This is a genomic window from Phreatobacter sp. AB_2022a (assembly GCF_026847585.1).
Lineage (GTDB): Bacteria > Pseudomonadota > Alphaproteobacteria > Rhizobiales > Phreatobacteraceae > Phreatobacter.
This window is the reverse complement of record NZ_JAPSET010000029.1, coordinates 1-56,016: the sequence shown is the minus strand read 5'-3', so window position 1 is coordinate 56,016 and position 56,016 is coordinate 1. Positions and strand designations below refer to the sequence as shown.

50 protein-coding genes and 1 pseudogene (1 of these 51 only partly in view) are annotated in these 56,016 nt (G+C 69.1%); 26 read left to right on the top strand and 25 right to left on the bottom strand.

Annotated features, from left to right (window positions below; genetic code table 11):
- From OZ671_RS20255 to OZ671_RS20245, 3 genes are all read left to right on the top strand, one after another.
- Positions 1–2,192: the 3' portion of a heavy metal translocating P-type ATPase gene (locus tag OZ671_RS20255; RefSeq protein ID WP_442957107.1), read on the top strand. The gene continues 256 nt to the left of window position 1, outside the view; the window shows 2,192 of its 2,448 coding nt (coding positions 257–2,448); its start codon lies beyond the left edge, outside the window; it ends in the stop codon at positions 2,190–2,192.
- 176 nt (positions 2,193–2,368) lie between these two features.
- Positions 2,369–3,016, top strand: a complete 648-nt coding sequence (locus tag OZ671_RS20250; RefSeq protein WP_268862428.1) for a LysE family translocator — start codon at positions 2,369–2,371, stop codon at positions 3,014–3,016.
- A 317-nt stretch (positions 3,017–3,333) separates the two neighbouring features.
- The gene (locus OZ671_RS20245; protein WP_268862427.1) at positions 3,334–3,762 is read left to right on the top strand and encodes a DUF1428 domain-containing protein; all 429 of its coding nucleotides are present in this window, start codon (positions 3,334–3,336) and stop codon (positions 3,760–3,762) included.
- 18 nt (positions 3,763–3,780) lie between these two features.
- On the opposite strand, the gene OZ671_RS20240 is transcribed toward OZ671_RS20245, so the two are convergent.
- On the bottom strand, positions 3,781–4,272 hold the full coding sequence (locus OZ671_RS20240; RefSeq protein WP_268862426.1) for a hypothetical protein: 492 nt from the start codon (positions 4,270–4,272) through the stop codon (positions 3,781–3,783).
- 287 nt (positions 4,273–4,559) lie between these two features.
- On the opposite strand from OZ671_RS20240, the gene OZ671_RS20235 reads away from it, so the two are divergent.
- Positions 4,560–5,144 carry a TetR/AcrR family transcriptional regulator gene (locus tag OZ671_RS20235; protein ID WP_268862425.1) on the top strand — a complete coding sequence of 195 codons (585 nt, stop codon included), beginning with the start codon at positions 4,560–4,562 and terminating at the stop codon, positions 5,142–5,144.
- A gap of 151 nt (positions 5,145–5,295) precedes the next feature.
- Here the strand turns inward: OZ671_RS20235 and OZ671_RS20230 are convergent, their stop codons facing one another.
- The 3 genes from OZ671_RS20230 to OZ671_RS20220 form a co-directional block, all read right to left on the bottom strand.
- On the bottom strand, positions 5,296–5,742 hold the full coding sequence (locus tag OZ671_RS20230; RefSeq protein ID WP_268862424.1) for an AAA family ATPase: 447 nt from the start codon (positions 5,740–5,742) through the stop codon (positions 5,296–5,298).
- 78 nt (positions 5,743–5,820) lie between these two features.
- Positions 5,821–6,696: a sigma-70 family RNA polymerase sigma factor gene (locus OZ671_RS20225; RefSeq protein ID WP_268862423.1), complete on the bottom strand. Its 876-nt coding sequence runs from the start codon at positions 6,694–6,696 to the stop codon at positions 5,821–5,823.
- Positions 6,696–7,112 (bottom strand): carboxymuconolactone decarboxylase family protein, encoded by a 417-nt coding sequence (locus OZ671_RS20220; RefSeq protein ID WP_442957109.1) that lies wholly within the window; start codon positions 7,110–7,112, stop codon positions 6,696–6,698. Before OZ671_RS20220 ends, OZ671_RS20225 begins: the two co-directional genes overlap by 1 nt.
- A 314-nt stretch (positions 7,113–7,426) precedes the next feature.
- Between OZ671_RS20220 and OZ671_RS20215 the strand changes: the two genes are divergently transcribed.
- Positions 7,427–8,311, top strand: a complete 885-nt coding sequence (locus OZ671_RS20215; protein ID WP_268862421.1) for a PhzF family phenazine biosynthesis protein — start codon at positions 7,427–7,429, stop codon at positions 8,309–8,311.
- A gap of 82 nt (positions 8,312–8,393) precedes the next feature.
- Here the strand turns inward: OZ671_RS20215 and OZ671_RS20210 are convergent, their stop codons facing one another.
- Together OZ671_RS20210 and OZ671_RS20205 are read right to left on the bottom strand one after the other, a co-directional pair.
- Positions 8,394–8,843, bottom strand: a complete 450-nt coding sequence (locus tag OZ671_RS20210) for a MaoC/PaaZ C-terminal domain-containing protein (RefSeq protein ID WP_268862420.1) — start codon at positions 8,841–8,843, stop codon at positions 8,394–8,396.
- 207 nt (positions 8,844–9,050) lie between these two features.
- Complete coding sequence (locus tag OZ671_RS20205) at positions 9,051–9,413, bottom strand: VOC family protein (RefSeq protein ID WP_268862419.1); 363 nt, start codon at positions 9,411–9,413, stop codon at positions 9,051–9,053.
- 173 nt (positions 9,414–9,586) lie between these two features.
- On the opposite strand from OZ671_RS20205, the gene OZ671_RS20200 reads away from it, so the two are divergent.
- A complete protein-coding gene (locus tag OZ671_RS20200; protein ID WP_268862418.1) occupies positions 9,587–10,045 on the top strand; it encodes a DMT family transporter in 459 nt (152 codons plus the stop codon).
- 43 nt (positions 10,046–10,088) lie between these two features.
- On the opposite strand, the gene OZ671_RS20195 is transcribed toward OZ671_RS20200, so the two are convergent.
- Together OZ671_RS20195 and OZ671_RS20190 are read right to left on the bottom strand one after the other, a co-directional pair.
- Positions 10,089–10,577, bottom strand: coding sequence for an NUDIX hydrolase (locus OZ671_RS20195; RefSeq protein ID WP_268862417.1), 489 nt, complete (start codon positions 10,575–10,577; stop codon positions 10,089–10,091).
- Complete coding sequence (locus tag OZ671_RS20190; RefSeq protein WP_268862416.1) at positions 10,574–11,173, bottom strand: HD domain-containing protein; 600 nt, start codon at positions 11,171–11,173, stop codon at positions 10,574–10,576. Before OZ671_RS20190 ends, OZ671_RS20195 begins: the two co-directional genes overlap by 4 nt.
- A gap of 192 nt (positions 11,174–11,365) precedes the next feature.
- On the opposite strand from OZ671_RS20190, the gene OZ671_RS20185 reads away from it, so the two are divergent.
- Positions 11,366–12,880 (top strand): amidase, encoded by a 1,515-nt coding sequence (locus tag OZ671_RS20185; protein WP_268862415.1) that lies wholly within the window; start codon positions 11,366–11,368, stop codon positions 12,878–12,880.
- Between the two features lie 80 nt (positions 12,881–12,960).
- Entirely contained in the window at positions 12,961–13,557 is a 597-nt protein-coding gene (locus tag OZ671_RS20180) for a hypothetical protein (RefSeq protein ID WP_268862414.1), read from the top strand.
- On the opposite strand, the gene OZ671_RS20175 is transcribed toward OZ671_RS20180, so the two are convergent.
- The gene (locus OZ671_RS20175) at positions 13,535–14,308 is read right to left on the bottom strand and encodes an IclR family transcriptional regulator (protein WP_268862413.1); all 774 of its coding nucleotides are present in this window, start codon (positions 14,306–14,308) and stop codon (positions 13,535–13,537) included. The genes OZ671_RS20180 and OZ671_RS20175 overlap by 23 nt on opposite strands.
- A gap of 200 nt (positions 14,309–14,508) precedes the next feature.
- On the opposite strand from OZ671_RS20175, the gene OZ671_RS20170 reads away from it, so the two are divergent.
- The 3 genes from OZ671_RS20170 (at position 14,509) to OZ671_RS20160 (ending at position 18,916) form a co-directional block, all read left to right on the top strand.
- On the top strand, positions 14,509–16,146 hold the full coding sequence (locus OZ671_RS20170) for a thiamine pyrophosphate-dependent enzyme (protein ID WP_268862412.1): 1,638 nt from the start codon (positions 14,509–14,511) through the stop codon (positions 16,144–16,146).
- 93 nt (positions 16,147–16,239) lie between these two features.
- The gene (locus tag OZ671_RS20165; RefSeq protein WP_268862411.1) at positions 16,240–17,226 is read left to right on the top strand and encodes a Bug family tripartite tricarboxylate transporter substrate binding protein; all 987 of its coding nucleotides are present in this window, start codon (positions 16,240–16,242) and stop codon (positions 17,224–17,226) included.
- A gap of 28 nt (positions 17,227–17,254) precedes the next feature.
- Complete coding sequence (locus OZ671_RS20160; protein ID WP_268862410.1) at positions 17,255–18,916, top strand: FAD-dependent oxidoreductase; 1,662 nt, start codon at positions 17,255–17,257, stop codon at positions 18,914–18,916.
- Here the strand turns inward: OZ671_RS20160 and OZ671_RS20155 are convergent.
- A complete protein-coding gene (locus OZ671_RS20155) occupies positions 18,913–19,371 on the bottom strand; it encodes an Lrp/AsnC family transcriptional regulator (protein WP_038313099.1) in 459 nt (152 codons plus the stop codon). The genes OZ671_RS20160 and OZ671_RS20155 overlap by 4 nt on opposite strands.
- Positions 19,372–19,496: 125 nt before the next feature.
- Between OZ671_RS20155 and OZ671_RS20150 the strand changes: the two genes are divergently transcribed.
- On the top strand, positions 19,497–20,783 hold the full coding sequence (locus tag OZ671_RS20150; protein ID WP_268862409.1) for a cystathionine gamma-synthase family protein: 1,287 nt from the start codon (positions 19,497–19,499) through the stop codon (positions 20,781–20,783).
- A gap of 16 nt (positions 20,784–20,799) precedes the next feature.
- Here the strand turns inward: OZ671_RS20150 and OZ671_RS20145 are convergent, their stop codons facing one another.
- From OZ671_RS20145 to OZ671_RS20135, 3 genes are read right to left on the bottom strand one after another with little or no spacing between them, the layout of a single operon-like run.
- Entirely contained in the window at positions 20,800–23,055 is a 2,256-nt protein-coding gene (locus OZ671_RS20145; RefSeq protein ID WP_268862408.1) for a xanthine dehydrogenase family protein molybdopterin-binding subunit, read from the bottom strand.
- Complete coding sequence (locus OZ671_RS20140) at positions 23,045–24,103, bottom strand: FAD binding domain-containing protein (protein WP_268862407.1); 1,059 nt, start codon at positions 24,101–24,103, stop codon at positions 23,045–23,047. Before OZ671_RS20140 ends, OZ671_RS20145 begins: the two co-directional genes overlap by 11 nt.
- The gene (locus tag OZ671_RS20135; protein ID WP_268862406.1) at positions 24,100–24,597 is read right to left on the bottom strand and encodes a (2Fe-2S)-binding protein; all 498 of its coding nucleotides are present in this window, start codon (positions 24,595–24,597) and stop codon (positions 24,100–24,102) included. Before OZ671_RS20135 ends, OZ671_RS20140 begins: the two co-directional genes overlap by 4 nt.
- Positions 24,598–24,838: 241 nt before the next feature.
- Here OZ671_RS20135 and OZ671_RS20130 point away from each other — a divergent pair, with 241 nt between their 5' ends.
- Positions 24,839–25,423, top strand: a complete 585-nt coding sequence (locus tag OZ671_RS20130) for a TetR/AcrR family transcriptional regulator (protein ID WP_268862405.1) — start codon at positions 24,839–24,841, stop codon at positions 25,421–25,423.
- Between the two features lie 96 nt (positions 25,424–25,519).
- Here OZ671_RS20130 and OZ671_RS20125 read toward each other — a convergent pair whose 3' ends face one another.
- Positions 25,520–28,405 (bottom strand): ATP-dependent Clp protease ATP-binding subunit, encoded by a 2,886-nt coding sequence (locus tag OZ671_RS20125; RefSeq protein WP_268862404.1) that lies wholly within the window; start codon positions 28,403–28,405, stop codon positions 25,520–25,522.
- Between the two features lie 225 nt (positions 28,406–28,630).
- Here OZ671_RS20125 and OZ671_RS20120 point away from each other — a divergent pair, with 225 nt between their 5' ends.
- A complete protein-coding gene (locus tag OZ671_RS20120; RefSeq protein WP_268862403.1) occupies positions 28,631–29,935 on the top strand; it encodes an alkaline phosphatase family protein in 1,305 nt (434 codons plus the stop codon).
- On the opposite strand, the gene OZ671_RS20115 is transcribed toward OZ671_RS20120, so the two are convergent.
- Positions 29,932–30,768: a phosphodiesterase gene (locus OZ671_RS20115; RefSeq protein ID WP_268862402.1), complete on the bottom strand. Its 837-nt coding sequence runs from the start codon at positions 30,766–30,768 to the stop codon at positions 29,932–29,934. The two genes, OZ671_RS20120 and OZ671_RS20115, sit on opposite strands and share 4 nt — an antisense overlap.
- 293 nt (positions 30,769–31,061) lie before the next feature.
- On the opposite strand from OZ671_RS20115, the gene OZ671_RS20110 reads away from it, so the two are divergent.
- The 9 genes from OZ671_RS20110 to phoU all read left to right on the top strand — a co-directional run bounded on the left by OZ671_RS20110 (position 31,062) and on the right by phoU (position 40,213).
- The gene (locus OZ671_RS20110; protein ID WP_328286393.1) at positions 31,062–32,207 is read left to right on the top strand and encodes an ABC transporter ATP-binding protein; all 1,146 of its coding nucleotides are present in this window, start codon (positions 31,062–31,064) and stop codon (positions 32,205–32,207) included.
- Complete coding sequence (locus OZ671_RS20100; RefSeq protein ID WP_268862401.1) at positions 32,200–33,129, top strand: carbohydrate ABC transporter permease; 930 nt, start codon at positions 32,200–32,202, stop codon at positions 33,127–33,129. Before OZ671_RS20110 ends, OZ671_RS20100 begins: the two co-directional genes overlap by 8 nt.
- Before the next feature lie 7 nt (positions 33,130–33,136).
- Positions 33,137–33,988, top strand: coding sequence for a carbohydrate ABC transporter permease (locus OZ671_RS20095; RefSeq protein WP_268862400.1), 852 nt, complete (start codon positions 33,137–33,139; stop codon positions 33,986–33,988).
- 38 nt (positions 33,989–34,026) lie between these two features.
- A complete protein-coding gene (locus tag OZ671_RS20090) occupies positions 34,027–35,337 on the top strand; it encodes an ABC transporter substrate-binding protein (protein ID WP_268862399.1) in 1,311 nt (436 codons plus the stop codon).
- 288 nt (positions 35,338–35,625) lie between these two features.
- Positions 35,626–36,684, top strand: coding sequence for a phosphate ABC transporter substrate-binding protein PstS (gene pstS / locus OZ671_RS20085; protein WP_268862398.1), 1,059 nt, complete (start codon positions 35,626–35,628; stop codon positions 36,682–36,684).
- A 95-nt stretch (positions 36,685–36,779) separates the two neighbouring features.
- Positions 36,780–37,760, top strand: coding sequence for a phosphate ABC transporter permease subunit PstC (gene pstC, locus OZ671_RS20080; protein WP_268862397.1), 981 nt, complete (start codon positions 36,780–36,782; stop codon positions 37,758–37,760).
- Between the two features lie 9 nt (positions 37,761–37,769).
- A complete protein-coding gene (gene pstA, locus OZ671_RS20075; RefSeq protein WP_268862396.1) occupies positions 37,770–38,618 on the top strand; it encodes a phosphate ABC transporter permease PstA in 849 nt (282 codons plus the stop codon).
- Between the two features lie 3 nt (positions 38,619–38,621).
- Positions 38,622–39,440 (top strand): phosphate ABC transporter ATP-binding protein PstB, encoded by an 819-nt coding sequence (gene pstB / locus OZ671_RS20070; RefSeq protein WP_268862395.1) that lies wholly within the window; start codon positions 38,622–38,624, stop codon positions 39,438–39,440.
- 71 nt (positions 39,441–39,511) lie between these two features.
- On the top strand, positions 39,512–40,213 hold the full coding sequence (phoU, locus tag OZ671_RS20065; RefSeq protein WP_268862394.1) for a phosphate signaling complex protein PhoU: 702 nt from the start codon (positions 39,512–39,514) through the stop codon (positions 40,211–40,213).
- A 9-nt stretch (positions 40,214–40,222) separates the two neighbouring features.
- Here phoU and OZ671_RS20060 read toward each other — a convergent pair whose 3' ends face one another.
- A complete protein-coding gene (locus OZ671_RS20060; RefSeq protein WP_268862457.1) occupies positions 40,223–40,600 on the bottom strand; it encodes a VOC family protein in 378 nt (125 codons plus the stop codon).
- A 196-nt stretch (positions 40,601–40,796) separates the two neighbouring features.
- Between OZ671_RS20060 and mazG the strand changes: the two genes are divergently transcribed.
- Positions 40,797–41,672, top strand: a complete 876-nt coding sequence (gene mazG / locus OZ671_RS20055; RefSeq protein WP_268862393.1) for a nucleoside triphosphate pyrophosphohydrolase — start codon at positions 40,797–40,799, stop codon at positions 41,670–41,672.
- A 10-nt stretch (positions 41,673–41,682) separates the two neighbouring features.
- Here the strand turns inward: mazG and hflX are convergent, their stop codons facing one another.
- The 8 genes from hflX to dusB form a co-directional block, all read right to left on the bottom strand.
- Positions 41,683–42,978, bottom strand: coding sequence for a GTPase HflX (gene hflX, locus OZ671_RS20050; RefSeq protein WP_442957108.1), 1,296 nt, complete (start codon positions 42,976–42,978; stop codon positions 41,683–41,685).
- 101 nt (positions 42,979–43,079) lie between these two features.
- Positions 43,080–43,328 carry an RNA chaperone Hfq gene (gene hfq, locus OZ671_RS20045; protein WP_038313031.1) on the bottom strand — a complete coding sequence of 83 codons (249 nt, stop codon included), beginning with the start codon at positions 43,326–43,328 and terminating at the stop codon, positions 43,080–43,082.
- A 161-nt stretch (positions 43,329–43,489) separates the two neighbouring features.
- A complete protein-coding gene (locus OZ671_RS20040) occupies positions 43,490–44,347 on the bottom strand; it encodes a D-amino-acid transaminase (RefSeq protein WP_268862391.1) in 858 nt (285 codons plus the stop codon).
- Between the two features lie 209 nt (positions 44,348–44,556).
- On the bottom strand, positions 44,557–45,924 hold the full coding sequence (ntrX, locus tag OZ671_RS20035; protein ID WP_268862390.1) for a nitrogen assimilation response regulator NtrX: 1,368 nt from the start codon (positions 45,922–45,924) through the stop codon (positions 44,557–44,559).
- Between the two features lie 21 nt (positions 45,925–45,945).
- Complete coding sequence (locus OZ671_RS20030; RefSeq protein WP_268862389.1) at positions 45,946–48,192, bottom strand: sensor histidine kinase NtrY-like; 2,247 nt, start codon at positions 48,190–48,192, stop codon at positions 45,946–45,948.
- 124 nt (positions 48,193–48,316) lie between these two features.
- Positions 48,317–49,759 (bottom strand): nitrogen regulation protein NR(I), encoded by a 1,443-nt coding sequence (ntrC, locus tag OZ671_RS20025; RefSeq protein WP_038313021.1) that lies wholly within the window; start codon positions 49,757–49,759, stop codon positions 48,317–48,319.
- Between the two features lie 11 nt (positions 49,760–49,770).
- The gene (locus OZ671_RS20020) at positions 49,771–50,913 is read right to left on the bottom strand and encodes a two-component system sensor histidine kinase NtrB (RefSeq protein ID WP_268862388.1); all 1,143 of its coding nucleotides are present in this window, start codon (positions 50,911–50,913) and stop codon (positions 49,771–49,773) included.
- The gene (gene dusB, locus OZ671_RS20015; RefSeq protein ID WP_268862387.1) at positions 50,910–51,950 is read right to left on the bottom strand and encodes a tRNA dihydrouridine synthase DusB; all 1,041 of its coding nucleotides are present in this window, start codon (positions 51,948–51,950) and stop codon (positions 50,910–50,912) included. Before dusB ends, OZ671_RS20020 begins: the two co-directional genes overlap by 4 nt.
- Positions 51,951–52,131: 181 nt before the next feature.
- On the opposite strand from dusB, the gene OZ671_RS20010 reads away from it, so the two are divergent.
- The gene (locus OZ671_RS20010) at positions 52,132–53,325 is read left to right on the top strand and encodes a bifunctional 2-C-methyl-D-erythritol 4-phosphate cytidylyltransferase/2-C-methyl-D-erythritol 2,4-cyclodiphosphate synthase (RefSeq protein ID WP_268862386.1); all 1,194 of its coding nucleotides are present in this window, start codon (positions 52,132–52,134) and stop codon (positions 53,323–53,325) included.
- A gap of 18 nt (positions 53,326–53,343) precedes the next feature.
- A pseudogene (locus OZ671_RS20005) lies at positions 53,344–53,829 on the top strand (CinA family protein); the annotation flags it as partial.
- A gap of 1 nt (position 53,830) precedes the next feature.
- On the opposite strand, the gene OZ671_RS20000 reads toward OZ671_RS20005, so the two are convergent.
- Positions 53,831–56,014: a spermidine synthase gene (locus OZ671_RS20000; protein WP_442957106.1), complete on the bottom strand. Its 2,184-nt coding sequence runs from the start codon at positions 56,012–56,014 to the stop codon at positions 53,831–53,833.
- Positions 56,015–56,016 lie beyond the last annotated feature (2 nt).

Genomic DNA, 56,016 nt, shown 5'->3' with positions numbered 1-56,016 from the left:
GCTGCCGGAGCAAATTTGCCGCCGATCCTCAGCGCTATCTCGCGCCGGCCGGGGCCGTGGACGCCCCAATGCCCGAAGGCACCGTCTATACCTGCCCGATGCATCCGGAGATCCGCCAGAACGGTCCTGGATCCTGCCCGATCTGCGGCATGGCCCTGGAGCCGGCGGTCGCGACCGCCGACAGTGGCCCGAACCACGAGCTGATCGACATGACCAGGCGCTTCTGGATCGGCCTCGCTCTGGCGCTGCCGGTCTTTGTCCTGGAAATGGGCAGCCATCTGGTGCCGGCGCTGCATCATCTGGTGGCGCCGAGAACCTCGATCTGGCTGCAGCTGATCCTGGCGACGCCCGTCGTGCTCTGGGCCGGCTGGCCGTTCTTCGTGCGCGGCTACCAGTCGCTGGTCACGCGCAACCTCAACATGTTCACGCTGATCGCCATGGGCACTGGCGTCGCCTGGCTCTACAGCATGGTAGCGGCCCTGGCTCCGCAGATCTTCCCGGCCGCGTTCCGCGCCCAGGACGGCACGGTCGCGGTCTATTTCGAGGCGGCCGCGGTCATCACCGTGCTCGTCCTGCTCGGCCAGGTCCTGGAGCTGCGCGCCCGCGACCAGACCTCGGGCGCCATCAGGGCGCTGCTCAATCTCGCCCCCAAGACGGCCCGGCGCATCGCCGCCGACGGCAGCGAGGAGGAGATCGCGCTCGATCTCGTGGCGGTCGGCGATCGGCTGCGGGTGCGTCCGGGGGAAAAGGTGCCGGTCGACGGCCGGGTGGTCGAGGGCCGCTCGTCGCTGGACGAATCCATGGTGACGGGCGAATCCATGCCGGTCGGCAAGGGCGAGGGCTCGGCCGTCATCGGCGGCACGCTCAACCAGTCGGGCGGCCTGGTCATCGAGGCCGAGAAGATCGGGCGGGACACCATGCTCGCCCGCATCGTCCAGATGGTCGCCGAAGCCCAGCGCTCGCGCGCGCCGATCCAGCGGCTCGCCGATACCGTCTCGGGCTGGTTCGTGCCGCTGGTGATCGTCATCGCCATCATTGCCTTCGCGGTCTGGGCCACTGTCGGCCCGGAGCCGCGCTTCGCTCATGGGCTGGTGGCGGCCGTCGCGGTGCTGATCATCGCCTGTCCCTGCGCCCTCGGCCTTGCCACGCCCATGTCGATCATGGTCGGGGTCGGCCGCGGCGCCGGGCTCGGCATCCTCATCAAGAACGCCGAGGCGCTCGAGCGCCTCGAAAAGGTCGACACGCTGGTGGTCGACAAGACCGGCACGCTCACCGAGGGCAAGCCCGCGGTGACCGCGGTCGTGCCGGCCAACGACCATGCCGAGGACGCGGTGCTGCGGCTCGCCGCCGGCGTCGAGCGGGCGTCGGAACATCCCCTGGCGCTGGCGATCGTCGCGGCAGCCGAGGGCAGGGGGATCGCCCTGCCCCCGGTCAGCGACTTCGATTCGCCGACCGGCAAGGGCGCCAAGGGCCTTGTCGAAGGCCATAGGGTCGTGATCGGCAATGCCGCTTTCCTGGAGTCGGAAGGCATCGCGCCCGGCACCGCGGCCGAAGCTGCCGACGGCCTGCGCCGGGACGGCGCCACGGCGATCTTTGTCGGCATCGACGGCAAGATCGCCGGCACGATCGCCATTGCCGATCCGGTCAAGCCGACGACGCCGGAAGCGCTCAAGACCCTCCGGGAGCAGGGCCTCCGGATCGTCATGCTGACCGGCGACAACCGCGTCACCGCGGCAGCCGTCGCGCGCCGGCTCGGCATCGACGAAGTCGAGGCCGATGTCCTGCCGGACCAGAAAAGCGCCGTGGTGGAGCGCCTGAAGCGCGAGGGCCGCGTGGTTGCCATGGCCGGCGACGGCGTCAACGACGCACCGGCGCTCGCCGCCGCCGATGTCGGCATCGCCATGGGCCACGGCACCGACGTCGCCATCGAGAGCGCCGGCGTGACGCTGCTCAAGGGCGATCTCAACGGCATAGCCAAGGCCCGCCAGCTCTCCCGGGCCACCATGGCCAATATCCGGCAGAACCTGGTCTTCGCCTTCATCTACAACGCCGCCGGCGTTCCGGTGGCGGCCGGGCTGCTCTATCCCGTCTTCGGCGTCCTGCTGTCGCCGATCCTGGCCGCCGCAGCCATGGCCTTGTCGTCGTTCAGCGTCATCGTCAACGCGCTGCGCCTGCGCGTCCAGAAGATCTGATTTTTCACATAAAATCATGCGATTGACTGACGATATGAAAGTGCATTGAGAGATGAATTCCAGGTTGTGCGGGCAGGGGGCATGCATCGCCCTGCCCGCCGAAGCGCTCGCCGCAGCAAGCAAATGCGGATAGCGTGCACGGGTCCCGAAAAATCTGCCACGAGGCCCGAAAAACCGTGCCGATCGCCGCCGATTCCGTCACGATCCTCGCTTCCGTCGCAGTCCTGTGGGCCTTGGCGGCGGTCTCTCCGGGGCCGAATTTCGTCCTGACGGCACAGCTTGCCGTCACGCGGTCGCGACGCGACGGGCTCATGGCGGTCGGCGGCATAGGCTTCGGCACCGTCATCTGGGGTTTTGCCGGCTGTTTCGGCGTCCAGGCGCTGTTCGTTGCGGCGCCATGGCTCTATGCCGGCCTGAAGCTCGCCGGCGCGGCCTATCTGATTGGCATGGGCCTGCGGCTCATCTGGCAAAGCCTTGGCCCGCGTGGCGCCGCCGGCGAACCGGCCGATGCCGCGGGCGGCCAGATCTCGCGGCGGCGCTCGGCCTTCGTCCTCGGCCTCGTCACCACGATCGCCAATCCGCGCTCGGCCGTGTCGGTCGCCAGCATCTTCGCCACCACCATGCCGGCCAAGCCGCCGCTGGGCCTCGGCGTCATGGTGATCGCCGTCATGGTGGCGGTCTCGGTCGCCTGGTACGCGATCGTCGCCTTGCTGTTCACGCTCGGCGGGCTCGCCGGCGCTTATCGGCGCGGTCGTCGCTGGGTCGACCGGATCACCGGCGCTTGCTTCCTGGCGTTTGGCGCGCGGCTCGCCATGGAACGATGAGCGGTGGCGCGAGACAGCACAAAGGCCGGCAACGCAAGGACTTGGCGGCAACGCCTGGACATTGCCGGGGCCTGTTCCGGAGACTCATTTAGGTTCCATAATATGTCTTATGCGAATCATCGATGCCGGTATCCGCCGACGATGGAATGTCTCCCCTGATACGGTATGGCGCCCGTCCAATGCACCGGCGGGCTGACGATCGCCGTCATGCCGCGATCGCCTAGCGACCCGCGGCGTTGATCGTGTCCGGTCCCGGCGCCATCTGAAGCGACCGTGTGATCCCCTGGCGCATCCGACCCAACCGATCGAGGCCGTCCATGTCCTATTTCGATTGCTATCTGATCCCGGTGCCCACGGCGAAGCTGGCCGCCTACAAGGATTTTTCGGCGCGGATGGCCGTGGTCTATCGCGAGCACGGCGCAGTGCGGCTCGTCGATTGCGTGCTCGATCCCGACACCGTCGACGGCGCGCAGTTCCATGCCGACGGCGCGCAATCCGCGCTCGAAGGCGCAGCGCTCCGGGGCTTTCCGGCGGCCGCCGCCGTGCGCGAGGGCGAGACCGTCGTGCTCTCCTGGACCGAATGGCCGAGCAAGGAGGCGCGCGACGCGGCCTTGCCGCGCGTGCTCGCGGATCCGCGGGTTCAACCCGACGATGATCAGGAGATGATTTTCGAAGGCCGCCGCCTGATCGCCGGCGGCTTTCTCGCGCTGCTCGACCTCGCGGCCGCTGACCGAGGCGGAAAATAGGCCCTGGCCGCCCGCCGGTCAGCCGAAGGTCGCAAGCGTTACCCTGGCCGCCTGCAGGAATTGCATCCGTGCTGCGCATGCCCCTTCGCTCCGACGGCGAAGCTCGGCGCCCTCGCCCGCCAGGACCAGCATGGCCGCGGCGATTTCCGGCTCTGACAATCCGGCCTGCCGGCAGAGCTGGGCCAGCGCCTCGCGGCAGGCCTTCCTGGCTTCGCGCGTGCCTTGCCCGTCGCCCTGGCCATCATGACCGCCGTCCGGGCTCTGACCGGACATCCGGCCGTCGCGATGGTTGCGACCGATCCTCTCGGCCGCCCGTTCGATCCAGCCCTGCAGCCGCGCCTTCGCCGCGCGCCGGCGCGTCGCCGCCGTGGCGCTCCGGAGCCGATCGCCCGCGAGGCGCCGGTCGTCTTCGACATGCGGATACGGCCCTGCCGCCCATGAGGCGGGCTCGAACCGACGGGGCAAGGTCCGGTCGATCATGTCCCGGTTCGGCTGTGTGTCCTGTGCCATGGCGTGCCCCTGCTGGTGTTGCCCAAGCCCGCGCCTCTTCGTTGCGCGAAGAGCGCAGCCCCTGCCCGCATGCGATCGGCCAGCGTCGAACAAGGCTTCCGACCGGCTGCGCACGCCGCGCCCAGTCGCGTCGCGGCTCGCCTCTACGCGGCCCTCGGGTCCGGAAAGTCGGCCGAAGCCCCGTATCCGGTCCGTGGAAGCTTGTTCGTGTCTCGGTTTCGTTATAAAAGGAGAATGTCTCCGCTTTTTATACGGAGACACTCTCCGTTTATCAAGGGGTTTCTTCCGTGGCCCAACAGGGCGAGCCGGCCGCCGGCCGAAAACCGAGAGCCGACGCGGCACGCAATCACGCCCGCCTGCTGGCGACCGCGAAGGCGGTTTTCGCCGCCAAGGGGTCGAATGCCAGCCTCGACGAGATCGCCCGGATCGCGGGCGTCGGCGCAGGCACGCTCTACCGTCATTTTCCCAACCGCGATGCTCTGGTCGCCGCGGTCTTCCGCAACGAAACCGAGCAGCTGGTGGCGGCCGCGGATCGGCTCGCCGGCATGCACCCGCCCCTTCCGGCGCTGCGCGAGTGGCTCCTGGTCTTCGTCGACTTCGTCACGGCCAAGCAGGGCATGCAGGAATTGCTGGAGCCGATCCTCGTCGGCATGAACGAGCTCAAGTCGGAGTCCTCCGCGCGGATGAAGCAGGCGGCCTCGCAACTGGTCGATGCCGCGGTGGCGAGCGGCGACATCAGGCCCGGCCTCGATCCCCTGGACCTGCCGCTCGCCCTGGTGGGCGTTGCGAAATTCAGCCCGGACGGCGACGGCGCACCGGCGGCAAGACGGCTCGTCGATATCCTGATTGCCGGCGTCCGCGCCGCGCGATAGGCGGTCGGACCGCCGCCGCACCGCGCCATCGCGCGTGAAGGCTCGGCCGGTTGCGCAGGATCGCCGACTGCGGCTTTTCCCGCTGCACCGACGGCATGCGATATGCCGGAAGCTGCCCATCGCGCCTGAAAAAGAGCCGTCGTTCGGCGGGTCAGCGACGGATCTCCTCATCGCCCGGCGGCTCGAACAGGGCCGCCCATGAGTCGAGGTCTTCCGGATCGATGGTGGCTCCGGACGGCGCGTCGCGGTTGCGGGCGGCGACCCGTCGCTTCAGCTCCTCGATCGGCGCCGCGAGATAATGCAGGCGCGTCGTCGCACCATGAGCCGCCGCGGCCGACCGATAGGCGTCACGTTCCGCACGTGACCAGAAGCCGTTTTCGAGGATGACGCTGACGCCGCCCGCCAGCAATTGCTGGCCGAGCGCCCATTGCAGCTGTTCCACCCGCTCGCGCATGGTCTCGTCATGGAGGCTGGAACCGAGCGCCAGAAGCCATTCGTCGGGCGAAAAGCGGATGCCCTCCCCGGCGGTTTCGAGCCGGCGCGCCAGTGTGCTCTTGCCCGAGCCCGGCAGGCCGCAGATGAGGTGCAGCGTGGCCATGCTGCGATCCTAGCGGCGTCGGGGCCCCAGGTCGCGTCGAGCGGTGCGACGCGCAGGCCTTTTCGCGATGCCTCCCGTTCAATGCGCGGCGCCCGCCACATGCCGGAGCTTGTCGGGATTGCGCACGACATAGATGGCGACGATGCCGCCACCGGCGATCTCGAGGGCCGTCGTCTGCAGGATGCCGTCGCGCTCGACCGTGACGAAGCCCGGCAGGCCGTTGATCCGGCCATAGCGCACGAGCTTCGACGGCGCGGCGGCAAAGAACGGCGCGAAACGGCCGAAGAAGCGCGTGACCTGGTCGCGCCCGGCGGTCGGCTCCTTGCGGGCAGGCGCCCTCCCGCCGCCGTCGGCATAGAGGATGACGTCGGCCGCGAGCAGGCTGCGCAGGGCGGCCGTATCGCCCGCGCGCGAGGCCTGGAAAAAGGCTTCGGCAATCGCCAGGCCCTGCTCCGGCGCCACGGGGTAGCGCGGCCGGTCCGCACGGATATGGGCGCGGGCGCGGCTTGCCAGCTGCCGGCAGGCGGCCGGTTCGCGTCCGATCGTCGCGGCGATCTCTTCGAAGTCGAGGCCGAAGACGTCGTGCAGCAGGAAGGCGGCGCGCTCCAGCGGCGACAGGCGTTCAAGAGCCATCAGGAGCGGCAGGGTGACGTCGTCGCACTCCGCCTCGCCGGTTTCGACCAGCGGTTCCGGGAGCCAGGGTCCGAGATAGGTTTCGCGCCTGCGCCGTCTCGCCTTCAGTCGGTCGAGCGCCAGGCGCGTCACGACACGCCGCAGGAACGCCTCCGGCTCGCGCACGGCGGCGCGATCGGCGGCGAGCCAGCGCAGGAAGGCGTCCTGGACGGCATCTTCGGCATCCGACACCGATCCCAGCATCCGATAGGCGATCCGGACGAGGCCGGGACGCAACGGCGCGAAAGCGGCCGCCGCGTCCCGATCCTGCGGCGGCGTCATCAGGCCGCCGCCTTCGCTTCGGCCGGATGGACGGCCCTGAAGCCGATCTTGATCCGGTTCCAGGCGTTGACGAGGCCGATCAGCAGCGTGAGCTTCACCTGTTCAGCCTGCGTGAAGTGACGGCTGAGCGCCGCATAGGTCTCGTCAGGCGCATGGGTCAATGAGATCAGCGTCAGCGCTTCGGTCCAGCCGAGTGCCGCCTTTTCGCGGTCGGTATAGAGCGTCGACTCGCGCCAGGCTCCGAGAAGATGCAGCCGGTCTTCGGTCTCGCCGAACCGCCGCGCGTCGATCACGTGGTGATGGATGCAGAAGGCGCAGCCATTGATCTGCGAGGCTCTGGTCATGACGAGTTCCTGCAGCCTCGGATCGAGCTCGCCGTCGCGCAGCGTCTTGCCGAGCTCGATCCATGGCTGCATGGCCGCCGGATTGGCAGCAAAGGGATCCAAGCGTGTCGTCATGGCCATCTCCTCATGGGGCGTGCGGAGACAGGACGACATGGGGGCCTCGTTTGTGACATGCGGGATCGGCCTTTTTCCGAAAGCCGGCGATGAACCGGAATGTCCGAGCATGTCCACGCGTCACTGCCCGTCGCAACGGCGCGGACGGCAGCGACGAAGGCGGCAACTCCGTGGCGCGCCGGGCATGTCCGCCACGCGGCATTTCGGCTCTTCCCGCGCCGCTGTTCAGATGGAATGCTGTGGCGCTCGCCTCCCTTACAGGACCGCCCGCCATGACATCGGTCGATTTCGTCAATGTCTTCACCCATGGCGGAGCGGGCGGAAACCCCTGCCCGCTGGTTGCCGACGCCCGCGGCATGAGCGCCGGCGAGATGCAGGCCGTGGCGAGGGCCCATGGCCATGAATCCGGCTTCGTCCTGCCGGCCGAGACGGAGGACCACGATCTCGCGCTGCGCTTCTTCGTGCCGAACCATGAAATGGAAATGTGCGGCCATGCCACGGTGGGCGCGCTCTGGCTGCTGGCGCGCCAGGGGCGGCTCGCGGCGGGATCGACGGTGCGGGTGGCGACGCGCGCCGGACCGGTCACCGGCTTCCTGACAATGGGTCCGGATGGCGAGCCCCAGGTCGAGATCACCCAGCCCGCGGGCCGCGTGGCGCCGCTGCCGCGCGACCGGACCGACGACGTTCTGGCCGCGCTCGGCATCGGGCGCGACGCGCTCGCCGACCTGCCCGTGCACAATGCCGTCACCGCGAGAACCAAGACCCTGGTGCCGATGAAGGACGTGGAGCGGCTCGATGCGCTCGTCGCCGACCCCGCCGCGATCGAGCGGGTCTGCCGTGCCATCGGCTCGACCGGCCTCTATCCCTATGCCGTCGCGAGGCCGGCGGAGCGGACTTTCGAGGCCCGCCAGTTCCCGCGTTCGTCGGGCTACCCGGAGGATGCGGCAACCGGCATTGCGGCCGCCGCCCTGGCCTTCGGCCTGCTCGCCGATGGCACCATCACCGCAGACGATCGCCCGATCCGCATCTTCCAGGGGCGCGCAATGGGCCGACTTTCCGAGATCCGCGTCCGGATCGGTTTTGCCGGCGGCCGTGCCATCGGCTGCCTGATCGGCGGCGCCGTGACGCCGCGGGCCGATGGCATGGGCGAACATTGATCCCGGGCGCGGGAACGGCGCCCCCCGCCTCGCACGCATCCGGTCCGACATCATCTTGCGTGACGGCGGCGGAGCATGCCGCCTAAGCCACCGCCTCTACGGGGCGCGCGTGGATCAGCACGTCGAGCACGAGCATCAGCACCACGCGACCTTCCGGGTCGGCCAGTTCCGTCTTGAAGATGGCGACGGCGTCGCGCCGCTCCGGCCGCAGCGTCACCTTCTGCACCTCGGTCCGCCCGGTCAGCGTCGTTCCCGGACGGACGGGCGCCGGCAGGCGGATCTCGAAGCTCCGCCCGACAATGCCGGCGACCTTCGACCAGACCGCCTCCACCACCATCCGCTGGTAGATCGCCATCGTGTGAAAGCCGCTGGCGATGAGGCCCTTGAACGGGCCGGCCGCCGCCGCGACCGGATCGATATGGATCGGCACGGGGTCATATTGCCGGGCGAACTGAAGGACTTCGGCCTCGCTGACCAGATAGCTGCCGAGCTGGAACTGCTGACCTTCGACAAGGTCCTCTGCATAGAGCATTGCCTCTCCTCCCCCGTGCAGCGCGCAGCGCATGCGGGGCTCATCGACCGGCCGGACCGCACCCGGCCGTTCTCGCCTGCGGCGCGCCGGCGCGTTCCGCCTGCCGCCCCGGCATCCGGCCGACTCTATGGGAGAATCCCGCCGCCTCGCCATTCCCTCAAACGTCATGGGCGGCACGCCCGACGGCTTTCGCGTGACGGCGCCGTGTCAGGCTGCGCCGGTCGCCTTCTCGACGACACAGAACGTATTGCCGTCGGGATCGGCCAGAACGACGTAGTCAGCAGCTTCCGGATAGCGCCAGTCGACACGCTGCGCGCCCAGCGAAAGAAGCCGCCCCACCTCCGCCTCGCGGTCGGCGGCATAGAGGTCGAGATGATGGCGCTGGTGCGTCCGCGGATCGGACGACACGATGGTGATCGCCATCTGCTGTCCATCGCCAGCAGCGGGCACCAGGATCGCCCAGTCCTCCGACGGTTCGCGCAGGGGACGATAGTTCAATGCGGCGCACCAGAAGGCGATGGCGCGCGGAACGTCCCTCACCCCCCAGACGATCGAGCCGATCCTCAGCATGACATCCTCCCGCCGGCTGTCCGACCGAACAACCCGCCAGACGCACAGGGGTTGCGGGCTCGGGAGCCGACGCGCGCGCCGCCGGCGCCATCGCGCAAGAAACGGGGTGTGGCGAGCTCTCGCCCTGTTCTATCAAGCCTCCGCCATCCGTCGACAGCAGGAACCCTTGTCCAATGACCGCCCTTTACGCATTGAGCGCGCTCGCGCTCGGCGCCATGATCTCGATGCAGCCGCCAATCAACGCCCAGATCGCCCTCAGGCTCGGCAGTCCGCTGGCCGCCGCCAGCTGCTCGATCGCCATCGGCCTGGTCATGATGCTCGCGGCCTGGGCCGCCACGGGCCGCGCCGAGCTGTCCTGGCCGAAGCTTCTGGCCTTGCCCTGGTGGGCGCTCGTCGGCGGTGCGGTCGGCGCCCTGTTCGTGCTGGGCGGCGTACTCGTCGCGCCGAAGCTCGGTGTCGCGGTCTTCTTCGTCTCGGTGGTGCTCGGCCAGGTCGTCGGCGCCGCGCTGATCGATCAGCTCGGCGCCTTCGGACTTGCCGGCCACGGCATCACCTGGCCGCGGGCCCTGGGCATCGGCCTGGTGATCGTCGGCGCGGCGCTGACCCATGCCGAGGCGCTGCTGAAGCCATGATGCGTGGCGGTGGCGGACGCCCGGGATGCGCCGCGGGGCACGCCTAGTCCACCAGCACCTCCTCCGGCGGCAGAGCCGCCGGGGCTCCCTCGGCAAGATAGCGGGCGACGATCGCGGCCAGGCTGAGCGGCGTCAGCGCCTCCCCGGCCCCGGCGAGATCAGCTATCGGCCACCAGCGATGGCAGTCGATCCATTGCGCCTCCGTCTCATCCGCCATGACCGGCGTGAAACGCGGCATCTCGACGATGTGATACAGCTCCCGCTGCGAGATGCGCCGGCCTGCCCAGTCGAAGGTGTGGTGCCGGCGCCAGACGAGCGGGCCGATGGCGAAGCCGTCGATCCCCAGCTCCTCCAGCAGCTCGCGCCGGAGCGCACCCTCCACGGTCTCGCCGCCATCGAGGCCGCCGCCCGGCGCGATCCAGAAACAATCCCCTTCTGGCGGCCGCAGCCGGAACAGCAGGATCTCGCGCTCCGGCGTCAGGATCAGCGCCCGTACCGCGCGCCGTTCCACGACGACAGGCATTTGGCTCATGCCGCACCGCCGGCGAGCCGCTCAAGCGAGCGCTGCAGGTTGTCGCGCGCCGCCTGTTCGCAGGCGGACCGAAAGATCGCAGTCCGGTAGATGGCCTCGCGGGCCAGAAAGCGCCGGAGGACGGCGGCCCGGCCGGTCCGCCAGTCCGCGTCCGGAACATGCGCATATTCACGGCGCACCGCCGCCTCATAGGTGTCGAATGTGTCGGGTGCCGCGCCGAGAATGGCAAGATCCATGTCGAGGAACAGCGCCGCGTCATGCTCCGCCGCCGCGTCACCGAAGACCGGCGGCTCATGCCCGGCCGTCGCCTCGATCATTGCGGCGATGCGGTCGAGCCGGCCGGGCTCGCAGCGGCCGGCAAGGCGCTCCCGGGCGAGCGCCGCGCTCAACGCCTCGTTGTCGGAGCGCCTGGCGTCGTAGACCGCATCGTGAAACCATATCGCCGCCTCGACCGCGTCCTCGTCCGCGATCGCCGCCCGGTTGGCGTGCGCGAGCGCCAGCAACGCCGCGATGTGGTCGAGGCCATGATAGCAGCGTCCGGGCTCGGCATAGAGGCCGGACAGGAACTGCCGCGTCGGCCCGTCGATCAGGCTCATGCCATCTCCTCCGGACGCCCTCTATCGCGCGCGACGATGGACGCGTCCAGCCCGGCACGCCATGTGCCGTCCGCGCCCGAGCCCAGCCGCCGCCGCCGGTTGCCAAAAAGCCGCGCGCCACGGAACCTGACGGTCTGGGGGGATCAACGATAGCGGCCAGACCCAGCGAGCCGCGACCTGAGGAGCACGCCCGTGACCGTTACCCTGCCGACACCCGACCAGATCCGTGCCGTCGCCGATCAATGCGGCCTGTCGCTGACGGACGAGGACATCGCCTCGTTCAGCGGCCTCTTCAAGGGCTCGATCGATGCCTACAACCTCGTCGCCGCCATGCCCGACGAGGTGCCCGAGGTCAAATATCCGCGCACGCCCGGCTACGCCCCGCCGCCGGAGGAGAACAGGCAGAACGCCTGGTATCGCAAGACCGAGGTGAAGGGCGCGGCGCGCGGCAAGCTGAAGGGCAAGCGGATCGCGCTGAAAGACAATATCATGCTGGCCGGCGTGCCGATGATGAACGGTTCGGCGACGCTCGAAGGCTACATTCCCGATTTCGACGCAACCATCGTCACCCGCATGCTCGATGCCGGCGCCGATATCGTCGGCAAGGTCCATTGCGAGCATTTCTGCCTGTCCGGCGGCAGCCACACCAATTCGACCGGGCCGGTCCACAATCCCCACAAGCACGGCTATTCCGCCGGCGGCTCGTCCTCCGGCAGCGGCGTGGTGGTCGCGACCGGCGAGGTCGACATGGCGATCGGCGGCGACCAGGGCGGCTCGATCCGCATGCCCTCCTCGTTCTGCGGCACCTATGGCATGAAGCCGACCTGGGGCCTTGTGCCCTATACCGGCATCATGCCGATCGAGATCTTCGTCGATCATACCGGGCCGATGACGGCCAATGTCGCCGACAACGCCCTGCTGCTCGAGGTGATCGCGGGCGACGACGGCTACGACCCGCGCATCAAGGCGCCGAAGGTGCAGGCCTATACCAAGGCCCTCGGCCAGGGGGTCAAGGGCATGAAGATCGGCATCGTCAAGGAGGGCTTCGAGCAGCCCGGCGCGGAGGCCAAGGTCAATGCGAGCGTCAGGCAGGCGGCGAAACGTTTCAAGAACCTCGGCGCGGCCGTCGAGGAGGTGTCGATCCCGATGCATCTCCTGGGCCCCGCGATCTGGACCCCGATCGGCACGGAAGGCCTCACCGCCACCATGATGTGGGGCGACGGCTACGGCCTCAGCCGCTCGGACCTCTATTCGACCTCGCTGATGGGCTTCCATCGGGGCTGGCGCGGGCAGGCCGATTCCCTGTCCGAGACCACCAAGATGTTCCTGATGCTCGGCACCCATATCAACAACACGTTCGGGCCGCGCTTCTACGGCAAGGCGGTGAACGTCTCCCGCCGCCTGAAGGCCGCCTACGACGCCGTGTTGGAGCAGTACGATCTCCTGCTGATGCCGACGACGCCGATGAAGGCGACGCCCCTGCCCGGCCCCGATGCGCCGCGCGAGGAGATCGTTGCGCGCGCCCTCGAAATGATCGGCAACACCGCCCCGTTCGACATCACCCATCACCCTGCCATGTCGCTGCCCTGCGGCATGGTCGACGGTCTGCCGGTTGGGCTCATGCTGGTCGGCCGGCATTTCGAGGAAATGACGATCTATAGGGCGGCTCACGCCTTCGAGCAGATCGGCGACTGGAAGACGATGTGATGGCCGCGCCGGGCGGCCGACGTGCCGGCCGCCCGGCATCTTCATCGTCCGCATCGCCACGGCCCACAGGACCGGCCTCCATGACGAACCCTTCCCTGCTGCCGGCCGGCTACATGCTGAAGCGGGTCGCCGCGCGCCCGGACTGGCTGGTGGCGCCCGGTGTCGACGACATCTATTCGGTCAGCGGCTGCATCTCCGCCGATTTCGCCGACTATATCGGGCATTGGCGGCATAACGGCTTCTGGCTGTTCGACAATCCCCGCCCGATGGTCGCGATCGCGACCGCGGAGGACATCGACCTCTCCGGTCTCACCCTCTTCTATTACGAGCTGTTCCCGCAGGCCTTCCACGAGGACACGCGCGCCTGGTCGGCCATTGCCGCCGATCCGGCCTTCGTCACGGCGGTCGAGCCGCCGCCATCGCCGGCGCTCGCCGGCTACGACGTCGCGACCTTCTCGCAGAACAACAAGGCAGAATGCTCGCCGCTCTCCTGCAACCACCTTGCCGGCAGGGCGGCGGTCAACCGCCATTGCCTGTTCACGAGCCTCGATGCGGCCCGCGCGGCGCTCGATGCCGGCCTTTTCGACAGGAGCGAGCCGGGACCGTTCCGCATCGTCGCGGTCCATCGGCTCGGCCCCATAAGCGCGGCCGAGGTCACGCCGGCCGGCCCGCGCTGAGCCGCGCGCTGATCCGTTCCGCCGCCTCGTTCAGCCGCACGACGAACCGCGCGCGCTCCTCGGGGCCCAGCCAGTCGCCGACAAAGGCCGTGCTGACCGCGGCCAGCGGGTAGCCCGCCCGATCGCGCACGGCCACCCCGATGCCGGAAATGCCGCGGGTGAACAGGCTGTCATGGCTCGAAAAGCCGCGGGCGCGGGCTTCATCGAGGGCGGCACGGAACGCCGCTTCGTCGAAATCGGCATGTTCGGCGACATAGCGGCCGAGATTGGCGGCGACGATGGCCTCCGCCTCCTCGACCGGCAAGGCGGCCAACAGCGCCATGCTGCCCGCGCCGCGGCCGATGGGCACCTGGCTCCCGACCTTCAGCACCAGTGTCTGGATGCGGGCGCTGCTTTCCTGGCGCGCCGCGCAAACGGCGTCGAGGCCCGAGCGAATGCTGAGATAGACGGTCTGGCCGATATCCTCGACAAGCCGGGCGAGCTCCGTCGCCGCCGCGCGCGCAACCGGATGCCGGGCCGCGGCCACGATGCCCAGCGCGTGGATCTCCTGTCCCAGGAAGAAGCGCCGCGACGCTGCGTCGCGCTCCACCCAGCCGATCTCGCCGAGCATGTCGAGGACGCGATGCACCGTCGGCCGCGGCAGCGCGGTTGCCGCCACCAGCTCGGCCAGGCCCGCCCCCTCGGGCCCGCCGCGCGCGATCGCCCGCACCAGCAGCGCCGCGCGATTGAGACTGCCCGCCGCCCCGCTCATGCCTCAGCATCCATGAGAAATATCCGAATATTGGACATCAATGCCATCGCATCATGCATGCCATGATCTTCACGAAGCTTTACTTCCGTTGACTTGCGTGATCCATGCCATAGCATGGCGATCAATACGGAATATCCATTATTCGGATATTTTTGAAAGCACGCAACCGACCAAGGTTGCGACGGCGGGAGCGACAGGGCATGGCGAGCGACCCAACGATGACCTGTGCCGGCGCGGTGGTCGGCACGCTCGAAGCCCATGGCCTGAACCGCATCTATTGCGTCCCCGGCATTCAGAACGACTGGTTCTTCAATGCCCTGCACGATGCGCAGGGCCGGGTCGCGGCGATCCATACCAGGCACGAGCAGGGTGCCGCCTATATGGCGCTCGGTGCCGCGCTCGCGACCGGCCGTGTCCAGGCCTTTTCGGTGGTGCCCGGGCCCGGCCTCCTCAACACGGCGGCGGCACTCGCGACGGCCTATTCGACCAATGCCCCGGTCCTGTGCCTGACCGGACAGATCCCCAGCCGGGCGATCGGCCGGGGCATCGGGCTGCTGCATGAAATTCCCGACCAGCTCGGCATTCTCGAACGCCTGACCAAACAGGCGGGGCGCATCAGCGATCCCGCCCGGGCGGCCGCGCAGCTGGCCGAGGCGATCGCCGCCATCGGCAAGGGCCGCCCACGGCCGGTCGGGCTCGAAATCCCGCCGGACATCCTCGGTGCCCGTGGCGACTTTGCCGCCGTCGCGCCGCTCTCCACCGCGCCCGAGCCGGAACCCGATGCCGGACTGATCGCCGAGGCGGCCACGCTCATCGCCCAGGCGGAACGGCCAATGATCATCGTCGGCGGCGGCGCGCAGGCGGCGGGCGCTACGGTGCTGCACCTGGCGGAGCGGCTGCAGGCCCCGGTTCTCGCCTATCGCATGGGCCGCGGCGTTCTCGACGACCGCCACCCCCTCGCCATCACCCTGCCCGTCGGCCATCGCCTCTGGAAGAGCTGCGACCTCGTTCTGGCCATCGGCTCACGCGCTCAGATACCGTTCAGCAACTGGGGCAGCGATGCGGACCTCAAGCTGGTGCGGATCGAAGCCGACCCCACGGCTCTCGACGCCGTCCGCACGCCCGACCTTGCCCTGATCGGCCGCGTCGAGACCGTGCTGCCGCGCCTTGCCGAAGCGATCGACCGCAGCGCGCCGAAACGCGCATCGCGCGCCGAGGAAATCTCGGCGCTGAAACAGGCGGTCGCCCGCGAGGCGGCCGACATGCTGCCGCAGGTCGCCTTTCTGAACGCCATCCGCGAGGCCATCGGCGAGGACGGCATCCTCGTCGACGAGCTCACCCAATGTGGTTACGTCGCGCGCTTCGCCTATCCGGTCCACAAGCCGCGCACCTTCATTTCGTCGGGCTATCAGGGCACGCTCGGCTGGGGTTATGCCACCGGCCTCGGCGTCCAGGACGCCCGGCGCGATGCGGCCGTCGTCTCGATCAGCGGCGACGGCGGCTTCATGTTCAACGTTCAGGAGCTCGCGACCGCCATCCGCCACGACATTCCGCTGATCGCGGTCGTGTTCAATGACGGTGCCTACGGCAATGTCCGGCGCATGCAGCGCGAGCTCTACGACAACCGGGTGATCGCGACCGATCTTGCCAATCCGGATTTCGTCGCGCTCGGCCGCAGCTTCGGTATCGAAGCCGAGCGCGCCGCCAGCCCGGAAGCGCTGCGCCGCGCGGTCGCCGCCGCCGCCGAGAGGCGCAGGCCCGCCTTGATCGAGGTGCCGGTCGGCGACCTGCCCAGCCCCTGGCACTTCCTCGACATGCCAAGGGTGCGCGGCGGCTGATCCGGGCGCGACGCGCCGCCCATCATCAGCCGGCAAAAGACCGGCAGTGGTCCCGATCGCCAAGCGGCGGGCCCCATCAGGAGGAAAGAACCCATGACCGACGCGGCCTGGCGGCTGTCCCGCCGCACCCTCGCCATGCTGCCGCTGGCGCTCGCGCCGGCACGCCGCGCGGGCGCCGCTGGCTATCCGGAGCGCCCGATCACCTTCATCGTGCCCTACCCGGCCGGCGGCACATCCGACATCCTTGCGCGGCTTCTCGCCGAGCATCTGAAGGACAGGCTCGGCCAGCCCGTCGTGATCGACAACCGCCCCGGGGCAGGCTCGACAATCGGGGCCGGCATCGCCGCACGCGCTGCGCCTGACGGCTACACCCTGCTGATGGCCACCAGCACCACGCTCGCCATCAATGCCAGCCTGTTCCAGCGGCTGCCCTACGATCCGGTCGCCGATTTTGCCCCTGTATCGCTGGTCGCCGGCGTACCGCTCGCCCTGATCGTCAATCCCGCGCTCGGCATCCGCAGCCTCGCCGATTTCGTCGCCTATGCAAAAGCCCGGCCCGGCGAGCTCTCCTACGGCTCGGCCGGCAACGGCACGCCGCATCACCTTGCCGGCGAACTGTTCAAGACGGCGACCGGGATCGACGCCAAGCACGTCGCCTATCGCGGCAGCCTGGTCGCGATGAACGACGTCGTCGGCGGCCATATCCCGTTCATGTTCATGGACATGTCGCCGGCGCTGCCACTGATCGCCGCGGGCAAGCTCACGGCGCTGGCGGTCACGGCACCGCGGCGTGTCGCGGCGGCGCCTGACATACCCACGGTCGCCGAGATGGGCTATCCCGGCTACGAGGCGGTCGCCTGGCAGGCCCTGGTTCTGCCGGCGAAGGCGCCACCCGACATCGTCAGGCGCCTTCATGCCGAAGTCGCAAGCTTCCTCGCCACGCCGGCCCATCGCGCCAAGCTGATCGAGATCGGCCTCGAACCGCTCGGCGGGTCCACCGAGGAGCTCATCGCCTACATCAAGTCCGAGATCGCGCGCTGGGCCGTCGTGGTGCGCGCATCCGGCGCCCGCGTCGAATGACGCCCGCATCCCCCGAGAGAACGGATCCATGACGCGCGAGACGATCGAGACCGATGTTCTGGTGGTGGGTGCAGGTCCCGTCGGCCTGACGCTCGCCATCGATCTGGCGAGCCGCGGGGTCGACGTCGTCGTGGCCGAGCAGCGGCCGAAAGGAGCGCGGCCCGAACCGAAATGCAACCATGTCTCGGCCCGCTCGATGGAGATCTTCCGCCGCCTCGGCCTCGCCGGCGCCCTGCGCGCGGCAGGCCTGCCGGAGGACTATCCGAACGACATCAGCTACCGCACGAGCTTCACCGGTGCCGAGCTGACCCGTATCGTCATTCCCTGCCGGCGCGACCGCTACACCATGAAGGACGGCCCGGACGGCTGGTGGCCGACGCCGGAGCCGCCGCACCGCATCAACCAGATCTATCTCGAGCCCATCCTGGTCGCCCACGCCGAGGCCATGGCACGCATCCGCCTCCTCCATCGCACCGAGGTCGTTGCGGTCGACCAGGACGACGCCGGCGCGACCGCCGCGGCGCGCGGCCTGGACGATGGCGGGGACGTCGCCATCTGCGCCCGCTATCTCGTCGGCTGCGACGGCGGCCGCTCGCTGGTGCGCAAGGCGATCGGCGCCGCCTTCACGGGCGACGCCGTGGTGCAGCGGGTGCAGTCGACCTTCATCCAAGCCCCGGCCCTGATCGGCCTGCAGCGGCATGACAATGCCTGGGCGACCTTCGCGCTCAATCCGCGCCGGACCGGCAATGTCTACGCCATCGACGGCCGGGAAACCTGGCTCGTGCACAATTACCTGAAACCCGACGAGACCGATTTCGACGCGGTCGACCGCGACTGGGCGATCCGCACCATCCTGGGCGTCGGCCCCGCCTTCGACTATGCCGTGCTCTCCCGCGAGGACTGGATCGGCCGGCGCCTCGTCGCCGACCGCTTCCGCGACCGCCGGCTGTTCATCGCCGGCGATGCCGCCCATATCTGGGTACCCTATGGCGGCTATGGCATGAATGCCGGCATCGCCGACGCGGCCGGCCTCGCCTGGCTGATGGCCGCGCACATTGCCGGCTGGGCGCCGGCAGGCATTCTCGACGCCTATGAGCGCGAGCGCCTGCCGATCACCACCCAGGTCTCGCATTTCGCCATGGACCACGCCCACAAGGAGATCCGCAACCGCCAGGGCGTTCCGGCCAATATCGAGGCGGAAGACGAGGCGGGCGCAGCGGCGCGCGCCGCGCTCGGGCGGGCGACCTACGATCTCAACGTCCAGCAATATTGCTGCGCCGGGCTCAATTTCGGCTCCTATTACGACCGGTCGCCGCTGATCGCCTATGACGGCGCCGCCCATCCCGGCTATTCCATGGGCAGTTTCACGCCGTCCACCGTGCCGGGCTGCCGCACCCCCCACGCCTGGCTCGCCGACGGCACCTCGCTCTATGATGCGAGCGGGTCCGGCCATGCGCTGCTGCGGCTCGATCCGGCCACCGATCCCGGCCCGCTGCTGGCCGCCGCCGCCGCCCGCGGTCTGCCCCTGAAGCTGATCGACCTCGCTCCCGACCTGATGCCGGAAGCCGGTGACCGCACATTGATCATCTCGCGGCCGGACCAGCATGTCGGCTGGCGCGGGACGGCCGCGCCGGCCGATCCGCTCCAGCTCATCGACCGGCTGCGCGGCGCGGCGCCGGCTCAGCCCTAGATCCGCTGGTCCTTGATGGTGTTCATCACGAAGCTGGTCTCGATCGAGGCGACACATTTCAGCCGGGCGATCTTTTCCTTGATGAAACGCTCGTACTGGTCGAGGCCGCCGGTCATCACCTTCAGCACATAGTCGCGCGAGCCGGTGACGAGGTGGCATTCCAGCACTTCGTCCCAGCCGCGCACCGCCTCCTCGAACATCACGATCTCGTCCTCGTTCTGCCGGCTGAGCCGGATCGTGGCGATCGCCGCCATGGTCCAGCCATGGGCCGCGGGATCGACGCGCGCGCCATAGCCGCGAATGATGCCGGCCTCTTCCAGCCGGCGCAGCCGCCTGAGGCAGGGCGACGGCGAGAGGCCCACCCGCTCGGCCAGCTCCTGATTGGTGATCCGCGCATTGGCCTGGAGCTCGCGGAGGATCCGGCGGTCGATGTCGTCGGCAATTTTCTGCTGCATGGCGAGCTATCTACGGCAGGAAAATGCCACGGCCAAGCGCCACCCGCGCAAAAGTCGCAAGGAACCACCGCAATGATTTGCTAGGATCGCGCAAGCGCTTGATCCCCACCGAAGCGAGGCTGCCCGTGACCGCTCCGAGACCCTCCAAGACCCATGTCGGCAACCATCGCCTGCATCCGGAAACGCTGATGCTCGGCTATGGCTTCGATCCCCTGCTGTCGGAAGGCGCGGTCAAGCCGCCGGTCTTCCTGACCTCCACCTTCGTGTTCAAGACCGCCGAGGAAGGCCGCGACTTCTTCGACTTCGTCGCCGGCCGGCGCGAGCCGCCGCAGGGCACCGGCGCCGGCCTCGTCTATTCGCGCTTCAACCACCCGAACAGCGAGATCGTCGAGGACCGGCTGGCGGTCTATGAGGGCGCCGAAGCCTGCATCCTGTTTTCCTCGGGCATGTCTGCGATCGCAACCACCCTGCTCGCCTTCGCCCGGCCCGGCGACGTGATCCTGCATTCGCAGCCGCTCTATGGCGGCACCGAAACGCTGCTGACCCGCACCTTCGCCGCTCTCGACATCGCAGCCGTCGGCTTTGCCGACGGCGTCAGCGAGGCGGCCGTGCGCAAGGCCGCGGAAGAAGCGCTCGGCAAGGGCCGCGTGTCGGTCATCCTGATCGAAACGCCGTCCAACCCGATCAACAGCGTCATCGACATCGCATTGATGAGCCGCATCGCCGACACGATCGAAAGGGCGCAGGGCCACCGCCCGGTGATCGCCTGCGACAACACCTTGCTCGGCCCGGTGTTCCAGCGGCCGCTCGATCACGGCGCGGACATTTCGCTCTATTCGCTGACCAAATATGTCGGCGGCCATTCCGACCTGATCGCCGGCGCCGCGCTCGGCAGCGTCAAGATGATGAAGCCGATCAAGGCTCTGCGCGGTGCCATCGGCACGCAGCTCGACCCGCATTCCTGCTGGATGCTCGGCCGGTCGCTGGAAACGTTGAGCCTGCGCATGGAGAAGGCCAACGACAATGCCAGGGCGGTGGCCGAGTTCCTGCGCGACCACCCCAAGGTCGAGCGCACCTACTATCTGCCCTTCCTCGCCGAGGGCTCGGCCGAACGGCGCGTCTATGACGCCCAGTGCCTCGGCGCCGGCTCGACCTTCTCGTTCGACATCAAGGGCGGCGAGCGGGCGGCCTTCGCCTTCCTCAATGCGCTCGAGATCTTCAAGCTCGCCGTCAGCCTCGGCGGCACCGAGTCGCTGGCGAGCCATCCCGCGGCCATGACCCATTCGGGCGTACCGCTCGACGTGCGCCAGCGCATCGGCATTCTCGACACGACCATTCGCCTGTCGATCGGCGTCGAGCATCCCGACGATCTCATCGCCGACCTCGCGCAGGCGCTCGCCCGCGCGGACTGAGCCGGCCCGCGCCGCGTCAGGCGACGAGATCCTCGAGGCGGACCGGGAAGCGCCTGATGCGCACGCCGGTGGCGTGCCATATGGCGTTGGCGATCGCGCCGACCGTACCGGTAATGCCGACCTCGCCGACGCCCTTCACGCCAAGCGCATTGACGTAAGGGTCGTCCTCCTCGACGAGGATGGCTTCGAGCGAGGGCACATCGGCATTGACCGGGACATGGTACTCCGCAAGGTCGGCATTCATGATCCGGCCGGTCCGATGGTCGTGGACCGCCCCCTCCTGCAGCGCGAAGCCGACGCCCCAGATCATGCCGCCGAAATACTGGCTGCGCACCAGGCGCGGGTTGATGATGCGGCCGGCGGCAAAGGCCCCGATCAGCCGCGTCGCCCGCACCTGGCCGAGATCCGGATCGACCTTGACCTCGGCGAACACCGCGCCATGCGTATACATGGCATGGGCCTCCGCCGCCGCCGGGTCGCGCATCGCCTTGGCGAAGCCGACCACCTCGGCGCGGCCGGCGCGCCGAAGGATCTCGACATAGCTCTCGCTGCGCGTTTCGTCGTCGCGGCGGTGAAGCCGGCCGGACCGGGCGACGAGCCCGATATTGCCGGCGCCGAACAGCGGCGACGCCGGATCGGCGCTGGCAAGCTCGGCGAGCCGCGCAAGCGCATCCTCGCCGGCATTGTGAAGCGCGAGCCCCGCGCTCGCCGTATGGCCCGAGCCACCGGCTATGCCGCCGTCGGGCAGGCTGGACCGGCCGGAATGGAACTCGACCTCGTCGATCGGCAGGCCGAGCGCCTCCGCCGCGATCTGGGCGAGCGCCGTCCAGGCGCCTTGCCCCATATCGGCGCCGCTCGTCTCGACCAGCGCGGTGCCGTCGGCGCGCAGGGTCGCGCGCGCCTCGGCCGGAAAGTGCGGGCAGCGGAACAGTGCCGTGCCCATGCCCCAGCCGACCAGGAAACCTTGCCTGTCGCGCATCTGCCTCGGCGCGAGCGGGCGGCCGGCCCAGCCGAACCGCTCCGCCCCCTGCGCATAGCACTCGCGCAGGGCCTTGGACGAAAACGGCCGGCCGGTCCCGGGTTCGGTTTCCGCGTAATTGGCCAGCCTGAAGGCGAGCGGATCCATGCCGCAGGCTTCGGCGGCCTCGTCGATGGCGGTTTCGAGCGCAGCCGAGCCCGACGCCTCGCCGGGAGCGCGCATCGGTCCCGGCGTGCCGGTATCGAGCCTGAGGCCGTCATGCTCGGCGAGGATGGCCGGGCTTGCATAGAGCGACAGCGACGCATTGGCCGCCGGCTCGATGAACTCGTCGAAGCTCGATGTCGCCGCAAGCGCATGGTGGTGCAGCGCCGTGATGCGCCCGGAGCCATCGGTGCCGATGCGCAGCTTCTGCCAGGTATGGCCGCGATGGCCGACCGGGCCGTACATCTGCGACCGGCTCAGCACCAGCTTGACCGGCCGGCCGAGCATGCGCGCCGCGAGCACGGCCAGGATCTGCGGCCCGTTGAGGATCGCCTTCGACCCGAAGCCGCCGCCGAGGAACGGCGAGCGGATGAGCACGTTTTCGGCGGGAATGCCGAAATAGGCCGCATAGGCGGCACAGCTCAGCGCCATCGCCTGATTGGGCATGTCGATGACGACACGGTCGCCCTCCCAGGCGGCGACAATGGCATGCGGTTCCATGGCATTGTGGTACTGCGCCGGCGTCGCGGTCTCGGTTTCCGTCACCCGCTCGGCGGCGGCGAAACCCGCGGCGAGATCGCCGAAGGCCGTCCGCGGCGGCGAACCGACGCCGACCGCCGCTGGCGCGAATGCCAGGCCGCTCGAGCGCCCGGTGCGTGGGCTCTCGACCGCATATTGCGGCTTCAGCAGCACCGCGCCCTCGGTCGCCGCCTCCAGCGTTTCGGCGATCACCAGGGCGATCGGCTGGTTGGCATAGCGCACGCCGTCATCCTGCAGCACCTCCACGCGGAAGCCGAAGGGTGGCATCTTTTCGTTCGGATCATGCGCCAGCGGCGGCCGGTTGGCCGGCGTCAGCACCTCGACGACGCCCGGATGGGCCTTGGCGGCGGCGACGTCGAGACGGGTCACCCGCCCGCGCGCGATGCTGCTGACGGCCGTGACGGCGTAGAGCAGGCCTTGCGGATGATTGTCGGCGGCATAGACGGCGCGGCCGGTGACCTTGAGGGTGCCGTCGCGGCGGGTCAGCGGCTGGCCGGCATTGGAGCCGTGCCGGCGCTGCTGGCTGAATCGGGGAGCAGTCTCAGGCGACATGGCGCGCTCCGGTCGTGGCGGAAAAGGCCGAGGCCGGCAGCGCCGGCATGGTCTCGGGCGTCCCTTCCAGGGCAAGGGTCAAGGCGCGCACGACGATGCGGCGCGCCAGCACGATCTTGAAGGCATTGTCGCCGGACGGACGCGCCTCGGCGAGCGCCCGGTCGGCGGCGCGGGCCAGAAGCTCCGCCGTCGGGCGCTCGCCGATCAGCAGCGCCTCGGCGTCCCGCGCCCGCCAGGGCTTTGCGGCGACGCCGCCCAGCGCGATGCGCGCGCCGGCGATCGTGCCGTCCTCGATGTCGAGCGCCGCGGCGGCGGAGACGACGGCAAAGGCATAGGAGGTGCGCTCGCGCAGCTTCAGATAGCGGGCATGGTGGCGGAACGCCGCCGCCTCTGCCGGCAGCCTGAGAGCGACGATGAGATCCCCGGGCTCCAGCACCGTCTCCCGTTCGGGCGTCGTGCCCGGCAGGGCATGGAGAAGGTCCAGAGGTATTTCGCGCGCACCACGGGCGCCCTCCACCTCGACCACGGCGTCGAGCGCGACGAGCGGCACGCAGAAGTCGGAGGGATGGGTGGCGATGCAGGCCTCGCTCCAGCCGAGCACGGCATGGAGGCGGTTGTCGCCCGCACGCGCATCGCAGCCGGTTCCCGGCGCGCGCCGGTTGCAGGCTGCCGCGGGATCGCCGAAATAGGCGCAGCGCGTGCGCTGCATGAGGTTGCCGCCGACCGTCGCCGCGTTGCGCAATTGCGCCGAGGCCCCCGACAGCAGCGCCTCGGCGACCGCCGGAAAGGCACGCGCGAAACGCGCGTCATAGGCAAGGTCGGCATTGCGGACGAGCGCGCCGATGCGCACGCCGCCGTCCGGCAGCCATTCGATGCGGTCGAGGCCGGGCAGCCTGGAAATGTCGATGACACGCTCCGGCCTGGCGACCCCGACCTTCATCAGGTCGACGAGATTGGTGCCGGCCGCCAGATAGGCCGAGCCCGGCAGAGCGCCGCTCGCCAGCGCTTCCGCGACGGTCGCCGGCCGCACATAGTCGAAACGGTTCATGCCGCGTCCCTCCGGTTCGCCGCCGTGATGGTTCTCTGCGCATCCAGCACGGCCTCGGTAATGCCCTGATAGGCGCCGCAGCGGCAGATATTGCCGCTCATCAGCTCGCGGATGCGCTCCGGATCGTCGCCGGCATGGCCTTCGGCGATGAGGCCGATGGCGCTCATGATCTGGCCGGGCGTGCAATAGCCGCACTGAAAGCCGTCATGGGCGATGAAGGCGGCCTGCACCGGGTGCAATGTCTCGCCGTCGGCCACGCCTTCGATGGTGGTGACCTCCGCCCCGTCGAGGCTCGCGGCGAGGATCAGGCAGGCGTTGAGCCGCCGCCCGTCGACCAGGACGGTGCAGGCGCCGCACTGGCCGCGGTCGCAGCCCTTCTTCGTGCCCGCCAGATCGAGCCGCTCGCGCAACAGGTCGAGCAGCGTCACGCGCGGGTCGTCGAGCGCGAGCGCGTGGCTCCGGCCATTGATCGTGAGGCTGATGGAGAGTGACATGGGGTACTCCATTCAGTGATCGTGATGTATGGATCGAAGTGGCCGCGAGGCGGCACGGACTTCGGCAATGGTGAGAGAGTGAGCGAGAACGGCCCGCCGGCCCCGATCGGGCGATCTGTGCCTCCGTGCACCGTCCCGATCCGCAACCTAGATATACGGAGGCAGCCTCCGCTTATCAAGAGGGGGACTGGCCTGTCCGAAAGGCGATTTCCGTTCGCGAGCCCGTTTCCGTTTGAGCGCCATGGCACCTGAGACCAAGAGCAAGCCCCGCAAGCCGCGCGCGGATTCGCTGCGCAACCGCGAACTGCTGCTCGAAGCCGCCACCGAGGTCTTCAGCGCCGGCGGTTCGCAAGCCAGCCTCGAGGCGGTCGCGCGTCGGGCCGGCGTCGGCATCGGCACACTCTATCGCCATTTTCCCACGCGCGAGGCGCTGTTCGAAGCGGTTTATCGCCGCGAGGTCGACCAGCTCGGCGATCTCGCCGACCAGCTCGCCCGCGCCGACGAGCCGGTCGACGCGCTGCGCCGCTGGCTGCATGCCAACGTCCGCCTCGTCGCGACCAAGAAGGGCATGATCGAAGCCCTGCAGCTCGGCGCGCACGGATCGAGCGAACTGAAGGCCTATTCGTTCGAGCGCCTCACGGCAGCGATCGGCCTTCTCCTGGCGCGCGGGGTCGCGGCCGGCGACCTGCGCGCCGACATCACGCCGGACGACCTGCTGCGCACCCTGGTCGGCATCTTCTATTCGCAGGGTCCGGCGGACTGGCAGCCGACCGCCCTGCGGCTGGTCGACGTTTTCGTCGACGGGCTGCGCAGGCATCGCGGCTGAGCATCGGCCTTCCGCCGGAGGGCCGCGCATTTCACGTAACTGCGCGCGCCCCGAACCACGGCAGTGTGTCCCGCAGCGCGGGCCAATGGAAGGCGATCACACCCCTTTGGTCTTGCCGGCGCGCCGGCCGCTGCCCCCGGCTGCCTTGGCCGCCGGAGCCTTGCGTTTGGCGGCGGCCGGCTTGGCGCTCTTCGCCGGCTGCGCGCCGTCCGCACCGGCCTTCGGGGCCCGGCCCTTCGGAACGGCGGCCTTGGCCGCCCCGTTCTTGACCTCGGCCTTGCTCCGCCGCTTCGCCACGTCGAGATGAACCGTGCCATCGCGGTAGCCGCAGGTGACCCGGTCCCCCTCGGTGATCTCACCCTTGAGCATGGCCTTGGCGAGCCGCGTCTCAATGAGCTGGCGGATCTGCCGCTTCAGCTCGCGCGCGCCGAATTCCGGCTGATAGCCGACCTCGGCGAGATGGTCGATCAGGCTCGCGTCGAAGACCAGCTCGACATCCTGGCCGCGGGCGGACTGGCGCACTTCGTCGAGCTGCAGCGACACGATGGTCTTGATCTGCTCCTTGTTCAGCGCGTCGAAAATGATGATCTCGTCGATGCGGTTGATGAACTCCGGCCGGAAATGGCGCCGCAGCACCTGCATGACGTCGTCGCGCACGGTGGCATTGTGGGTAAAGCCGATGGTCGAACGCGTGCCGCCCGTGATGATCTCGGAACCGAGATTGCTGGTGGCGATGATCAGCGTGTTGGTGAAATCGACCACCCGCCCCTTGCCGTCGGTCAGCCGGCCGTCGTCGAACACCTGCAGCAGCACGTTGTAGACGTCGGGATGGGCCTTCTCGATCTCGTCGAGCAGGATGACGCTGTAGGGCCGCCGCCGGATCCTTTCCGTCAGCTGGCCGCCCTCGTCGTAGCCGACATAGCCGGGCGGCGCGCCGATCAGCCGGGAGACCGCGTGGCGCTCCATATATTCGCTCATGTCGATGCGGGTCACGGCATTCTCGTCGCCGAACATCACCTGGGCCAGCGCCTTGGCAAGCTCGGTCTTGCCGACGCCGGTCGGGCCGAGGAACAGGAAGGTTGCGATCGGCCGGCCGCCGCGCGTCAACCCCGCCCGCGACAGCCTGATCGCGTCGCTCACCGCGCCGATCGCGCGCTCCTGGCCGATGACGCGCTCGTGCAGCCGCTCCTCGAGCCGCAGCAGCTTGTCCTTTTCCTGCGCGGTCAGCTCGGTGACCGGGATGCCGGTGAGCTTGGCGACGATCTCGGCGACGTCCGCGACCGAGACCTCGGCGGTGCTGGAGCCGAGCTTCTTGCGCCAGGCATCGTTCGCCTCGGCGAGCGCCTTCTGCTTGGCTGCGGCCTGCTGTTCGAGCTCGGTCGCCTTGTCGAACCGCCGGCGGCTCGTCTGATAGTCCAGCTCGCGGCGGATCTGGGCGATCTCCGCCTCCAGCTCCTGGATCTCCACCGGCCGCGACGTCGTCGACAGATGCACCCTGGCGGCCGCCTGGTCGATCAGATCGATCGCCTTGTCGGGCAGGAAACGGCCGGTGATGTAGCGGCTCGACAGCTCGGCCGCCGCAACGATCGCCGGGTCGAGGATCGTGACCTTGTGATGAACCTCGAACTTGTCGCGCAGGCCACGCAGGATGTTGACCGTCTGCTCGACCGTCGGCTCCGAGACCAGGACCGGCTGGAAGCGCCGCTCGAGCGCGGCGTCCTTCTCGATGTGCTTCTGGTACTCGGCGAGCGTGGTGGCGCCGATCAGGTTCATCTCGCCCCGCGCCATGGCCGGCTTGAACACATTGGCGATGTCGAGGCCACCCTCGCCGCCGCCCTGGCCGGCGCCGACGATGGTGTGCACCTCGTCGATGAACAGGACCAGGCCGTCCTGATTGGCCTTGACCTCCTCCATGACCTGCTTGACGCGCTCCTCGAACTCGCCGCGATATTTCGCGCCGGCCACGAGCGAATTGACGTTGAGCTCGACCAGGCGCTTGTCGCGCAGCACTTCCGGCACGTCGCCATGGATGATGCGCTGGGCCAGCCCCTCGACGATCGCGGTCTTGCCGACGCCCGGTTCGCCGATCAGGACGGGATTGTTCTTCTTGCGCCGGGCCAGCACCTCGATGGTCGTCTCCACCTCCTTCGAGCGCCCGATGACCGGGTCGAGCCGCCCTTCCCGCGCCATCAGCGTCAGGTCGCGGCTGACCTTGTCGAGCTGCGGCGTGTTGCTCGGCCCTGCGACCCGCCCCTCCTCGGCGCCCTTGCCGACCACCCGATCGGTCATCTGGCGCAGCGCCTGGACGGTCAGGCCGTATTTGTTGAGGAGATCGCCGGCGAAGCTCTCGGGCACCTCGGCGAGGCCGAGCAGCAGGTGCTCCGGGCCGATATAGGAATGGCCGAAGGCGCGCGAGGCGATGAAAGCGCGCTCCAGCGCCTTCTTCACCCGCGGCGACACGCCGATCTCCCGCTGGTTGGGATCCGGCTGGCCGCGCTCGCCGCCGAACTGGCGCTCGATCTGCGCGCCGAGTTCGGTCGGCGAAATCTTGAACTGCTTGAGGATCGCAAGCACCACGTCGCTCTCCAGCAGCGCCTGCAGCAGATGCTCGGTATCGACCTCGCGCCGGCCCGACTGCACCGCCCGCTCGGCCGCCCGCTGCAGCAGTTCCTTGGCCTTGTCGGAAAAGCGCCGCTCGAGATTGAGCGCGTCCCGCTCGGCTCCGCCGAAGCCCCGGCGCGGTGCTGCTGGCTGCGGCGTTTCCGTCGCGCCGGACATTCCGGGCCCCTGCCCGGCGAGACCGAAACCGCCGCTGCCGAACAGGGCTTCGAGCGGCGAAATATAGCGCTGGTGCCGGGTCAGCTGGGCATAGTGGTAGTCACAGACATCGAGCACGCGGCGCGCGCCGTCCTGTACGACGGTCACACGCACCGTCGCCGGCCGCTCGCCGCAGATATCGCAAAGGGAATGAGAAAACGTCATGTGATCCACCCTGGATGCCATGCTTCGGCTGATCGATTAGAGGAGCAAACGGCAAGAGGCGCAAGCGCGCCGGCGGTCGGCAGCCGGTCCCGGCCGGCCCGCGCGGCCGGCAAACCGTCGCGGGGCATGGCCCCGGCGGCGTCAACACAAAAATGCGAAATCAGCCTGCTATGAGGGGATTCGGACGCCTCTCGCCGTCATAGAATGCCAAGGACAGCACAGCCCATGCCTCCCGCTTCATCCGCAGCTCCCCAGACGGCCACCGCCCGCCGCGTCGTCGCCGTCGTGCTCGATGGCCTGCGCCGCGACTTCGTCCGCCCGGAGACGACGCCGGCACTTGCGGCGCTGCGCCGGCGCGCGAGCTGGTTCGCCGCGCACCGCACCGTGTTTCCGTCGCTGACGCGCGTCGTCTCGGCCTCGTTCGCCACCGGCTGCCGGCCCGCCAGCCATGGCCTTGCCGGCAACACCATCGCCCTTGCCGATGATGGCGCGCTCGCGCTGCACGATGTCGGCCGCCCCGACTTCATCGATCTCAAGCGCCGCCTCACCGGCTCGGTCCTCGCCCGTCCGACGCTGGCGGCCAGGCTCGCGCCACATGGCGGCGCGGTGATCGTCAACAATGTCTCTCCGGGCGCCGCCTATCTGCACGACCCGGAAGGCCACGGTCATGTCTTCAACCGGGCCGGCTCCTTCGGCCCCGGCCGGCGCTCCCTTCTCGGCGCCGAGGCGCTGGCCGCAACTCCGGATCTTGCCGGCGACCGGATCGCGACCGACCGCTTCATCGCCGAGATGTTCGGTGCCCGGCGGCCAGCCTTCGGTCTCCTCTGGCTGTGCGAGCCGGATACGACGCAGCATGCCGTGCCGCTCGGCTCGGCCCCCCATCGCGCAACCCTGAAGGCCGCCGACGCCCACGCGGCCATGGTGATCGCCGCCGTCGAGACCGCGCGCGCCGCGGGTGAAGACATCCTTCTGATGGTCGGCTCCGACCACGGCCATCAATCGATCAGGGGCGTCATCGATATCGAGGCGGAGCTGGTCGGTGCCGGTCTCAAAGCCGCGCCCGGCTCGCGCGACGTGCTCGCAGCCCCGAACGGGACCGCTGCCCTGATCTATGTCGATGCGGCGGCGCAAGAGCGCGTCCCCGCCATTGCGGCGTTCCTCTCCGCCCAGCCCTGGGTCGGCCAGGTCTTCGCGCCGGACGCCTTCGCGGCCATCGGCGTGCCCGCCGGCGGCGGCCTTGCCCTGGCCGTCGCGCTCGCAGCCTCCGACGAAGCGAATAGCGAAGGGATTCCCGGCCTGAGCTTCGAAGCCCTGCCCGTCGAGGGCAAGAGCGCCCATCTCGGCTTCGGCTCGCATGGCGGGCTCGGACGTTTCGAGCAGTCGCCGACCCTGCTGCTCGAAGGCGGCGGCTTTGCCGCCGGCCGCAGCATCGAGGAGGCGAGCTCGATCATCGATCTCGCCCCGACCTTCCTGCATTTCCTCGGCGTCGCGGCCGACGGAGTCGACGGTCGCGCGCTGCAGACGATTTAGCCGGCTTTGGCCCGGCCGGGATAATCCGGATCCGGCAGGAACGGATAGGGACCGGCCGCCGTCTCGACATAGGCCGTGTGGCTGACGAGGCCGGCCGTCTCGCTCCAGACATGGAGATGGAAGGCCGCCGGCTCGAAATTGAAGTTCGGCTCGGCCGTGTCCTTGAAGTCGAGCACGACCTGATGGGCGATGCTGGGTCCGATCTGAGCCAGCGTCCCGGCGAACAGGGCCTGGATCGGCCGATGGTGATGACCTGAGAGGATGCGCACGATCTGGCTGTTGGCCCTGACGATGCCGGCGAACTCCCTGGCGCCCTCCAGCAGCATGATCTGGTCCATCAGCCTGACGCCGCAGGCAAAGGGCGGATGATGCATGACGACCACCGTCGGCTTCGCCACGTCCTCGGCGAGCCGGTCGGCGAACCAGGCCAGCCGCTGCCCGCACAGCGCGCCGGCCCCCGATCCCGGCTTGACCGTGTCGAGCCCGATCATGCGCAGCGGGCCGAGATCGGCGGTCCACTGGGCGAATGTGTCGTGCTGGGCAAGGCCGGGATAGCCGGCCAGCACGGTCTTCAGGTTCTCGCGCCGGTCGTGATTGCCGGGCACGAGCCAGACCGGCATGGTGAGGCGGTCGAGCAGACGCTTCAGCACCTCATATTCGGCGATCAGGCCGTTATCGGCGAGATCGCCCGAGATCACCACCACGTCCGGCAGCGGATCGAGCCGCATGAGCGCCGCGACGGCGCGTTCGGCGAGCATGTTGGTTTCCACCACCCGATAGGCCGGCAGGCCGTGCGGGCGAATGTGAAGGTCGGTCAGGTGGGCGATCAGCATGGCGGCCTCGTCGGCGGAACGGGCCCTCGGGCAAGGGCCACGCCCGCCTAGGCCCGCGACGTGACAGGAGGACGACGGCCGCCCTTCGTCGAACGCCGCGCCGGACGGCCACCAGGACGGCGCGTCGATGGCGGAACTGCCGGCACGGCCTGCCGTGCGGCGTTGCGATGCCGGCCGGCGCCGAGCGCGCGCGGTGGCGGGCCGCCTGCGACATCCGGCGCCGGCGGGGGCGGCGCGCCGTCATCGGACTGTCGTCCGCGGCGCGTAACGGGGGGCCGTTCCCAGGAGCCCCCATGGCCGGCATCGTCCTCGACCGGATCGACAAGTCCTTCGGCACGACGCGTGTCCTCGGCGGCATCGACCTGTCCTTCGGCGCCGGCGAATTCATCTCGCTGGTCGGGCCCTCCGGCTGCGGCAAGACCACGCTGCTGCGGATCATCGCGGGCCTCGAGGCCGCCGACCACGGCCGCGTGTCGATCGGCGGCGCCGATGTCACCGGCCGGCGCGCCGCCGACCGCGACGTCGCCATGGTATTCCAGAACTACGCGCTCTATCCGCATATGACGGTGGAGCAGAACATGGCTCTGCCGCTGGTCATGCGCCGTCTCGGCGCGTTCGAGCGGATGCCGTTGCTGGGCCGGCTGGTGGCGGGAACCGGCGCGCGCCGCCGGTCGATCCGCGCCGATGTCGAGGCTGCGGCCAACGTCCTCTCGATCGGCCATCTGATGGACCGGCGGCCCGGACAGCTGTCCGGCGGCCAGCGCCAGCGCGTCGCTCTCGGTCGCGCCATCGTCCGTCAGCCGCAGGCTTTCCTGATGGACGAGCCGCTGTCCAATCTCGACGCCTCGCTGCGCCACGACATGCGCAAGGAGCTGGTCGAGCTGCACCGGCGCGTCGGCGTCACCACGGTCTATGTCACCCATGACCAGGCCGAGGCGATGACCATGTCGGACCGCGTCGCGGTGATGCGCGGCGGCAAGGTGCAGCAGTTCGGCACGCCGCGCGACATCTACGAGCGCCCGGCGACGATCGATGTCGCCAGCTTCATCGGCTCGCCGCGGATCAATCTCCTCGCCGCCGAGGTCGACAGCCGTGGCGCCGTCATTCTCGCCGGCCGGCCGGTGGGCCTGCGCGCCGAGGCGGCAGCGGGGCCGATCACGCTCGGCATCCGCCCGGACCATGTCGCGCTGGGCGCGTCCGGCCTGCCGGCCACCATCCGCCATGTCGAGTTCCTCGGTGCCGAGGTGCTGGTCTATCTCGCCGAGCCGGTCACAGGCGCGGAGGTGATCGCACGGCTCGCACCCGAGGCCTGGGCCGGGGTCGAGCATGGCCGCACCGTCGGCCTCGGCCTGCCGGCAGGCCGCCTCCTCGCCTTCGCGACAACCGGCGCGCGCCTTGCGATGCGCCTCGAACAGCAGGCGGTGCCGGCCCTTGTCTGATCTCGCCCTGCCAGCCCCCCTCGCCCGGACCCGCGCGGCCGACCGGCCCGCCATGGGCGAGGCTCTCGCGGCCTGGCTGCTGACGCTGCCGGCGATCCTCGCCTTCGTCGCGATGCTGCTTCTGCCGACCGCGGCCGTGGTTGTCATCGCCTTCACCGACTACGAGCTCGGCGCGCGCAGCCTGCGTTTCGTCGGTCTCTCGAACTTCGCGGAGCTGCTCGACGACAGGGGCTTTGCCACGGCCTTGCGCAATACGGTCTTCTTCGTGGCAGTCACGACGCCCGCCTCGCTGTTCGGCGGCCTCGGCCTCGCCCTGCTGATCGAGGGCGGCACGCGCGGGCGGACGCTGTTCCGCGCCGTCTTCTTCCTGCCGGTCGTTTCGCTGATGGTCGCGATGGCAACCGCCTTCCAATACATGTTCCACCCGACGATCGGCCCGGTGAACGCCGCGCTGCGTCTCTTCGGCCTTGCCGGCCCCAATTGGCTCGGTTCGTCCGACAGCGTCCTGTGGACGCTCGCCGTCATCGGCGTCTGGGAACAGGTCGGCTTCAACATGGTGCTGTTCCTGGCCGGGCTCACCGCCATCCCGCGCGATCTCTATGCCGCGGCGGAGGTCGACGGCGTCCGCTCGGCCTGGTCGCGCTTCACCACCGTCACCTGGCCCCTGCTCGGGCCGACGACGCTGTTCGTGCTGACCATCACCATGATCCGCGCCCTGCGCGTCTTCGACATCGTCGCGACGCTCACCCAGGGCGGGCCGAACAAGGCCTCCGAGGTGCTGCTCTACACCATCTATACCGAGGCCTTCAGCTTCCTGAGGATGGGGTATGCCGCCGCCGTGACCGTGGTGTTCCTGGCCGTGGTGGTGGTGCTCATGCTGATCCAGACGCGCCTGATCGACCGGCGCGTGCATTATGGCTGAGGCGACGATGGCCCCGTCCCTGCATCGCCCGCAGCGCCTTGTCGCCGACCTGCCGCGGCTCGTCCTCCTCGGCCTGCTCGGGCTGCTCTTCCTGATGCCCTATCTCTGGATGGTGTCGGTTTCGCTGAAGCCGATGGACGAGGTCTGGCGCGCCACGCTGTCGCTGATCCCCGAAACCCTGGCCATCGACAAGAATTACGGCCGGGTGTTCCGCGAGGTGCCGATCGGGCGCTATCTCCTCAACGGCGTCATCGTCTGCGCCGGCATCCTCGCCTTCCAGCTCGTTTTCGCCATTCCCGCCGGCTACGCCCTCGCCAAGCTCAATTTCCGCGGCCGCGACACGCTGTTCGCCTTCGTCATGCTCGGCCTGCTGATCCCGGCCCAGGTGCCGGCGATCCCGCTCTATATCGCCTTCGCGGGAACCGGGCTGCTCAACAGCTATGCCGCGCTGATCGCGCCTTCGACCATCTCGGTCTTCGCCATCTTCATGTTCCGCCAGTTCTTCCGCGCCATGCCGGACGAGATGATCCAGGCGGCACGCATGGACGGCCTCGGCGAATGGTCGATCGTCTGGCGCATCGTCCTGCCCAATGCCTGGCCGGCGGCCACGGCCTTCGCGATCTTTTCCGTGGTCGCCCACTGGAACGACCTGTTCTGGCCGCTGATCGCGGTCTCCGGCAAGGGTGAGCTCGCGACGCCGGCGCTTGGCGTCATCTATTTCCGCACCGAGGAGGCGGGGGACGATTTCGGCGCGCTGATGGCCGCCGCGACGCTCACCACCCTGCCGCTGGTCGCAGCCTTCCTTCTCGCCCAGCGGCGCTTCGTCGAGGGCATCACCATGACCGGCCTCAAGGGCTGAGGCGTGCCGATCCATTGGACTGAGCTGGAGCCTTTTCCATGTCCCGACCGATCACTTCCCTGCCGCTCGACCGCCGCGCGGCACTCGGCCTCATGGCCGGCGCGGCCACGATCGGCATGCCCTCCGTCGTGCGCGCCCAGACGATCGAACTGGTCGCGCACTATTCCATGCCGCCGATCTTCAAGGAGGCGCAGGAGAGCCTAGCCGAAGCGTTCAACCGCCGGAGCGACAAGGTCAAGGTCGGCTATGTCAATCCGACCCCGACCTACGAGGAGGGCGCACAGCTGATCCTGCGCCAGGCGACGACCGGCGGGCTGCCCGATGTCTCCTTCCAGGGGCTGAACCGGCTGCGTCTGTTCTCCGAGCGCGGCATCGCCGCCGACCTGAAGCCGTTCCTGGCACGCGAGGGCGACGTCGAAAAGCTCGGCTATTCCGCGCCGCTGCTCGGCCTCGGCTTCCACGGCGGCGTGCAGTGCGGCCTGGCCTTCGCGACCTCCAATCCGATCAGCTACCTGAATGCCGACCTGCTGCGCCGCGTCGGCCAGGATCCGGATCGCTTCCCGACCCATTGGGACGAGGTGATCGCGCTCGCCGCCCGCATCTATGCGCTCGGCGACGGCAACGAAGGCATGTTCTTCCGCTGGCCGGGCGACGACTGGATGTTCTCGGCCCTGCTCTACGGCCATGGCGGCCGCATGCTGACGCCCGACGAAACCAAGGTCGCCTTCGACGGGCCGGAAGGCCTTGCCGCGCTGAAACTGCTCGATCGCATGGTCAAGGAGGGCAAGATGCCGAATTTCGGCGCCTCCGCCACCTCCACCGCCGATCTCCAGGCTTTCGGCGCCGGCAAGCTCGGCGCCATGTTCCGCACCACCGCGCAGGTTCGCCAGGTCTCGGGCATGGTCGGCCGCAATTTCGAATTGCGCACCACCACCCTGCCGGTGATCGATCCGGTCAAGGGCCGCCTGCCGACCGGCGGCGCGGGCGTCATGCTCGTCGCCAAGAATCCGGCGCGCCAGGCGGCCGCCTGGGAATTCATGAAATTTGTGACATCGGCCGAGGGCACCGCCATCATGGCGCGCAATACCGGCTACGTGCCGTGCAACCAGATCGCCATCGACGATCCCGCCCATCTCGGCGCCTTCTATGCGGCCAACCCGCTGTTCCAGGCGGCGACCAGGCAGGTTCACCTGATGATCCCCTGGTATGCCTTCCCCGGCCAGAACTCGGTGCGGGTCACCCAGATCATGGTCGACAATCTCGCCCGCATCGCCGAGCAGAAGGCGAGCCCGGAAGAGGTCCTGCGCGACATGGCACGCGAGGTCGCAAGGCTCATTCCCCGCGCCTGAGCTGTCATAATCGCGCGCTTGCACCGTCCGAAGAGCCGGCCGGAATCGGCCGGCGGGCCGCGCCGCGGGCCGCCATGGGTGCTCTGCGACAATCCGGCCCGCCCCTCACGGCGGGCCGGAAAACGCTGCGATGTCAGCATCTTGGATGCCCACCCTCAGATCCCGGACGGCGCGCGCTTCTCCTAAAGTCAGCAGCTTTTGTCACGATCGTCACACACCTGTCATCGAGAGCAGCCAGAGGTGGGGGAGCAGATCGCAGTTTTTTCTGGCACTCGAGGTACCCCAATCATGTTCAAGCGGATCTCAGCTGCGGCGGCTCTGGCCGTTGCGACACTCTTCGCGCAGCCGGCCGCGGCCCAGGGCGTCGAGTTCACGGGAGCCGGCGCCACGTTCCCGGCCCCGGTCTATAACGCCTGGGCGGCCGCCTTTAAGCAGGCCACCAACAACACGCTGAACTACCAGGCCATCGGCTCGGGCGGCGGCATCAACCAGATCCAGAACCGCACGGTCGATTTCGGCGCCTCCGACGCCCCGGTTCCGAGCGAGCGCCTGACGCAGCAGAAGCTGGTTCAGTTCCCGGCCGTCATCGGCGCGGTGGTGTTCATCGTCAATCTCGACGGCGTGAACAAGAACCAGCTCAAGCTGACCGGCGAGATCGTCGCCGACATCTATCTCGGCACCATCAAGACCTGGAACGATGCGCGCATCGCCGCGATCAATCCGGGCGTGACCCTGCCGAACCTGGCGATCCAGCCGATCTACCGCTCGGACGCCTCCGGCACGACCTTCGTCACGACCAGCTACCTCTCGGAAGCCAGCGCCAAGTGGAAGGCCGAAGTCAGCGCCGCCACCTCGGTGCAGTGGCGCACCGGCGCGGGCGCTCGCGGCAATGACGGCGTTGCCGGTGCCGTGCGCAACACCAAGGGCGCGATCGGTTATGTCGAATATGCCTTCGCCGCCGAGAACAACCTGACCACCACCCAGCTGCAGAACGCCGCCGGCCAGTTCGTCGAGCCGACCACCCCGAACTTCCAGGCTGCCGCCGCCGCCGCGGATTGGGAGAACGCCCGCGACCTCGCCGCTTCGATGATCAACAAGCCGGGCGCGCAGAGCTGGCCGATCGTCAGCCCGACCTACATCCTGTTCCCGCGCGACCCCCGCGATGCCGGCCGTGCCCGCGCCGCGCTGGACTTCTTCTCCTGGTCGTTCGCCGCCGAGGGCGGCAAGATCGCCGAGCGCCTGCACTACATCCCGCTGCCGGCGAGCGTCGTGACCCGCGTCAAGGCCGCCTGGGCCAACATCCAGAACGCCCAGGGCCAGCCGATCTGGACCGGCCCGAGCCAGTAAGCCAAAGAGAACGATGCCCGCGCCGGCCACGGCGCGGGCATCCCACTGTCCGACGCCGTGCCTCTCCGCGACCGAGCCCTGTGAGACCTCATCCCGTGACAACTGTCGCCGAGCCTTCGCTAACCACAGACCGAAGCTCCAACCTGGCGCGCACCATCCGGCGCGGCCAGCTGGCCGACGCCGTTTTCCACGCCCTGCTGTGGGCGTCCGGTGCGCTCGTCCTCCTCATCCTCGGCGCGATGATCGCCCTGCTGGCCTATGACGGCTGGCCGGCGCTGCGCCATTTCGGCGCCGCTTTCTACACGACCGCCATCTGGAACCCGGTGACCGAGCGCTTCGGCGCCGCGTCCATGCTGTTCGGCACGCTGGTGACCGCCGTCATCGCGGTGATCGTCGCCGTCCCGGTCTCCTTCGGCATCGCCTTCTTCCTCACCGAGGTCTGCCCCCAGCGGCTGCGCAAGCCGATCGGCGTGACCATCCAGCTGCTGGCCGCGGTGCCTTCGATCATCTTCGGCATGTGGGGGGCACTCGTCGTGGCCCCGCTGATCGCGGCCTATATCCAGACGCCGCTGATCGCCGCGCTGTCCTGGCTGCCCGTCGTCGGCGAGGTCTTCGCCGGCCCGCCGCAGCAGTTCAGCGTGTTCACCGCGGGCATCATCCTGGCCCTGATGATCCTGCCCTTCATCACGGCCATGTTCGTCGAGACGCTGGAATCGGTGCCCGCCATGCTGGCCGAATCGGCCTACGGCATCGGCGCCACCACCTGGGAAGTGTTCCGCAGCGTGCGCGTGCCCTACGGCCGCACGGCGATGGTCGGCGCCGGCATGCTGGGGCTCGGCCGGGCGCTGGGCGAGACCATGGCGGTCACCTTCGTCATCGGCAATGCCAACCGCATCAGCACGTCGATCTTCGCGCCCGGCTCGTCGATCGCCTCGGTCATCGCCAACGAGTTCGGCGAGGCGCAGGCCGGCAGCCTGAAGCTCCACGCGCTGCTGCAGCTCGGCTTCGCCCTGTTCGTCATCTCCTTCATCGTGCTGGCCATCTCGCGCTGGCTCGTGCGCAGCCGCCTGGACTAAAGGACCGCCATGGCTACCCCCTCCACCGGCCGCATGAACCGGCGGCTCTTCGCCGACAAGGTCGTCAAGGCGATCTCGACCGGCTTCGCCGTGGTCGCGCTGCTGCTGCTCGCCTGGATCCTCTGGACGCTCGTCTATAACGGCCTCTCGGCGATCAGCATCACGACCTTCACCAACGATGCCTTCGGCCGCCCGCAGGGCCTGATGAACGCCATTGTCGGCTCGCTGCTGCAGGTCGGCATCGCCACCGTCATCGCGACCCCGGTCGGCGTGCTCGCCGGCACCTATCTCGCCGAGCAGGGCAAGGGCTCCTGGATCGCCGAGACCATCCGGTTCATCAACGACGTGCTGCTCTCGGCGCCCTCGATCCTGATCGGCCTGTTCGTCTACACGCTGATCGTCGTGCCGATGGGCCGCTTCTCCGGCTGGGCCGGCACGGTGGCGCTCGCCATCATCATCCTGCCGGTGGTCCTGCGCGCGACCGAGGACATGCTCCGACTGGTGCCGACGCCGCTGCGCGAAGCCGCCTTCGCCCTTGGCGCCTCGCACTGGACGGTGGTTTCCGCGGTGCAGTGGAAGGCCGCGCGCGCCGGCATTCTCACCGGCCTCCTGCTCGCCGTCGCGCGCGCCGCCGGTGAGACGGCCCCGCTGCTGTTCACCGCCTTCGGCAATCCGCAATTCACCGTCAATCTCTCCTCGCCGATGGCGACCTTGCCGGTGCAGATCTTCAACCTGACGCTCAGCGCCGATCCCGCCTCGATCGCGCTCGCCTGGGCCGGCGCCCTGATCATCACGCTCGGCGTGCTCGTGCTCAACGTCGTCTCGCGTCTCATCATTGCCCTCGGACAGAGGAAGTAAGCCATGACCGTCGCCGTCTCCGACACGCTGATCAACAAGGCGCGAACCACCTCCTCCCTCGAGGGCGTGCCGGCCCGCGTCAGCGTCAAGAACCTGAATTTCTACTACGGCCAGTCGCAGGCCCTGAAGAACATCAACTTCGACATGCTCGACCGGCGCGTCACCGCGATGATCGGCCCGTCCGGCTGCGGCAAGTCGACCCTGCTGCGCGTCATCAACCGCATGTTCGAGCTCTATCCCGGGCAGCGGGCCGAGGGCGCGATCATCGTCGATGGCGAGAACATCATCGACAAGAAGACGCCGGCCGCCATGACCCGCGCCAAGATCGGCATGGTGTTCCAGAAGCCGACGCCGTTCCCGATGAGCATCTACGACAACATCGTGTTCGGCATTAAGCTGCACGAACGGCTGTCGCGCGAGGACCTCGACGAGCGGGTCGAATGGGCGCTGCGCAAGGCAGCGATCTGGGACGAGGTGAAGGACCGCCTGAAATCCTCGGCGCTCGGCCTGTCCGGCGGCCAGCAGCAGCGCCTGTGCATCGCGCGCACCATTGCCGTGAAGCCGGACGTGATCCTGCTCGACGAGCCGACCTCGGCGCTCGACCCGATCTCGACCTCGCGCATCGAGGAGCTGATCGACGAATTGAAGCGCGACTTCACCATCGTTATCGTCACCCACAACATGCAGCAGGCGGCCCGCTGCTCAGACGTGACCGCCTTCTTCCTGCTCGGCGAACTGATCGAGCAGGGCCCGACCAACGACATCTTCGTCAACCCGAAGAAGCGCGAGACCCTCGACTACGTGACGGGCCGCTTCGGCTGATTCGCCGGCACGGCCGGGGCCGCGTGTCCCGGCCGGCCTGTCGACCGACGATCCACGATCGAGCAAGACCCATGAAGGACCATACCGTCAGCGCGTTCGACGACGAACTGCGGGAGCTCGGCGCCTTGGTGGCCGAGATGGGCCGCCTCGCCCGCGAGAGCACCGTCATCGCTGTCGGTGCCATCGGCGATGAAGCCCCCGGCCTGACCGAGCAGGCCGGGCTTCTCGACCGCCAGATCGATGCCCTGCAGCAGAAGACCGAAGAGGCCGGCATCCTGCTCATCGCCCGGCGCCAGCCCGTCGCCTTCGATCTGCGCGAAGTCGTCTGCGCCCTGCGCATCTCCAACGACCTGGAGCGTATCGGCGATCTCGCCAAGAACATCGCCAAGCGCAATGCCGCGCTCGGCGCAACGCCGCCGCCGGCGCCGCTGGTCACGGGGCTTCAGCGCCTCTCGTCGCTGGTGGTGGAGCGGCTCGACATGGTGCTCGCCTCCTTCGCCGGCCGCAGCGCCTCCCAGGCGCTGGGCATCTGGGCGACCGATCGCGCGGTCGACGACGTCTATACGGCCGTCTTCCGCAACATCCTGACCTACATGATGGAAGACCCGCGCAACATCACCGCCTGCACCCAGCTCGTCTTCGTCGCCAAGAATCTCGAACGGATCGGCGATCACGTCTCGAACATCGCCGAGTCCGTGCATTATGCGGCAACCGGCGAAGCGCTCGACATCATCCGCCCGGACACGCGCGACACGGTCGGCGCGGCGGTCTGACGGCCCGGCTTACCGGGTCTGATGCACCGCCTCCAGGTGGTGGCCGTCGGCATCGATGATGAAGGCGGCATAATAGCTCGGGCCATAGTGCAGCCTGAGCCCCGGTGGGCCGTTGTCGGTCCCGCCATGGGCGAGGCCGGCGGCATGGAAGCGATCGACCGCGCCGTGGTCGGGCGCGTTCAGAGCCAGATGGAAACCCGGCCCCGGCGCCCGGACCGGACCGGTCTGGCGGAACAGCGTCAGCCCCTCCTCCGCGGCGCTCGGGCCATAGCCGACGCCCTTTTCGGCCGTCCAGACCCGCTGAAAGCCAAGGGCCGCCATCACCGCGTCGTAGAACGCGGTGGCGCGCGCGAGGTCGCTGACCCCCAAAGACACATGCGACAGCATCGGCATGGCGAATCCTCCCGCCAACAAGGCTAGCAGCCCCAGGTGAATGGAACAATACGGGAACATTGCCGCGACGAGCGCCCTCGCCCTTCCTGTGGATCCGCACAGCCGAAGCTTGCGCGGCCGCGCCTTTACGGTCCTTGTTGCAGCCGAAGCCAGGCCCAGTCCCCGAGGCTGCAGCGAAAGCGAGTTCGCGATGACCGTGTCGACCGACGCCCCTCGATCGCCCGAACCGTCCAGCGACATCGCGCGGCTCGTCGAGATCATGGCCTGGCTCCGGACGCCCGGAAAAGGCTGCCCCTGGGACCTCGAACAGTCCTTCGAGACGATCGCCCCCTATACGATCGAGGAAGCCTACGAGGTCGCCGACGCCATCACCCGCGGCGATTTCTCGGAGCTCAAGGACGAGCTCGGCGATCTCCTGCTGCAGGTCGTGTTCCATGCCCGCATGGCCGAGGAACGGGGCCTTTTCGCTTTCCCCGACGTCGTCCGTGCCATCACCGAGAAGCTGATCCGCCGGCATCCCCACGTCTTCGGCTCCGCCCGCGACCTGCCGCCCGACGCCGTCAAGGCGCTGTGGGGCGAGATCAAGCGCGAGGAGAAGCGGCAGAAGGCCGAGGCGCGGGCCAAGGCCGGGCTCCCGCCGCTTGCCGAAGGCGGCGTTCTCTCCGGGATTCCCGCCGCCCTGCCGGGCCTCACCCGGGCCCTGAAGCTGCAGGACAAGGCCGGACAGGTCGGCTTCGATTGGAACAATGTCGACAGCGTTCTCGACAAGATCGTCGAGGAGGCCAACGAGATCGTCGCCGCGCGCCGCGCCGGCGAAGGCACCTCCGCCATAGCCGGCGAGATCGGCGATCTCCTGTTCGCCGTCGTCAACCTCGCGCGCCATCTCGATATCGACCCGGAAGCGGCGCTACGCGCCACCAATGCCAAGTTCGAACGCCGCTTCGGCGTCATCGAGGACCGTCTCGCAGCCGCGGGCCGCAAGCCGGCCGAGGCGTCACTCGACGAGATGGACGCCTTGTGGAACGAGGCCAAGGCCGCCGAGCGCGCGGCAAAACAGGCCGGGTGACGCTCCGCGTTCAGGCCGCCTTGCCGGGCAGGCCCAGCCGGCGTTCGAGCTGCGGCCGCTTGGCCGGTGCGATGCGCAGCGTGACCAGCGTCTCGCCGCTTTCGAGCGCCTCGCGGCTCTCGACTTCGGCATTTTCGTGGATCCAGTTGAGCGTGCGCCCGTCGGCGGCCGGCACGGTGACCGTCATGCGCTCGTGACCCGCCGCGACCCGCTCCTCGATGGCCGCGAGCAGCTCGGGCAGTCCCTCGCCGGTCACTGCCGAGACGAGATAGGGCCGCTGCTCGGTCTCGGCCCGTGCCGCCCGGTTGAGCGCCTCGGTGCGGGCCTCGCCGTCGAGCAGGTCCACCTTGTTCCAGACCTCGATGAGCGCCCGCGAGCCGGAAATGCCGAGTTCGCCGAGAATGGCGGCGACATCGGCCGCCTGCGCTTCCGTATCGCCATGGCTGACGTCGCGGACATGCAGGATCACGTCGGCCTCCACCACCTCCTCGAGGGTGGCGCGGAAGGCGGCGACCAGCATGGTCGGCAGCTCCGAGATGAAGCCGACCGTATCGGACAGGATGGCCTTCGTGCCGTGCGGCAGCCGCAGCTGGCGCAAGGTCGGATCGAGCGTCGCGAAGAGCATGTCCTGCGCCAGCACGCCGCCGGAGGTCAGCGCGTTGAACAGCGTCGACTTCCCGGCATTGGTGTAGCCGACCAGGGCGACGATCGGATAAGGCACGCGCCGCCGGCTCTCGCGATGCAGGCGCCGGGTGCGGGTGACCTGGGCGAGCTCGCGCTCGATCCGGGTGATCCGCTCCTGGATCATGCGCCGGTCGGCTTCGATCTGGGTCTCACCGGGGCCACCCAGAAAGCCGAAACCGCCGCGCTGGCGCTCGAGATGGGTCCAGGAACGGACAAGCCGGCTCTTCTGGTAGCTGAGATGGGCGAGTTCCACCTGCAGCGCGCCCTCCCGGGTGCGGGCGCGCCGGCCGAAGATCTCCAGGATCAGCCCGGTCCGATCGATGACCTTGGCTTTCCAGGCCTTTTCCAGATTGCGCTGCTGCACCGGCGAGAGCGCCGCATCGACGAAGACGAGGCCGGCCTCGTGGGCCGCGACCAGGCCGGCGATCTCCTCGACCTTGCCCTTGCCGATCAGCGTCGCCGGCCGGGGCGCGGCGAGGGTGACGATCAGGCTCTCCACCACCTCGAGATCGATGGCGGCGGCAAGGCCCACCGCCTCGTCGCGCTTGGCCTCGGCCGAGCGCAGCCCTTCGGCGGCGTCGCCGGCGCGGCCGCGCTGCGGCCTGACCGGCACCACCACCATGACGCGCGTCGGCTCGCCGCGCGGTTCGTGCGGCTCATCGGACTTGGAGAGCGAGATGATGTCGGGACGTCTGATATCCAAGCCGGGCCTCGAAAAGGATCTCAGCCCTTGTCGCCCTCGTCCTGCGGTTCGAACAGCTGGACAGGCGCGCCGGGCATGATCGTCGATATGGCGTGCTTGTAGACCAATTGCGAGTGGCCGTCGCGCCGCAGGAGCACGCAGAAATTATCGAACCAGGTGACGACGCCCTGCAGTTTCACGCCGTTGACGAGGAAAATGGTGAGAGGAACCTTGTTCTTGCGGACGTGATTGAGAAAAGTGTCCTGAAGGTTCTGGGCTCGATCCGCCATTGCGTTTTTTCCGTTGTTGCCGCGGCAGAAAGCGCGCCGCGAAGGTTGAGGAACCGGCTCAGCGCCAATTCCGGCTTATTCTTGACTGCCTATTAGAGGACCATCCGTCCGCCGAGCGCAAGCACCGCGGCCTCACGGCCTCGTGTAGTCCCGCCATCGCCTCAGGCGATTTCGGCCACCTCGTGGAATTTCGCGCGGAGATCGCTGGCGATGGACCCCGGCGCGCCGTTGCCGACCGGACGGCCGTCGATCTCGACGATCGGCATCACGATGGTCGTCGCCGAGGTGAGGAAGCACTCGCGCGCCGCCTGTGCCTCGGCCACGCTGAACGGCCGCTCCTCGATGCGGATGCCCTCGCGCTTGCAGAGGTCGAACAGCGTCGTCCGGGTGATGCCCTTCAGGATATTGTTGTCGGCATGCCGGGTCACAAGGACGCCGTCCTTGGTGATGATCCAGGCATTGGTGGACGAGCCTTCGGTGACGAAACCGTCCGCATCGACGAGCCAGGCCTCGAAGGCCCCGGCTTCGCGTGCCGCCTGCTTGGCGAGGCAGTTGGGCAGGAGCCCCACCGACTTGATGTCGACCCGCTCCCAGCGGTTGTCGGGCAGCGTGATCACCTTGACGCCCTTGGCCGCATTGGCCGCGCCCTTTGCCATGTCGACCGATTTCGCGGTCACCACCAGCGCCGGCGGCGTGCCGGGCTTCGGAAAGGCGTGGTCGCGGCGCGCAACGCCCCGGGTCACCTGCATGTAGACGAGGCCGTCGCGCACCCGGTTGCGCCTCACGGTTTCGCGCAGCACCACCGACAGGGGGCCGCGCGCCATGGGCGAGTCGATCCGCAGTTCGCGCAGCGACCGGTCGAGGCGATCGAGATGGCGCGTCTCGTCGACGAGCCGGCCGCCCTTGACCTCGCATACCTCATAGACGCCGTCGGCGAATTGATACCCGCGATCCTCGATATGCACGGCGGCCGATCCGTGGGGCACGTAGCTGCCGTTGACATAGGCGATGCGGGACATTCCGGGCTCCTGTTCGGGCTTGCCATCCACCAGTTGGGCCACCGCATGCGGGGCCGCCTGGTGCGTTGCGCGACGCAGCGCGACGGCGACGCCGCACTGCAGCAGCAATCTGGCATGGTTCGCGCAAGGCGCGAAGACCGGATCTGCACGCGCAAGGCGGCCCTGACGAATTTGCGGGACCGCCCGCTATCGCCGCGACTGCGCCCGAATCAGCCGACGCTGAGCGCCTTCAGCTTGCGATGCAGCGCCGACCGCTCCATGCCGATGAACTCCGCGGTCCGCGAGATATTGCCGCCGAAACGGTTGATCTGTGCCGCCAGATATTCGCGCTCGAAGGCTTCGCGGGCCTCCCGCAGGGGCAGCGCCATCAGGTGCTCGCCCCCCTGCCCCTGCGGCATGGACGGCACGGCCGAACCGACATCGGGCGGCAGCATGGACACGTCGACCACCGCCTCGGGGTCGCCGCCGGCCAGGATCAGCACGCGCTCGATATTGTTGCGCAGTTGCCGCAGATTGCCCGGCCAGTCGTGCGACTGCAGGACGGCCATGGCGTCATCGCCGATGCGGCGCTTCGGCAGGCCGGTGCCCGCCGAGATCTGGTCGAGGAAATGCTCGACGAGGTCGGGGATGTCCTCGCGCCGCTCGGCGAGCGAGGGCACGCGGATCGGCACGACGGCAAGCCGGTGGAACAGATCCTCGCGGAACCGCCCCTCGGCGATCTCCGACTGGATGTCGCGTGCCGTCGAGGAAATGATGCGCACGTCGACCTGGACGCGGGTGGAGCCACCGACGCGCTGGAAGCTCTGCTCCACCAGGACGCGCAGGATCCGGTTCTGCGTCTCGCGCGGCATGTCCGCGATCTCGTCGATGAACAGGCTGCCGCCATGGGCCTCCTCGAGGGCGCCGACCTTGCGCCCCTGGCCGTTCTCGCCTTCCGAGCCGAACAGCTCGATCTCCATGCGCTCGGGCGTGATCGCCGCCGCATTGATGACGATGAACGGGCCGTTGGCGCGGGCCGAGGTCGAATGGATGGTGCGCGCCGTCAGCTCCTTGCCGGCCCCCGACGCGCCGAAGATCATGATCCGGCTATTGGTCGGCGCGACCCGCTCGATCATCTGGCGCAGCTGGTTCATCGCCGACGACCGCCCGACGAGGCCGGTCGCCTGGCCGGAGATCTGGCGCAGCGCCTTGACCTCGCGCTTCAGGCGCGAGGTTTCGATGGCGCGCTCGGCGACCAGCACGAGCCGGTCGGCCTTGAACGGCTTTTCGATATAGTCGTAGGCACCGCGCTTGATCGCGGACACGGCGGTCTCGATATTGCCGTGCCCCGAGATCATCACGACCGGCACTTCCGGGTGGCGCTCCCTGACCACGTCCAGAAGCTGCAGGCCGTCGAGCCGGCTGCCCTGCATCCAGATGTCCAGGAAGATCAGGTTGGGCCGGCGCGCTTCGATCGCGGTCAGCGCCTCGTCTGCATTGCGGGCGGTGCGCGTACGATAGCCTTCGTCGTCCAGAATACCCGCGACGATGTCGCGGATATCGGCCTCGTCATCGACCACCAGAATATCGCCTGCCATTCTTCCTAACCCGTTTTCATGTCACTCGGCCGCCGTGGCGGAGGCCAGGGCGACTTTCTGGTCCTTGAAGCTCAAGCGGATGCATGCGCCCCTGATCCGCCCCTCGGCGTCCGGCGGCGCATCGAACAGGCCGAGGCTGCCGCCGTGTTCCTCGAGAATCTTGCCGACGATGGCCAGCCCCAGCCCCGTCCCCTTCGCCCGCGTCGTGACGTAGGGCTCGAGCAGCCGGTGGCGGTTCTCCTTGGGTAAGCCCATTCCGTTGTCGATGACGTCTATCGCAAAGAAAGGCGGATTTGCGACGAGCCGCACCTTGATGCGCCCCTTGCCGCGGTCTTCCTCGGGAACCGCGGCGATCGCCTCGGTGGCGTTCTTGATGATGTTGGTCAGCGCCTGGCTGATCAGCCGGCGGTCGAAGGAGGCCGGCCACTGGCCGTCCGGCAGGTCGGCCTCGATCTCGATGTCGGGATAGCCGATGCGCATCATGAACACCGCCTCGCGCACGGTATCGGCGACGTCCTCGCGCTCGAAGACCGGCTTCGGCATGCGCGCGAAGGACGAGAATTCATCGACCATGCGGCCGATATCGCCGACCTGGCGGATGATCGTGTCGGTGCACTGGTCGAAGACCTCGCGATCCTCCGATATCACCCGGCCGTAGCGCCGCTTCAGCCGCTCGGCCGAGAGCTGGATCGGCGTCAGCGGGTTCTTGATCTCGTGGGCGATGCGCCGGGCGATGTCGGCCCAGGCCGAGGTGCGCTGGGCGACCACCAGCTCGGTCACGTCGTCGATGGTGACGACCGCGCCATGGGCGCCCTCCTCGTCCGCCTCGAGCGCCACCCGCACGACGAGGGTGCGCTCGCGGCCGCCGCGCACCAGCATGACCTGGCCCTGAACGAGGTTCGCGCCGCCCTGCCCGGCCTTGGCGATGAGATCGGCGAGCTCCGGCACCTTTTCGGCGAGCACCGCCCCCTGCAGCTCGGCGCTCGGCACGCCGAGAATGTCGGCGGCGGAGCGGTTCATCAGCGTCACGTGGCCGGCCTCGTCGAGGCCGAGCACGCCGGCCGTGACGCCGGCCAGCACGGCCTCGGTGAAGCGCCGGCGGCTGTCGATCTGATCGCGGGCGCTGATCAGGTCCTCGCGCTGCTGGCGCAGCTGCGTCGTCATCATGTTGAACGTGTCGCCGAGCTTGGCGAGATCGCCCTCCGACTTGCGGATATGGACCTCGACATTGAGGTCGCCGCCGGCCACCTGGCCGGCCGCCCCGATCAGGCGGCGGATCGGCTGCACCAGCCGGTTGGCGAAGCTGAGGCCCAGGAAGACGGCCGACAGCGTCACCAGCAGCGCGATCAGCGCGAACATCAGCGCGAAGGCGATCTGCAGGCCGAGCCGCCGGTCCTGCAGCTGCTGATATTCGAACAGGCCGAGCTGCGTCGCGCGCAAGTGCTCGCCGATGCGCGGATTGATCGGCCGGACGATGTAGAGAAACTCGTCGACCCCGCGCTTCAGCCGCAGGATCGCCTCGATGAAGTCGCGGTCGCCGCGCGAGGACACGTTGATGATGATGTCGTCGGTCTTGGCCACCTCGTCGAGGATCGCGGCGGGCACGTTGAAGTCGGCCTGCACCGGCACGTCGGCGGCCTCGACGACGCTGCCGTCCGGCCGGATCAGGCGGACCACGACGAAGCCGCGCACCAGTGCCTGGGCGCTCAGGAAGCGCTTGAAATCGACCTGCCGCGCGTCAAGCGAGCGGATGCGCTCGATGTCCTGGGTGAGCGCGCCCGCCTCGGCGCGGACGAGCTCGATCTGCTCGGTAATATAGGCGCTCGCGACCTGTGCCGAGGCTTCGACCGCGCGCCGCACGCCGCCCGAGAACAGGCCTTCCATGCCCCGGTCGAGCGTGACCGATGCGGCGACCGCCAAGACGGCGACGGGAATCGAGGCGACGAAGGCGAAGAGGCGCACGACGCGCTCGTGCAGGCGGGACGCGGCCTGGCCCGTGCGCCGGGCCCGGCGCAGCGCCAGGATCTCGCGCACGATCATCAGCACCAGCAGCAGCACCAGCACGGCATCGATGGCGAGCACGCTCAGCACGACCTGGTGGGTCGGCGCGATCGGCGCGAGGCCGGACACGAGAAGGAAGGTGACGAAGCCGGCGAGCAGCGCCACCGCCACCATGACCGGCCCGGCCCGGCCGGAACGCAGGCGCGGCATCGTGGCCGCGCCGTCGGTGGCGTGGCCTGCGGGTTCGGTCGATGTTTGGGCCGTCATGCGCGCGACGCTCTCCGGACCGGGGCGGCCACCGGACATGGTGGCCTGATCACCCGATCGCGAGGGATTCCTGCGGCATTTTTACAACAACTGTGACCGAAAAGTGACGGAAACCCGGCTCGCGTCAGCGCGAGGTCCGGATCACCTGAATATCGAGGTCACGCACCTTCTTGCGCAGCGTGTTCCGATTGACCCCGAGAAGGTCGGCCGCCTTGATCTGGTTGCCGCGGGTGGCGGCCAGCGCCGCCGAGATCAGCGGCACCTCCACCTCGCGCAGCACCCGGTGATAGAGGCCGGGCGGCGGAATGTCGTCGCCGAAGGAGCGGAAATAGGTGCCCATATGGCGTTCGACCGAGGCCATCAGCGTCTCGTCCTCGCGCGCCGCCTCGCCCGCCGCCACCGGCTCGGGCACCGACAGCTCGTTGTCGATGATCGGCCCGGTGATCACCTCCTGGGGATAGAGCGCGGTCAGCCGCCGGATCATGTTTTCCAGCTCGCGCACATTGCCCGGCCAGCGGTAGCGCTTGAGCTTCTCCATGGCGACCGCGTCGATCTGCTTCGCCGGCAGGCCCTCGCGCTCGGCGAGCGTGAAGAAGTGGCGGACGAGATCCGGCACGTCGTCGCTGCGCTCGCGCAGCGGCGGCAGGCGCAGCGGCACGACGTTCAGCCGGAAGAACAGGTCCTCGCGGAACATGCCCTGCTGGATCTGCTGACGCAGGTCCTTGTTGGTCGCCGCGACGATGCGCACGTCGGCCTTGATCGGCGTGCGGCCGCCGACCGTCGTATACTCGCCCTGCTGCAGCACGCGCAGGAGCCGCGTCTGGGCCTCCATCGGCATGTCGCCGATCTCGTCGAGGAACAGCGTGCCGCCCTCGGCCTGTTCGAAACGGCCTGGATTGCGCGCCTGGGCGCCGGTGAAGGCGCCCTTTTCATGACCGAACAGCTCGCTCTCGATCAGATCGCGCGGGATCGCCGCCATGTTGATCGCAACGAAGGGTCCCGACCGGCGCTTGCCGTAGTCGTGCAGCGCGCGGGCGACCAGCTCCTTGCCCGTGCCGCTCTCGCCGACGATCATCACCGTCAGGTCGGTCTGCATCAGCCGGGCGAGCACCCGGTAGATGTCCTGCATGGCCGGCGAGCGGCCGACCAGCGGGATCGCGTCGCCGTCGGCGGGCGCAGCCTTGCCGCCCAGCTTGCCTTTCGGCTCGGCCAGCGCCCGGCCGACGATCGACACGAGCTCCTTCAGGTCGAAGGGTTTCGGCAAGTAGTCGTAGGCGCCGCGTTCGGAAGCCTTGATCGCGGTCATGAAGGTGTTCTGGGCGCTCATCACCACGACCGGCAGGTCGGGCCGCAGCTTCTTGATGCGCGGCAGCAGGTCGAAGGCGTTCTCGTCCGGCATCACCACGTCGGTGATGACGATGTCGCCGTCGCCCTGCGCGACCCAGCGCCAGAGCGTCGTGGCATTGCCCGTCAGCCTGACGTCGTAGCCGGCCCGCGACAGCGCCTGGTTCAGCACCGTGCGGATGGCGGCGTCGTCATCGGCAACCAGGATCGTTCCCGTCGGCATGGTCGGCCTCGTCAGAGCGGTTTGCGGCCGGCCACGTCGCCATGCGACAGCCGGGCCATGGGGAGGAGGATGCGGAACAGGGTCCGGCGCGGCTGGCTGTCGCATTCGACGATGCCGCCGTGATCGCCGACGATCTTGGCGACCAGGGCGAGGCCGAGGCCCGATCCGGAACTCTTGGTGGTGACGAACGGGTCGAACAGGTGTGGCAACAGGTCGTCCGGCACGCCGGGACCATTGTCGCGGATGCAGACCTCGAGCGGCAGCGCCACCCGGCTGTTGGTGCCCGGCATGGTCAGCCGCACGCCGGGGCGGAACGCGGTGGAGAGCAGGATCTCGCCGTCGGATGCGTGGTCGCCGATCGCCTCGGCGGCGTTCTTGGCGAGGTTGAGGAACACCTGGATGAGCTGGTCGCGATTGCCGAAGACCGGCGGCAGCGAGGGATCGTATTCCTCGGCGAACCGGATATGGCGGGCAAAGCCGGACTGCGACAGCTTCTTCACGTGTTCGAGCACGACATGGATGTTGACCGGCTCGCGCTCGACCGGGCGATCGTCGGAAAACACCTCCATGCGGTCGACCAGCTTCACGATGCGGTCGGCCTCGTCGCAGATGAGCCGCGTCAGCGTGCGATCCTGGTCGTCCACCGAGCTTTCGAGCAGTTGGGCCGCGCCGCGAATGCCCGACAGCGGGTTCTTGATCTCATGGGCGAGCATGCCGGCCAGCGCCGTGACCGAGCGTGCGGCGCCGCGATGGGTCAGCTGCCGGTCCATCTTGTCGGCGATGGTGCGCTCCTGGAGCATGATCACCACCGCGCCGGCCCGTTCCGGCAGGGGCGCGACATAGATGTCGACCACGCGTTCGGCGCCGTTGCGCGGCGTGCCGAGGTCGACCTTGTATTCGTTGACCGGCGCACCCCGCTCGCGGACCTGCTCGATCAGCGCGAGCAGCGGACTGCCGAATGGCACCAGTTCGCGCAGGGCGTGGCGCCGCAGCACGGGGATCGAGGCCTGGAAGAAGGCCTCCGCCGCCGCGTTGCCGTCGAGGACCACGCCCTCGGCCGAGACGCTGACGACCGGATGGGGCAAGGCGTTCAGGATCGAATCGGAGCCGGGCGCGGCGGATGTCCCGGCCGGCGGCTTGGTCGCGACTGTCATGCGGCCGCCCTCCAGGCGAACGTGTCATAGGCTTCGGCGAGGGCACGGATCACGACCGACGGCTGATCGAGCGTCAGCACCCGCTGGCGCGCCGCCGCAAGCTCCCCCGGAGCCGCGCCGACCGCCTGGGCGGCATGGTCGAGCGCCCAGCCGAGATGCTTGCGCGCGTGGCGGACGCCGACATCCGCGCCATAGTGGCGCAGCTGGTCCTCGTAGAGCTCGACGGCAATCCGCCGCTGGCTGTCGAGGTCGGGGTCGTCGGGCACCGGGGCGCCCGCAAGATGGGCGGCGACCTGCGCGAGGAACCAGGGGCGCCCCTGCGCACCGCGCCCGATCATCACGGCATCGGCCTGCGCGTGACGAAGGCAGTCCGAGGCCGCCGCGAGCGTCGTCACGTCGCCGTTCGCCACCAGCGGCAGGCGTGTCGCGGCGCGCACCGCGGCGATGGCGGACCAGTTGGCACGGCCCTTGTAGAATTGCTGGCGCGTCCGGCCGTGAACCGTGATCAGCCTGACGCCCAGCGCCTCGGCGCGGCGCGCCAGTTCCGGCGCATTGATCGAGGCCTCGTCCCAGCCGAGGCGCATCTTCAGCGTCACCGGCACATCGACCGCCGCGACGGTCGCCGCGATCAGCGCTTCGGCGAGATCGAGATCGCGCATCAGCGCCGAACCGGCATAGCCGCCCGTGACCCGCTTGGCCGGACAGCCCATATTGATGTCGATGATGCCGGCGCCGGCGCCGGCGGCCACCTTGGCGCCCTCCGCCATCCAGCGCGGCTCGCAGCCGGCGATCTGCACCACGTGCAGGTCGAGCCCGTCGCCCTCCGCGCGCAGCCGCGCCTCTTCGTCGCCCAGCGCCAGGTCATCGCTCGGCACCATCTCGGACACGACCCAGCCGGCGCCGAAGCGCGCGACCATGCGGCGGAACGGCGCATCGGTCACGCCCGACATCGGCGCGAGCGCGACCGGGCTTGCGACGGCGATGCCGCCGATCGACAGGGCCGCCCCGGAAGGCGTCGAATTGGGCAGGCCGGCCATTGATGTGCCTATTTCCTGTGCGCTCTCGATTGTGCCTACAGTTTAGACATGTTTTGCCGCACTGCACAAGAGCATTGCGCGCATGTCCCGCGTCTCACCCGCGGTGGATGCGGTCGACCGGGGCGCGGTAGCCCCTGCCCGCGATCCGGGCTAGGTAGAGCCCTCGACTGGCGGAAGCATGATGACCTCGACCCCGATCGTTGCCGCATTGATCGTCGCTGCCGGACGCGGCACCAGGGCCGGCCACGGCCTGCCGAAACAGTACAGGCACGTCGGCACGCGGCCGCTGATCGCCCATTCTGTGGCGATCTTCGCCGATCACCCGGCGGTCTCGACGGTGCGGGTGGTGATCGAGCCGGCCGACAGCGACATCTACCACCGCTCGGTGCCCGCCTCCGCCGCGCTCGGCGCGCCGGTCGCCGGCGGCGCGACGCGCCAGGCGTCGGTGCGGGCCGGCCTGGAGGCGCTCGCCGCCGAAGCACCGGACCTCGTGCTGATTCACGACGCCGCCCGGCCCTTCGTCTCGCATGCCATCATCGACCGGGCGCTGGCAGCCCTCGGCGATCCTGCCGTGCTGGCCGCTGTGCCCGGCACGCCGGTGGTCGACACGGTCAAGAGCGTCGATGCAGACGAGACCGTCACCGGCACCCCCGCGCGTGCGGCGCTGCGCGCCATTCAGACGCCGCAGGCCTTCCGCTTCCTGCCGCTGCTCGATGCGCACCGCCAGGCCGCCGCGGCCGTCGACTTCGTCGCCACCGACGATGCCGCCGTGATGGAATGGGCCGGACATGCGGTGCGTGTCTTTGCCGGCGATCCGGCCAATGTGAAGCTCACCTACGCGCAGGATTTCGCCGCGGCGGAGCGATTGATGACGGGACATGCCGCAATGAACGACGTCCGGATCGGCCAGGGCTACGACGTGCATGCCTTCTGCCCGGGCGACCATGTCTGGCTCGGCGGCGTCAGGATCGACCACGACTGCGGCGTCCTCGCCCATTCCGACGGCGACGTGGTGCTGCATGCCCTGACCGATGCCCTGCTCGGCGCGATCTCCGACGGCGACATCGGCAGCCATTTCCCGCCGAGCGACCCGCAATGGCGCGACGCCTCCTCCGATCTCTTCCTCGCCCATGCCGGCGCCCGCATCGCCGCGCTCGGCGGCCAGGTCGGCAATGTCGACATCACCATCGTCGCCGAAGCGCCCAAGGTCGGCCCGCACCGCGATGCCATGCGGGCCCGCATTGGCGCGATTCTTGGCCTTGCGCCGGAGCGGATCGCCATCAAGGCGACGACCAGCGAGAAGATGGGCTTCATCGGCCGGCGCGAGGGACTTGCGGCGCTGGCGGTCGCGACCGTTCGCCTGCCCGGCGAATGAGCCAGAGGAGACCTGACCATGGAGGACAGTCACATCCGCGCCGCGGCGACCGAGGTCCTGACGCTCTGCCGCGCCGCCGGCCTGATGGTGGCCACCGCCGAGAGCTGCACGGGCGGCCTGGTCGCCGGCGCGCTGACAGCGATTGCCGGTTCCTCCGATGTGGTTGACCGGGGCTTCGTCACCTATACCAACGAGGCCAAGCAGGAGATGCTCGGCGTGCCGGCGGACGTTCTCGCGCGTGTCGGCGCCGTCTCGCGCGAGACCGCCGAGGCCATGGCGCGCGGCGCGCTCGCCCATTCACGCGCCGGTCTCGCCGTATCGATCACCGGCATTGCCGGCCCCGGCGGCGGCAGCGCCGACAAGCCGGTGGGGCTCGTCCATTTCGCGGCCGCCGCGCGCGACGGCCGGCTGATCGCCGAGGAGCGCCGCTTCGGCGCCCTCGGCCGCGACGCGGTGCGGATGGAAAGCGTCGCCGTCGCGCTCGGCATGCTCCGGGCGCTGGCGGTCAGCGCCAGTAGCGGGCGATGATCGCACCGACGATGTTCGAATAGTCGTCGGTCCACGGCCTGGCATCGCTGCGCACGGGTTGCCAGCCATGCGCAGCGTCGAGCCGGCCGAAGCTGTCCGCCTGTTCCGCGACGACCACGACCGTGGCGCTGAAACGCTTGGCCTCGACCGCCTCGGGCGGCGAGACATAGGCAATGCCGCGCGCGGCAAGGCCTTGAGCGGCGGCGGTCGCCGCCACCGCCGGCGAAAGCTCCATGTGCCGGTTGGAGACGTGCAGCGCGACGAGGCCGCCCGGCGCCAGCTTGCGCCGGTAGACCGCCAGCGCCTCGGCGGTCAGAAGATGGCTCGGGATCGAGTCGGACGAAAAGGCGTCGATGATGATGAGATCGGCCGCGCCCTGCTCGCCGTCCGCGAGGGTCAGGCGGGCATCGCCCAGAATGATTGGCGCCTCGGGGGCGCATTGGCGCAGAAACGAGAATTCGGTGCGGGCGATCCGCTCGATTTCCGCGTCGATCTCGTAGAACCGCCAGGCGTCGCCGGGCACGGCGTAGCAGGCAAGGCTGCCCGAGCCGAGGCCGACCACCGCCACCCGGATCGGCCGGCCAAGCCTTTCCCGCGTCGCGGCGATCGCCTGCCCGAGCGGTCCAGCCGCATGATAGTAGCTGAGCGGCTCTGGCCGGCCGGTCGCGGCGATGCGCTCGATGCCGTGCACGGTGGTGCCGTGAGCCAGCTGCTTGAACCGGCCGTCGTCGGTGACCGAGATCCTGTGGACGCCGAAGAAGCTGCGGGTGGTATGCGTCTCGCCGGTGCCGCCATCGAAGACGCGCATGATGCCGACCGCCAGCATCATCAGCAGCATCAGCCGGAACGGCCGGTTGCGCCAGAGGATGGCGCCGATCAGCAGCCCGCGCATGAGCAGAACCGCTGCGGCCGCCAGCATCGGCCAGGCCGGGACGCCGGCCACGCCGGCGAGCACCAGCGCGGCGCCGGCGGCGGCAAGTCCCTGGGCCACCCGATCGGCCTTGAACGCCTGCCAGGACGCCCCCGGCCGGCACAGGACCGCCAGTCCCAGGAGCAGCGGATATTCGGCGACCCAGGAAAACAGATGAGGCGCCAGCAGCCCGGTGAAGATGCCGCCGAGCATGCCGCCGAACGACATCCAGAGATAGAAGGCCGTGAGATGGCGCGGCGCCGGCCGGCGCCGGGCGAGCTCGCCATGACACACCATGGCGGTCACGAAGAAGGCGGCGAGATGCAGCAGGACCACCGGCCCGAGCGCGCTGATGGCCGTCTGCGCCGTCAGCGTCAGCACCACCATGATCAGCAGAAAGGGCTGCAGCATCAGGAGGAAGCGATGCGAGACCAGCTCCCGGTCCTGGAACACCAGCACGAAGGTCAGCAGGAACAGGCCGAGTGGCAGCACCCACATGAAGGGCGCGGCGGCGACATCGGTGGAGAGATAGGCGGTGACCGCCACCATCAGCGCCGAAGGCACGAAGGCGAAGCCGACCCAGCCAGCAATGGCGCGGAATTCCGGTGCCGCGCCCGTGCCGACCTCGGTCAGGCCGGCCGACTCGCCCGTCTCGGCCGCCGGCAGCTGGACGAGCAGCGCGCCGCAGAAGGCGACGAGCGCGATCAGGAGGTAGAAGCCCTGCGACCACGCCGTCACCTGGAGGCCGAGCGTCGTGAGCGGCTCCACGAGGAACGGATAGGACAGCAGTGCCAGGAACGAGCCGACATTGGAGGCGGCGTAGAGCCAGTAGGGATTCCGGCCTTGGCCGTAATGTGTCCGGGCGAACCAGGCCTGCAGCAGCGGCCCATTGGCGGACAGTACGAAGAACGGCAGGCCGATGGAGGCCGTGAACAGGCCGATGAGCCAGAGCGTCTCGCCGTTCGCTGGAGGCCGGCCCCAGCCGCCGGCCATGCCGAGCGGCAGGGCGAGCGAGGCCGCGGCGAGGACGGCGATATGGACGGCCACGGCCGCGCGCGGCCGCAGACAGGTCGTCAGCACATGGGCATAGGCATAGCCGCCGAGCAGCATGGCCTGGAAGAACACCATGGCGACCGACCAGACGCCCGGACTGCCGCCAAGGCGCGGCAGGACCATTTTCGCGAATAGCGGCTGGACGGCGAACAGCAGGGCAGCGCTGGTGAACACAGCTCCGCCGAAGGCCGCGGTGATCC

What these genes read in the sequence shown, in the direction of transcription:
- OZ671_RS20245 (WP_268862427.1), top strand. Translation starts at nt 3,334, where the DNA reads ATGTCCTATTTCGATTGCTATCTGATCCCGGTGCCCACGGCGAAGCTG.
- OZ671_RS20240 (WP_268862426.1), bottom strand. Translation starts at nt 4,272, where the DNA reads ATGGCACAGGACACACAGCCGAACCGGGACATGATCGACCGGACCTTG.
- OZ671_RS20230 (WP_268862424.1), bottom strand. Translation starts at nt 5,742, where the DNA reads ATGGCCACGCTGCACCTCATCTGCGGCCTGCCGGGCTCGGGCAAGAGC.
- OZ671_RS20225 (WP_268862423.1), bottom strand. Translation starts at nt 6,696, where the DNA reads ATGACGCCGCCGCAGGATCGGGACGCGGCGGCCGCTTTCGCGCCGTTG.
- OZ671_RS20220 (WP_442957109.1), bottom strand. Translation starts at nt 7,112, where the DNA reads ATGCAGCCATGGATCGAGCTCGGCAAGACGCTGCGCGACGGCGAGCTC.
- OZ671_RS20215 (WP_268862421.1), top strand. Translation starts at nt 7,427, where the DNA reads ATGACATCGGTCGATTTCGTCAATGTCTTCACCCATGGCGGAGCGGGC.
- OZ671_RS20210 (WP_268862420.1), bottom strand. Translation starts at nt 8,843, where the DNA reads ATGCTCTATGCAGAGGACCTTGTCGAAGGTCAGCAGTTCCAGCTCGGC.
- OZ671_RS20205 (WP_268862419.1), bottom strand. Translation starts at nt 9,413, where the DNA reads ATGCTGAGGATCGGCTCGATCGTCTGGGGGGTGAGGGACGTTCCGCGC.
- OZ671_RS20200 (WP_268862418.1), top strand. Translation starts at nt 9,587, where the DNA reads ATGACCGCCCTTTACGCATTGAGCGCGCTCGCGCTCGGCGCCATGATC.
- OZ671_RS20195 (WP_268862417.1), bottom strand. Translation starts at nt 10,577, where the DNA reads ATGAGCCAAATGCCTGTCGTCGTGGAACGGCGCGCGGTACGGGCGCTG.
- OZ671_RS20190 (WP_268862416.1), bottom strand. Translation starts at nt 11,173, where the DNA reads ATGAGCCTGATCGACGGGCCGACGCGGCAGTTCCTGTCCGGCCTCTAT.
- OZ671_RS20180 (WP_268862414.1), top strand. Translation starts at nt 12,961, where the DNA reads ATGACGAACCCTTCCCTGCTGCCGGCCGGCTACATGCTGAAGCGGGTC.
- OZ671_RS20175 (WP_268862413.1), bottom strand. Translation starts at nt 14,308, where the DNA reads ATGAGCGGGGCGGCGGGCAGTCTCAATCGCGCGGCGCTGCTGGTGCGG.
- OZ671_RS20170 (WP_268862412.1), top strand. Translation starts at nt 14,509, where the DNA reads ATGGCGAGCGACCCAACGATGACCTGTGCCGGCGCGGTGGTCGGCACG.
- OZ671_RS20165 (WP_268862411.1), top strand. Translation starts at nt 16,240, where the DNA reads ATGACCGACGCGGCCTGGCGGCTGTCCCGCCGCACCCTCGCCATGCTG.
- OZ671_RS20160 (WP_268862410.1), top strand. Translation starts at nt 17,255, where the DNA reads ATGACGCGCGAGACGATCGAGACCGATGTTCTGGTGGTGGGTGCAGGT.
- OZ671_RS20155 (WP_038313099.1), bottom strand. Translation starts at nt 19,371, where the DNA reads ATGCAGCAGAAAATTGCCGACGACATCGACCGCCGGATCCTCCGCGAG.
- OZ671_RS20145 (WP_268862408.1), bottom strand. Translation starts at nt 23,055, where the DNA reads ATGTCGCCTGAGACTGCTCCCCGATTCAGCCAGCAGCGCCGGCACGGC.
- OZ671_RS20140 (WP_268862407.1), bottom strand. Translation starts at nt 24,103, where the DNA reads ATGAACCGTTTCGACTATGTGCGGCCGGCGACCGTCGCGGAAGCGCTG.
- OZ671_RS20135 (WP_268862406.1), bottom strand. Translation starts at nt 24,597, where the DNA reads ATGTCACTCTCCATCAGCCTCACGATCAATGGCCGGAGCCACGCGCTC.
- OZ671_RS20130 (WP_268862405.1), top strand. Translation starts at nt 24,839, where the DNA reads ATGGCACCTGAGACCAAGAGCAAGCCCCGCAAGCCGCGCGCGGATTCG.
- OZ671_RS20125 (WP_268862404.1), bottom strand. Translation starts at nt 28,405, where the DNA reads ATGACGTTTTCTCATTCCCTTTGCGATATCTGCGGCGAGCGGCCGGCG.
- OZ671_RS20120 (WP_268862403.1), top strand. Translation starts at nt 28,631, where the DNA reads ATGCCTCCCGCTTCATCCGCAGCTCCCCAGACGGCCACCGCCCGCCGC.
- OZ671_RS20115 (WP_268862402.1), bottom strand. Translation starts at nt 30,768, where the DNA reads ATGCTGATCGCCCACCTGACCGACCTTCACATTCGCCCGCACGGCCTG.
- OZ671_RS20110 (WP_328286393.1), top strand. Translation starts at nt 31,062, where the DNA reads ATGGCCGGCATCGTCCTCGACCGGATCGACAAGTCCTTCGGCACGACG.
- OZ671_RS20095 (WP_268862400.1), top strand. Translation starts at nt 33,137, where the DNA reads ATGGCCCCGTCCCTGCATCGCCCGCAGCGCCTTGTCGCCGACCTGCCG.
- OZ671_RS20090 (WP_268862399.1), top strand. Translation starts at nt 34,027, where the DNA reads ATGTCCCGACCGATCACTTCCCTGCCGCTCGACCGCCGCGCGGCACTC.
- pstS (WP_268862398.1), top strand. Translation starts at nt 35,626, where the DNA reads ATGTTCAAGCGGATCTCAGCTGCGGCGGCTCTGGCCGTTGCGACACTC.
- pstA (WP_268862396.1), top strand. Translation starts at nt 37,770, where the DNA reads ATGGCTACCCCCTCCACCGGCCGCATGAACCGGCGGCTCTTCGCCGAC.
- pstB (WP_268862395.1), top strand. Translation starts at nt 38,622, where the DNA reads ATGACCGTCGCCGTCTCCGACACGCTGATCAACAAGGCGCGAACCACC.
- phoU (WP_268862394.1), top strand. Translation starts at nt 39,512, where the DNA reads ATGAAGGACCATACCGTCAGCGCGTTCGACGACGAACTGCGGGAGCTC.
- OZ671_RS20060 (WP_268862457.1), bottom strand. Translation starts at nt 40,600, where the DNA reads ATGCTGTCGCATGTGTCTTTGGGGGTCAGCGACCTCGCGCGCGCCACC.
- mazG (WP_268862393.1), top strand. Translation starts at nt 40,797, where the DNA reads ATGACCGTGTCGACCGACGCCCCTCGATCGCCCGAACCGTCCAGCGAC.
- hflX (WP_442957108.1), bottom strand. Translation starts at nt 42,978, where the DNA reads ATGGTGGTGGTGCCGGTCAGGCCGCAGCGCGGCCGCGCCGGCGACGCC.
- hfq (WP_038313031.1), bottom strand. Translation starts at nt 43,328, where the DNA reads ATGGCGGATCGAGCCCAGAACCTTCAGGACACTTTTCTCAATCACGTC.
- OZ671_RS20040 (WP_268862391.1), bottom strand. Translation starts at nt 44,347, where the DNA reads ATGTCCCGCATCGCCTATGTCAACGGCAGCTACGTGCCCCACGGATCG.
- ntrX (WP_268862390.1), bottom strand. Translation starts at nt 45,924, where the DNA reads ATGGCAGGCGATATTCTGGTGGTCGATGACGAGGCCGATATCCGCGAC.
- OZ671_RS20030 (WP_268862389.1), bottom strand. Translation starts at nt 48,192, where the DNA reads ATGACGGCCCAAACATCGACCGAACCCGCAGGCCACGCCACCGACGGC.
- ntrC (WP_038313021.1), bottom strand. Translation starts at nt 49,759, where the DNA reads ATGCCGACGGGAACGATCCTGGTTGCCGATGACGACGCCGCCATCCGC.
- OZ671_RS20020 (WP_268862388.1), bottom strand. Translation starts at nt 50,913, where the DNA reads ATGACAGTCGCGACCAAGCCGCCGGCCGGGACATCCGCCGCGCCCGGC.
- dusB (WP_268862387.1), bottom strand. Translation starts at nt 51,950, where the DNA reads ATGGCCGGCCTGCCCAATTCGACGCCTTCCGGGGCGGCCCTGTCGATC.
- OZ671_RS20010 (WP_268862386.1), top strand. Translation starts at nt 52,132, where the DNA reads ATGACCTCGACCCCGATCGTTGCCGCATTGATCGTCGCTGCCGGACGC.